84 protein-coding genes (1 of these 84 only partly in view) are annotated in these 50,123 nt (G+C 69.5%); 15 read left to right on the top strand and 69 right to left on the bottom strand.

The features are described 5' to 3' along the window. Together ligD (IEZ13_RS34645) and ligD (IEZ13_RS34640) are read right to left on the bottom strand one after the other, a co-directional pair. Window positions 1–430, bottom strand: partial view of a non-homologous end-joining DNA ligase gene (gene ligD, locus IEZ13_RS34645; RefSeq protein WP_183225342.1) — the beginning only. The gene continues 479 nt to the left of window position 1, outside the view; only the first 430 of its 909 coding nucleotides appear in the window; the start codon lies at window positions 428–430; its stop codon lies beyond the left edge, outside the window. Beyond that, entirely contained in the window at window positions 420–1,361 is a 942-nt protein-coding gene (gene ligD, locus IEZ13_RS34640; RefSeq protein WP_479722567.1) for a non-homologous end-joining DNA ligase, read from the bottom strand. Before ligD (IEZ13_RS34640) ends, ligD (IEZ13_RS34645) begins: the two co-directional genes overlap by 11 nt. 64 nt (window positions 1,362–1,425) lie before the next feature. Between ligD (IEZ13_RS34640) and ku the strand changes: the two genes are divergently transcribed. From ku to IEZ13_RS34625, 3 genes are read left to right on the top strand one after another with little or no spacing between them, the layout of a single operon-like run. Beyond that, window positions 1,426–2,370 (top strand): non-homologous end joining protein Ku, encoded by a 945-nt coding sequence (ku, locus tag IEZ13_RS34635; RefSeq protein ID WP_183225343.1) that lies wholly within the window; start codon window positions 1,426–1,428, stop codon window positions 2,368–2,370. A 39-nt stretch (window positions 2,371–2,409) separates the two neighbouring features. Beyond that, window positions 2,410–2,898 carry an NUDIX domain-containing protein gene (locus tag IEZ13_RS34630; protein ID WP_183225344.1) on the top strand — a complete coding sequence of 163 codons (489 nt, stop codon included), beginning with the start codon at window positions 2,410–2,412 and terminating at the stop codon, window positions 2,896–2,898. A gap of 54 nt (window positions 2,899–2,952) precedes the next feature. Next, the gene (locus tag IEZ13_RS34625; protein ID WP_183225345.1) at window positions 2,953–4,251 is read left to right on the top strand and encodes an MFS transporter; all 1,299 of its coding nucleotides are present in this window, start codon (window positions 2,953–2,955) and stop codon (window positions 4,249–4,251) included. Between the two features lies 1 nt (window position 4,252). Here the strand turns inward: IEZ13_RS34625 and IEZ13_RS34620 are convergent, their stop codons facing one another. Continuing rightward, window positions 4,253–5,089, bottom strand: a complete 837-nt coding sequence (locus IEZ13_RS34620) for a hypothetical protein (RefSeq protein WP_183225346.1) — start codon at window positions 5,087–5,089, stop codon at window positions 4,253–4,255. Window positions 5,090–5,265: 176 nt separating this feature from the next. After that, window positions 5,266–5,724, bottom strand: a complete 459-nt coding sequence (locus IEZ13_RS34615) for a DUF2231 domain-containing protein (protein ID WP_183225347.1) — start codon at window positions 5,722–5,724, stop codon at window positions 5,266–5,268. 374 nt (window positions 5,725–6,098) lie between these two features. Here IEZ13_RS34615 and IEZ13_RS34610 point away from each other — a divergent pair, with 374 nt between their 5' ends. The 5 genes from IEZ13_RS34610 to IEZ13_RS34590 all read left to right on the top strand — a co-directional run bounded on the left by IEZ13_RS34610 (window position 6,099) and on the right by IEZ13_RS34590 (window position 8,859). After that, complete coding sequence (locus IEZ13_RS34610; protein ID WP_183225348.1) at window positions 6,099–6,536, top strand: DUF6232 family protein; 438 nt, start codon at window positions 6,099–6,101, stop codon at window positions 6,534–6,536. Window positions 6,537–6,726: 190 nt separating this feature from the next. Further along, a complete protein-coding gene (locus tag IEZ13_RS34605; protein WP_183225349.1) occupies window positions 6,727–7,623 on the top strand; it encodes a helix-turn-helix domain-containing protein in 897 nt (298 codons plus the stop codon). A gap of 43 nt (window positions 7,624–7,666) precedes the next feature. Next, window positions 7,667–7,864 (top strand): DUF397 domain-containing protein, encoded by a 198-nt coding sequence (locus IEZ13_RS34600; protein ID WP_183225350.1) that lies wholly within the window; start codon window positions 7,667–7,669, stop codon window positions 7,862–7,864. A gap of 213 nt (window positions 7,865–8,077) precedes the next feature. Further along, window positions 8,078–8,281, top strand: coding sequence for a DUF397 domain-containing protein (locus IEZ13_RS34595; protein ID WP_183225351.1), 204 nt, complete (start codon window positions 8,078–8,080; stop codon window positions 8,279–8,281). A gap of 56 nt (window positions 8,282–8,337) precedes the next feature. After that, window positions 8,338–8,859, top strand: a complete 522-nt coding sequence (locus IEZ13_RS34590; RefSeq protein ID WP_183225352.1) for a DUF6226 family protein — start codon at window positions 8,338–8,340, stop codon at window positions 8,857–8,859. 21 nt (window positions 8,860–8,880) lie between these two features. Here IEZ13_RS34590 and IEZ13_RS34585 read toward each other — a convergent pair whose 3' ends face one another. After that, window positions 8,881–10,023, bottom strand: a complete 1,143-nt coding sequence (locus IEZ13_RS34585) for a geranylgeranyl reductase family protein (RefSeq protein ID WP_183225353.1) — start codon at window positions 10,021–10,023, stop codon at window positions 8,881–8,883. Window positions 10,024–10,084: 61 nt separating this feature from the next. On the opposite strand from IEZ13_RS34585, the gene IEZ13_RS34580 reads away from it, so the two are divergent. Beyond that, window positions 10,085–11,251: an MFS transporter gene (locus IEZ13_RS34580; protein WP_183225354.1), complete on the top strand. Its 1,167-nt coding sequence runs from the start codon at window positions 10,085–10,087 to the stop codon at window positions 11,249–11,251. Window position 11,252: 1 nt separating this feature from the next. Here the strand turns inward: IEZ13_RS34580 and IEZ13_RS34575 are convergent, their stop codons facing one another. Continuing rightward, complete coding sequence (locus IEZ13_RS34575) at window positions 11,253–11,996, bottom strand: SDR family oxidoreductase (protein WP_183225355.1); 744 nt, start codon at window positions 11,994–11,996, stop codon at window positions 11,253–11,255. 460 nt (window positions 11,997–12,456) lie between these two features. On the opposite strand from IEZ13_RS34575, the gene IEZ13_RS34570 reads away from it, so the two are divergent. The 3 genes from IEZ13_RS34570 (at window position 12,457) to IEZ13_RS34560 (ending at window position 13,393) form a co-directional block, all read left to right on the top strand. Next, entirely contained in the window at window positions 12,457–13,014 is a 558-nt protein-coding gene (locus tag IEZ13_RS34570; protein WP_183225356.1) for a Uma2 family endonuclease, read from the top strand. Between the two features lie 74 nt (window positions 13,015–13,088). Further along, a complete protein-coding gene (locus tag IEZ13_RS34565; RefSeq protein ID WP_203834039.1) occupies window positions 13,089–13,238 on the top strand; it encodes a hypothetical protein in 150 nt (49 codons plus the stop codon). Further along, window positions 13,235–13,393 carry a hypothetical protein gene (locus tag IEZ13_RS34560; RefSeq protein ID WP_183225357.1) on the top strand — a complete coding sequence of 53 codons (159 nt, stop codon included), beginning with the start codon at window positions 13,235–13,237 and terminating at the stop codon, window positions 13,391–13,393. Before IEZ13_RS34565 ends, IEZ13_RS34560 begins: the two co-directional genes overlap by 4 nt. A gap of 184 nt (window positions 13,394–13,577) precedes the next feature. On the opposite strand, the gene IEZ13_RS34555 is transcribed toward IEZ13_RS34560, so the two are convergent. After that, the gene (locus IEZ13_RS34555; RefSeq protein WP_183225358.1) at window positions 13,578–13,994 is read right to left on the bottom strand and encodes a hypothetical protein; all 417 of its coding nucleotides are present in this window, start codon (window positions 13,992–13,994) and stop codon (window positions 13,578–13,580) included. Window positions 13,995–14,269: 275 nt separating this feature from the next. Between IEZ13_RS34555 and IEZ13_RS34550 the strand changes: the two genes are divergently transcribed. After that, on the top strand, window positions 14,270–14,479 hold the full coding sequence (locus IEZ13_RS34550; RefSeq protein WP_203834040.1) for a DNA-binding protein: 210 nt from the start codon (window positions 14,270–14,272) through the stop codon (window positions 14,477–14,479). 57 nt (window positions 14,480–14,536) lie between these two features. Here the strand turns inward: IEZ13_RS34550 and IEZ13_RS34545 are convergent, their stop codons facing one another. Further along, window positions 14,537–14,716 carry a hypothetical protein gene (locus IEZ13_RS34545; protein ID WP_183225359.1) on the bottom strand — a complete coding sequence of 60 codons (180 nt, stop codon included), beginning with the start codon at window positions 14,714–14,716 and terminating at the stop codon, window positions 14,537–14,539. 463 nt (window positions 14,717–15,179) lie between these two features. Here IEZ13_RS34545 and IEZ13_RS34540 point away from each other — a divergent pair, with 463 nt between their 5' ends. Together IEZ13_RS34540 and IEZ13_RS34535 are read left to right on the top strand one after the other, a co-directional pair. Beyond that, a complete protein-coding gene (locus IEZ13_RS34540) occupies window positions 15,180–15,398 on the top strand; it encodes a DNA-binding protein (RefSeq protein ID WP_306421551.1) in 219 nt (72 codons plus the stop codon). A gap of 102 nt (window positions 15,399–15,500) precedes the next feature. Beyond that, a complete protein-coding gene (locus IEZ13_RS34535; RefSeq protein WP_183225360.1) occupies window positions 15,501–15,884 on the top strand; it encodes a hypothetical protein in 384 nt (127 codons plus the stop codon). A 71-nt stretch (window positions 15,885–15,955) separates the two neighbouring features. Here the strand turns inward: IEZ13_RS34535 and IEZ13_RS34530 are convergent, their stop codons facing one another. The 61 genes from IEZ13_RS34530 to IEZ13_RS34235 all read right to left on the bottom strand — a co-directional run bounded on the left by IEZ13_RS34530 (window position 15,956) and on the right by IEZ13_RS34235 (window position 50,029). Continuing rightward, complete coding sequence (locus IEZ13_RS34530) at window positions 15,956–16,183, bottom strand: hypothetical protein (RefSeq protein WP_183225361.1); 228 nt, start codon at window positions 16,181–16,183, stop codon at window positions 15,956–15,958. After that, entirely contained in the window at window positions 16,180–16,398 is a 219-nt protein-coding gene (locus tag IEZ13_RS34525) for a holin (RefSeq protein ID WP_183225362.1), read from the bottom strand. Before IEZ13_RS34525 ends, IEZ13_RS34530 begins: the two co-directional genes overlap by 4 nt. A gap of 178 nt (window positions 16,399–16,576) precedes the next feature. Beyond that, window positions 16,577–16,825 carry a hypothetical protein gene (locus tag IEZ13_RS34520; RefSeq protein WP_183225363.1) on the bottom strand — a complete coding sequence of 83 codons (249 nt, stop codon included), beginning with the start codon at window positions 16,823–16,825 and terminating at the stop codon, window positions 16,577–16,579. Further along, window positions 16,822–17,619: a hypothetical protein gene (locus IEZ13_RS34515; protein WP_183225364.1), complete on the bottom strand. Its 798-nt coding sequence runs from the start codon at window positions 17,617–17,619 to the stop codon at window positions 16,822–16,824. Before IEZ13_RS34515 ends, IEZ13_RS34520 begins: the two co-directional genes overlap by 4 nt. 9 nt (window positions 17,620–17,628) lie before the next feature. Beyond that, window positions 17,629–18,174: a hypothetical protein gene (locus IEZ13_RS34510; RefSeq protein ID WP_183225365.1), complete on the bottom strand. Its 546-nt coding sequence runs from the start codon at window positions 18,172–18,174 to the stop codon at window positions 17,629–17,631. Continuing rightward, the gene (locus tag IEZ13_RS34505; protein WP_183225366.1) at window positions 18,171–20,276 is read right to left on the bottom strand and encodes a hypothetical protein; all 2,106 of its coding nucleotides are present in this window, start codon (window positions 20,274–20,276) and stop codon (window positions 18,171–18,173) included. Before IEZ13_RS34505 ends, IEZ13_RS34510 begins: the two co-directional genes overlap by 4 nt. After that, on the bottom strand, window positions 20,266–21,768 hold the full coding sequence (locus tag IEZ13_RS34500) for a phage tail tape measure protein (protein ID WP_183225367.1): 1,503 nt from the start codon (window positions 21,766–21,768) through the stop codon (window positions 20,266–20,268). The genes IEZ13_RS34505 and IEZ13_RS34500 overlap by 11 nt, the downstream gene beginning before the upstream one ends. Continuing rightward, window positions 21,769–22,185: an HK97 gp10 family phage protein gene (locus tag IEZ13_RS34495; RefSeq protein WP_373293061.1), complete on the bottom strand. Its 417-nt coding sequence runs from the start codon at window positions 22,183–22,185 to the stop codon at window positions 21,769–21,771. A gap of 160 nt (window positions 22,186–22,345) precedes the next feature. After that, complete coding sequence (locus IEZ13_RS34490; RefSeq protein ID WP_183225369.1) at window positions 22,346–22,699, bottom strand: hypothetical protein; 354 nt, start codon at window positions 22,697–22,699, stop codon at window positions 22,346–22,348. Next, window positions 22,696–23,097 carry a hypothetical protein gene (locus tag IEZ13_RS34485; protein ID WP_183225370.1) on the bottom strand — a complete coding sequence of 134 codons (402 nt, stop codon included), beginning with the start codon at window positions 23,095–23,097 and terminating at the stop codon, window positions 22,696–22,698. Before IEZ13_RS34485 ends, IEZ13_RS34490 begins: the two co-directional genes overlap by 4 nt. A 10-nt stretch (window positions 23,098–23,107) precedes the next feature. Further along, window positions 23,108–23,617 carry a hypothetical protein gene (locus IEZ13_RS34480; RefSeq protein WP_183225371.1) on the bottom strand — a complete coding sequence of 170 codons (510 nt, stop codon included), beginning with the start codon at window positions 23,615–23,617 and terminating at the stop codon, window positions 23,108–23,110. A gap of 9 nt (window positions 23,618–23,626) precedes the next feature. Next, window positions 23,627–24,040 (bottom strand): hypothetical protein, encoded by a 414-nt coding sequence (locus IEZ13_RS34475; protein ID WP_183225372.1) that lies wholly within the window; start codon window positions 24,038–24,040, stop codon window positions 23,627–23,629. Continuing rightward, entirely contained in the window at window positions 24,037–24,633 is a 597-nt protein-coding gene (locus IEZ13_RS34470; protein ID WP_183225373.1) for a phage gp6-like head-tail connector protein, read from the bottom strand. Before IEZ13_RS34470 ends, IEZ13_RS34475 begins: the two co-directional genes overlap by 4 nt. A 1-nt stretch (window position 24,634) precedes the next feature. Then, window positions 24,635–25,390 carry a hypothetical protein gene (locus tag IEZ13_RS34465; RefSeq protein ID WP_183225374.1) on the bottom strand — a complete coding sequence of 252 codons (756 nt, stop codon included), beginning with the start codon at window positions 25,388–25,390 and terminating at the stop codon, window positions 24,635–24,637. Continuing rightward, on the bottom strand, window positions 25,383–25,619 hold the full coding sequence (locus IEZ13_RS34460) for a hypothetical protein (protein ID WP_183225375.1): 237 nt from the start codon (window positions 25,617–25,619) through the stop codon (window positions 25,383–25,385). The genes IEZ13_RS34465 and IEZ13_RS34460 overlap by 8 nt, the downstream gene beginning before the upstream one ends. 82 nt (window positions 25,620–25,701) lie before the next feature. Beyond that, window positions 25,702–26,316, bottom strand: coding sequence for an endonuclease VII domain-containing protein (locus tag IEZ13_RS34455; RefSeq protein ID WP_183225376.1), 615 nt, complete (start codon window positions 26,314–26,316; stop codon window positions 25,702–25,704). A 46-nt stretch (window positions 26,317–26,362) separates the two neighbouring features. After that, window positions 26,363–27,739: a phage major capsid protein gene (locus IEZ13_RS34450; protein WP_183225377.1), complete on the bottom strand. Its 1,377-nt coding sequence runs from the start codon at window positions 27,737–27,739 to the stop codon at window positions 26,363–26,365. A gap of 17 nt (window positions 27,740–27,756) precedes the next feature. Beyond that, a complete protein-coding gene (locus IEZ13_RS34445; protein ID WP_183225378.1) occupies window positions 27,757–28,575 on the bottom strand; it encodes an HK97 family phage prohead protease in 819 nt (272 codons plus the stop codon). Then, window positions 28,575–29,762 carry a phage portal protein gene (locus IEZ13_RS34440; protein ID WP_183225379.1) on the bottom strand — a complete coding sequence of 396 codons (1,188 nt, stop codon included), beginning with the start codon at window positions 29,760–29,762 and terminating at the stop codon, window positions 28,575–28,577. Before IEZ13_RS34440 ends, IEZ13_RS34445 begins: the two co-directional genes overlap by 1 nt. Then, the gene (locus IEZ13_RS34435) at window positions 29,762–29,974 is read right to left on the bottom strand and encodes a hypothetical protein (protein ID WP_183225507.1); all 213 of its coding nucleotides are present in this window, start codon (window positions 29,972–29,974) and stop codon (window positions 29,762–29,764) included. The genes IEZ13_RS34440 and IEZ13_RS34435 overlap by 1 nt, the downstream gene beginning before the upstream one ends. A 12-nt stretch (window positions 29,975–29,986) precedes the next feature. Further along, window positions 29,987–31,489 (bottom strand): terminase, encoded by a 1,503-nt coding sequence (locus tag IEZ13_RS34430; protein WP_229795399.1) that lies wholly within the window; start codon window positions 31,487–31,489, stop codon window positions 29,987–29,989. Beyond that, on the bottom strand, window positions 31,473–31,772 hold the full coding sequence (locus IEZ13_RS34425) for a hypothetical protein (protein ID WP_183225381.1): 300 nt from the start codon (window positions 31,770–31,772) through the stop codon (window positions 31,473–31,475). The genes IEZ13_RS34430 and IEZ13_RS34425 overlap by 17 nt, the downstream gene beginning before the upstream one ends. Then, window positions 31,772–32,959 carry a hypothetical protein gene (locus tag IEZ13_RS34420; RefSeq protein ID WP_183225382.1) on the bottom strand — a complete coding sequence of 396 codons (1,188 nt, stop codon included), beginning with the start codon at window positions 32,957–32,959 and terminating at the stop codon, window positions 31,772–31,774. Before IEZ13_RS34420 ends, IEZ13_RS34425 begins: the two co-directional genes overlap by 1 nt. A gap of 672 nt (window positions 32,960–33,631) precedes the next feature. After that, a complete protein-coding gene (locus IEZ13_RS34415) occupies window positions 33,632–34,576 on the bottom strand; it encodes a hypothetical protein (RefSeq protein ID WP_183225383.1) in 945 nt (314 codons plus the stop codon). Beyond that, window positions 34,573–34,743, bottom strand: coding sequence for a hypothetical protein (locus IEZ13_RS34410; protein WP_183225384.1), 171 nt, complete (start codon window positions 34,741–34,743; stop codon window positions 34,573–34,575). The genes IEZ13_RS34415 and IEZ13_RS34410 overlap by 4 nt, the downstream gene beginning before the upstream one ends. Continuing rightward, the gene (locus IEZ13_RS34405) at window positions 34,740–35,126 is read right to left on the bottom strand and encodes a hypothetical protein (RefSeq protein ID WP_183225385.1); all 387 of its coding nucleotides are present in this window, start codon (window positions 35,124–35,126) and stop codon (window positions 34,740–34,742) included. Before IEZ13_RS34405 ends, IEZ13_RS34410 begins: the two co-directional genes overlap by 4 nt. Before the next feature lie 2 nt (window positions 35,127–35,128). Continuing rightward, a complete protein-coding gene (locus IEZ13_RS34400; protein ID WP_183225386.1) occupies window positions 35,129–35,521 on the bottom strand; it encodes a hypothetical protein in 393 nt (130 codons plus the stop codon). Continuing rightward, window positions 35,518–35,730: a hypothetical protein gene (locus IEZ13_RS34395; RefSeq protein WP_183225387.1), complete on the bottom strand. Its 213-nt coding sequence runs from the start codon at window positions 35,728–35,730 to the stop codon at window positions 35,518–35,520. The genes IEZ13_RS34400 and IEZ13_RS34395 overlap by 4 nt, the downstream gene beginning before the upstream one ends. Then, a complete protein-coding gene (locus IEZ13_RS47655) occupies window positions 35,730–35,864 on the bottom strand; it encodes a hypothetical protein (protein ID WP_260179556.1) in 135 nt (44 codons plus the stop codon). Before IEZ13_RS47655 ends, IEZ13_RS34395 begins: the two co-directional genes overlap by 1 nt. Beyond that, the gene (locus IEZ13_RS34390) at window positions 35,861–36,292 is read right to left on the bottom strand and encodes a WhiB family transcriptional regulator (RefSeq protein WP_183225388.1); all 432 of its coding nucleotides are present in this window, start codon (window positions 36,290–36,292) and stop codon (window positions 35,861–35,863) included. Before IEZ13_RS34390 ends, IEZ13_RS47655 begins: the two co-directional genes overlap by 4 nt. Then, complete coding sequence (locus IEZ13_RS34385; RefSeq protein WP_183225389.1) at window positions 36,289–36,654, bottom strand: helix-turn-helix domain-containing protein; 366 nt, start codon at window positions 36,652–36,654, stop codon at window positions 36,289–36,291. Before IEZ13_RS34385 ends, IEZ13_RS34390 begins: the two co-directional genes overlap by 4 nt. Further along, entirely contained in the window at window positions 36,651–36,824 is a 174-nt protein-coding gene (locus IEZ13_RS34380; RefSeq protein WP_183225390.1) for a hypothetical protein, read from the bottom strand. Before IEZ13_RS34380 ends, IEZ13_RS34385 begins: the two co-directional genes overlap by 4 nt. Window positions 36,825–37,057: 233 nt before the next feature. Further along, window positions 37,058–38,737 (bottom strand): ATP-binding protein, encoded by a 1,680-nt coding sequence (locus IEZ13_RS34375; RefSeq protein WP_183225391.1) that lies wholly within the window; start codon window positions 38,735–38,737, stop codon window positions 37,058–37,060. Further along, the gene (locus IEZ13_RS34370; protein ID WP_183225392.1) at window positions 38,734–38,952 is read right to left on the bottom strand and encodes a hypothetical protein; all 219 of its coding nucleotides are present in this window, start codon (window positions 38,950–38,952) and stop codon (window positions 38,734–38,736) included. The genes IEZ13_RS34375 and IEZ13_RS34370 overlap by 4 nt, the downstream gene beginning before the upstream one ends. 318 nt (window positions 38,953–39,270) lie before the next feature. Then, complete coding sequence (locus IEZ13_RS34365) at window positions 39,271–39,447, bottom strand: hypothetical protein (protein ID WP_183225393.1); 177 nt, start codon at window positions 39,445–39,447, stop codon at window positions 39,271–39,273. After that, on the bottom strand, window positions 39,444–39,893 hold the full coding sequence (locus IEZ13_RS34360) for a hypothetical protein (RefSeq protein WP_183225394.1): 450 nt from the start codon (window positions 39,891–39,893) through the stop codon (window positions 39,444–39,446). The genes IEZ13_RS34365 and IEZ13_RS34360 overlap by 4 nt, the downstream gene beginning before the upstream one ends. After that, window positions 39,890–40,333, bottom strand: a complete 444-nt coding sequence (locus IEZ13_RS34355) for a DUF6248 family natural product biosynthesis protein (RefSeq protein ID WP_183225395.1) — start codon at window positions 40,331–40,333, stop codon at window positions 39,890–39,892. Before IEZ13_RS34355 ends, IEZ13_RS34360 begins: the two co-directional genes overlap by 4 nt. Continuing rightward, the gene (locus IEZ13_RS34350; protein WP_183225396.1) at window positions 40,318–40,584 is read right to left on the bottom strand and encodes a hypothetical protein; all 267 of its coding nucleotides are present in this window, start codon (window positions 40,582–40,584) and stop codon (window positions 40,318–40,320) included. The genes IEZ13_RS34355 and IEZ13_RS34350 overlap by 16 nt, the downstream gene beginning before the upstream one ends. After that, window positions 40,581–40,832 (bottom strand): hypothetical protein, encoded by a 252-nt coding sequence (locus IEZ13_RS34345; RefSeq protein ID WP_183225397.1) that lies wholly within the window; start codon window positions 40,830–40,832, stop codon window positions 40,581–40,583. The genes IEZ13_RS34350 and IEZ13_RS34345 overlap by 4 nt, the downstream gene beginning before the upstream one ends. Then, window positions 40,829–41,113 carry a hypothetical protein gene (locus IEZ13_RS34340; protein WP_183225398.1) on the bottom strand — a complete coding sequence of 95 codons (285 nt, stop codon included), beginning with the start codon at window positions 41,111–41,113 and terminating at the stop codon, window positions 40,829–40,831. The genes IEZ13_RS34345 and IEZ13_RS34340 overlap by 4 nt, the downstream gene beginning before the upstream one ends. Further along, entirely contained in the window at window positions 41,110–41,322 is a 213-nt protein-coding gene (locus tag IEZ13_RS34335) for a hypothetical protein (RefSeq protein WP_183225399.1), read from the bottom strand. The genes IEZ13_RS34340 and IEZ13_RS34335 overlap by 4 nt, the downstream gene beginning before the upstream one ends. Further along, complete coding sequence (locus IEZ13_RS34330) at window positions 41,322–41,774, bottom strand: hypothetical protein (protein WP_183225400.1); 453 nt, start codon at window positions 41,772–41,774, stop codon at window positions 41,322–41,324. The genes IEZ13_RS34335 and IEZ13_RS34330 overlap by 1 nt, the downstream gene beginning before the upstream one ends. Further along, entirely contained in the window at window positions 41,774–42,028 is a 255-nt protein-coding gene (locus tag IEZ13_RS34325; protein WP_183225401.1) for a hypothetical protein, read from the bottom strand. The genes IEZ13_RS34330 and IEZ13_RS34325 overlap by 1 nt, the downstream gene beginning before the upstream one ends. After that, window positions 42,025–42,384 carry a PDDEXK family nuclease gene (locus IEZ13_RS34320; protein WP_183225402.1) on the bottom strand — a complete coding sequence of 120 codons (360 nt, stop codon included), beginning with the start codon at window positions 42,382–42,384 and terminating at the stop codon, window positions 42,025–42,027. The genes IEZ13_RS34325 and IEZ13_RS34320 overlap by 4 nt, the downstream gene beginning before the upstream one ends. Further along, window positions 42,381–43,199 (bottom strand): RecT family recombinase, encoded by an 819-nt coding sequence (locus IEZ13_RS34315; RefSeq protein ID WP_183225403.1) that lies wholly within the window; start codon window positions 43,197–43,199, stop codon window positions 42,381–42,383. Before IEZ13_RS34315 ends, IEZ13_RS34320 begins: the two co-directional genes overlap by 4 nt. After that, window positions 43,199–43,420: a hypothetical protein gene (locus IEZ13_RS34310; protein WP_183225404.1), complete on the bottom strand. Its 222-nt coding sequence runs from the start codon at window positions 43,418–43,420 to the stop codon at window positions 43,199–43,201. Before IEZ13_RS34310 ends, IEZ13_RS34315 begins: the two co-directional genes overlap by 1 nt. Next, on the bottom strand, window positions 43,413–44,441 hold the full coding sequence (locus tag IEZ13_RS34305; protein ID WP_183225405.1) for a lambda-exonuclease family protein: 1,029 nt from the start codon (window positions 44,439–44,441) through the stop codon (window positions 43,413–43,415). Before IEZ13_RS34305 ends, IEZ13_RS34310 begins: the two co-directional genes overlap by 8 nt. Next, on the bottom strand, window positions 44,438–44,905 hold the full coding sequence (locus tag IEZ13_RS34300) for a hypothetical protein (protein WP_183225406.1): 468 nt from the start codon (window positions 44,903–44,905) through the stop codon (window positions 44,438–44,440). Before IEZ13_RS34300 ends, IEZ13_RS34305 begins: the two co-directional genes overlap by 4 nt. Continuing rightward, the gene (locus tag IEZ13_RS34295; RefSeq protein ID WP_183225407.1) at window positions 44,902–45,138 is read right to left on the bottom strand and encodes a hypothetical protein; all 237 of its coding nucleotides are present in this window, start codon (window positions 45,136–45,138) and stop codon (window positions 44,902–44,904) included. Before IEZ13_RS34295 ends, IEZ13_RS34300 begins: the two co-directional genes overlap by 4 nt. Beyond that, on the bottom strand, window positions 45,131–45,427 hold the full coding sequence (locus tag IEZ13_RS34290; protein WP_183225408.1) for a hypothetical protein: 297 nt from the start codon (window positions 45,425–45,427) through the stop codon (window positions 45,131–45,133). The genes IEZ13_RS34295 and IEZ13_RS34290 overlap by 8 nt, the downstream gene beginning before the upstream one ends. Further along, window positions 45,424–45,798, bottom strand: a complete 375-nt coding sequence (locus IEZ13_RS34285) for a hypothetical protein (RefSeq protein WP_183225409.1) — start codon at window positions 45,796–45,798, stop codon at window positions 45,424–45,426. The genes IEZ13_RS34290 and IEZ13_RS34285 overlap by 4 nt, the downstream gene beginning before the upstream one ends. Continuing rightward, window positions 45,795–46,088 (bottom strand): hypothetical protein, encoded by a 294-nt coding sequence (locus IEZ13_RS34280; RefSeq protein ID WP_203834044.1) that lies wholly within the window; start codon window positions 46,086–46,088, stop codon window positions 45,795–45,797. The genes IEZ13_RS34285 and IEZ13_RS34280 overlap by 4 nt, the downstream gene beginning before the upstream one ends. Continuing rightward, complete coding sequence (locus tag IEZ13_RS34275) at window positions 46,085–46,426, bottom strand: hypothetical protein (protein WP_183225410.1); 342 nt, start codon at window positions 46,424–46,426, stop codon at window positions 46,085–46,087. Before IEZ13_RS34275 ends, IEZ13_RS34280 begins: the two co-directional genes overlap by 4 nt. A gap of 131 nt (window positions 46,427–46,557) precedes the next feature. After that, window positions 46,558–46,803: a hypothetical protein gene (locus tag IEZ13_RS34270; protein WP_183225411.1), complete on the bottom strand. Its 246-nt coding sequence runs from the start codon at window positions 46,801–46,803 to the stop codon at window positions 46,558–46,560. After that, a complete protein-coding gene (locus tag IEZ13_RS34265) occupies window positions 46,800–46,997 on the bottom strand; it encodes a hypothetical protein (RefSeq protein WP_183225412.1) in 198 nt (65 codons plus the stop codon). Before IEZ13_RS34265 ends, IEZ13_RS34270 begins: the two co-directional genes overlap by 4 nt. Next, window positions 46,997–47,320 carry a helix-turn-helix domain-containing protein gene (locus IEZ13_RS34260; protein WP_183225413.1) on the bottom strand — a complete coding sequence of 108 codons (324 nt, stop codon included), beginning with the start codon at window positions 47,318–47,320 and terminating at the stop codon, window positions 46,997–46,999. The genes IEZ13_RS34265 and IEZ13_RS34260 overlap by 1 nt, the downstream gene beginning before the upstream one ends. Continuing rightward, window positions 47,317–47,871, bottom strand: a complete 555-nt coding sequence (locus IEZ13_RS34255; RefSeq protein WP_183225414.1) for a hypothetical protein — start codon at window positions 47,869–47,871, stop codon at window positions 47,317–47,319. The genes IEZ13_RS34260 and IEZ13_RS34255 overlap by 4 nt, the downstream gene beginning before the upstream one ends. A 77-nt stretch (window positions 47,872–47,948) precedes the next feature. Further along, entirely contained in the window at window positions 47,949–48,158 is a 210-nt protein-coding gene (locus IEZ13_RS34250) for a hypothetical protein (protein ID WP_183225415.1), read from the bottom strand. After that, the gene (locus IEZ13_RS34245; protein WP_183225416.1) at window positions 48,145–48,633 is read right to left on the bottom strand and encodes a hypothetical protein; all 489 of its coding nucleotides are present in this window, start codon (window positions 48,631–48,633) and stop codon (window positions 48,145–48,147) included. The genes IEZ13_RS34250 and IEZ13_RS34245 overlap by 14 nt, the downstream gene beginning before the upstream one ends. Next, on the bottom strand, window positions 48,630–49,802 hold the full coding sequence (locus tag IEZ13_RS34240; RefSeq protein ID WP_183225417.1) for a hypothetical protein: 1,173 nt from the start codon (window positions 49,800–49,802) through the stop codon (window positions 48,630–48,632). Before IEZ13_RS34240 ends, IEZ13_RS34245 begins: the two co-directional genes overlap by 4 nt. Beyond that, window positions 49,799–50,029, bottom strand: coding sequence for a helix-turn-helix domain-containing protein (locus IEZ13_RS34235; protein ID WP_183225418.1), 231 nt, complete (start codon window positions 50,027–50,029; stop codon window positions 49,799–49,801). Before IEZ13_RS34235 ends, IEZ13_RS34240 begins: the two co-directional genes overlap by 4 nt. Between the last annotated feature and the right edge of the window lie 94 nt (window positions 50,030–50,123).

The raw sequence follows: 50,123 nt of genomic DNA, 5'->3' as shown, positions 1-50,123 counted from the left end.
GCACACCCGGGTCGAGGTCGACGACCAGCAGGTCCGGGTCGGCGCCGATCCGCCACTGCGGGGTGTGCAGTTCGATGGCGGCCAGATTGGCCAGCCAGACCAGGGTGGGCAGGTCGTCGACGACCACGAAGTCGATGGTCTCCCGGCTCTTCGTGGACCCGGGTACCGGCAGTCTTTCCAGGCGCACCCAGTCGGGGGTTCCGCCGGGTTTGTTCTTCTCGAAGAAGTGCGCCTCGTCGACCCCGTTGGGGTAGCGGATGCGGGTGACCGCCCGGTCCCGTAGGTGCGGCAGCAGCACCGGGGCCACCCGGGTGTAGTAGTCGATCACCTCGCCCTTGGTGAATCCGGCCGACGGGTACATGACCTTGTCCAGGTTCGAGAGTTCGAGGTCACGACCCTCGATGTGCACCAGGAACCGGTCACGAGGCATCGTCGGTGCACTCCTCCGGCTTCTTGTCGTCGCGCAGCCGCAGGAAGCGGGGGAACCGCAGGCGACGGTCGGGGGTCAGGTTGCCGTACCGGATCTCGGCCACGAGCTCCGGTCGTACCCAATGGGCGCCTTTGGAATCCTCCCGCGGCACCGCGCCGGCGGCGAAGGGTGAGTCCGTGGTGGCCAGCGGCGCCAGCCGCGAGAGAAGGTTCTTCTCGGCGGCGGCGCCGATGCCGCCGCCGACCCGGCCCCGGAATGCCAGCCCGTCCGGGGTGGGTACGCCGACCAGCAGCCCGCCGAGTTTGCGCACGCCGGGCCGCCAGCCGCCGATGACGTAGTCGCCGGTCCGGTCGAACTTGACCTTCACCCAGTCCGCGGAGCGCTGTCCGGGCAGGTAGACGGAGTCGGAGCGTTTGGCCATCACGCCCTCGAGATGGTTCTCCCGGGCGGCCGTCTCGGTGGCCGGGCCGTCGCCGAACGACGGTGGGACCATCCAGCGGGCGCCGGCCAGGTCGAGTTCCTCGAGGCGTTCGCGACGGGCCAGGTAGGGCAGTCCGGTGTAGTCCATGCCGTCGAGGAACAGCAGGTCGAAGATGAGGTAGGTGACCGGGAGGGTGGCCGCCAGCCGGGTCGCGCGGTTGCGGTCGCGGACGTGCATGCGCTCGGCCAGCGCCGTGAAGGACGGCCGCCCGGCCGCGTCGAGGACGACCATCTCGCCGTCGAGCAGGGTGCCGTCCGGCATGCTCAGGTCGGCGATCTCCGGGTAGGCGGCGGTGACCAGCGCTCCGGACCGCGCGTACAGGGCCGGTGGCCCGCCGCTGAACAGGGCCAGGACCCGGACGCCGTCCCACTTGAACTCGTAGCTCCAGTCCGGGCCCACCGGCAGCCGGCCCGCGGTCGCGAGCATCGGGGTGAGCGGTGATCCGGACACCCGATCACCATAGGCAAAAGCGTTCACCTTACGCAGGCGTCCCAGTGATGCCATTCTGAGGAACATGCGAGCGATCTGGAAAGGCGCTGTCTCATTCGGCCTGGTGTCGATTGCGGTCAAGCTGTATTCGGCGACCGAGGAGAAGGACATCCGCTTCCACCAGGTGCATCGCACCGACGGCGGGCGGATCAAGTACCAGCGCACCTGCTCGGTGGACGGTGAGGTGGTCAGCTATGACGACATCGCCAAGGGGTACGACATCGGCGGCGGCGAAATGGTGATCTTGACGGATGAGGATTTCGCCGACCTGCCGTTGAGCACGTCGCGAGCCATTGACGTCCTGGAATTCGTCCCGGCCGAGCAGATCGACCCGATCCTGTTCGCCAAGGCGTATTACCTGGAGCCGGAGGGGCAGGCCGCGAAGCCGTACGTGCTGCTGCGCGACGCCCTGCGGGACGCCGACCGGGTGGCCATCGTCAAGATCGCGATCCGGCAGCGCGAGCAGCTCGCCACCCTGCGGGTCCGCGACGACGTGCTGGTGCTCAACACCATGATGTGGCCGGACGAGGTGCGCACGCCCGAGTTCGGCTTCCTCGACGACGACATCGAGACCCGTCCGGCCGAGCTGGCGATGGCGAGTTCGCTGATCGACTCGATGGCCGGCAGCTTCAAGCCGGACGAGTTCACCGACAACTACCGGACCGCGTTGCAGGAGGTCATCGACGCCAAGGTGGAGGGCCGCGAGGTGGTTCAGCCGGAGGAGGCCGAGGAGGCGCCGGCCGCGGCGATCGATCTGATGGCGGCGCTCAAGGCCTCCGTCGAACGCGCGCGCCAGGCCCGTGGTGAGGATCAAAAGCCTTCCGGGGGTACGGGCGAAGCGTCCCCGCCCGCGAAAAAGGCGGCCGCGCCCCGGAAGAAGGCGGCTCCCGCCAAGAAGGCCGCCCCGGCCAAGAGCACGACCGCGAGGAAGACCACGTCCGCCGCGAAGGCCACGAAGAAGTCCGCATGACTAGGCTCCTCCCATGGGTGATGTATGTGAGGTGGCCCGATGGCGTTGACGTGGGCGGAGTCCTACCTGGGGCGGGTGCGGGCGAGCATCGGCGACTCCGACACGATCTTCTTCGTCGGCGCCCGGACGGTCGTGCTGGACGAGCAGGGCCGGCTGCTGCTGATCCAGCGGTCGGACAACCACCGGTGGGCGATTCCGGCCGGCGCCATGGAACTCGGCGAGAGCATGGCGGAGTGCGCCGTCCGCGAGCTGTGGGAGGAGACCGGTCTGCGGGCCACGTCTCTGACGCCGTACGCGTTCTACACCGCGTACACCTACACCAACGAGTACCGGCACACGTACCAGCAGGTTTTGATGTCCTTCGTCGTGCACTCCTGGGAGGGCGAGCTGCTGCGGCAGACCGAGGAGAGCGTGGACGCCGGCTTCTTCCCGCTCGACGCGCTGCCCGGGCAGAAGTCGTTCGTGATCGACGAGGCGCTGGCCGACCTCGCCACCTTCCAGAAGACCGGCATCCTGGTGATGAAGTAAGGGTGGCCTAAATCGCGATGCGGTCTCCTGCTCGCTGGGGCAGGATGGCGCTTCGTGAGCACCAAGCGCCGCCGGCTGAGCCTGGATCTGTCCCCGTTACGCACGTCCCGGGACTTCCGGCTCGTCTTCACCGGCGGGGTGGTGACGGCTTTCGGGTCGTTCATCAGCTATGTCACCATTCCGTACCAGGTGGCGGAGCTGACCAAGAACCCACTCATGGTGGGCCTGATCGGCGTCTGCGAGCTGCTGCCCCTGCTGATCATGTCGTTCGTCGGCGGCGCGCTGGCCGACTACATCGACCGCCGCCTGCTGGTCCGCGGCAGTGAGTTCGCGCTCGCCCTGATCTGCGGCATCCTGCTGGTCAACTCGCTCTCCGACGAGCCGCACCTGTGGCTGCTCTACGTGGCGGCGTTCCTGACCGCCGCGGTGGCCGGCCTGCAACGTCCCGCCCTGGACGCGATGCTCCCCCGGCTCGTGAAGCCGGAGGAACTGCCGGCCGTCATGTCGCTGCACTCGCTCGGCATGCAGTTCGCCCAGCTCTTCGGCATGCCGCTGGCCGGGATCCTGCTGGCCAGCTTCGACCTGGCCTGGGTGTACGCGTTCGACCTGCTGACCTTCGCCGTCTCGCTGATCTGCCTGACCCTGGTGAAGGCGGTCCCGCCGCCGGTGGCCGCCGACCGCCCGTCGCTGAGCAGCGTGGTCACCGGCCTGAAGTACGCGAAGTCCCGCCCCGAGCTGCTCGGCACCTATCTGGTCGACATCAACGCCATGTTCTTCGGCATGCCGTCCGCGCTCTACCCGTTCCTGGCCCAGAGCCTGGGCGGTCCCAAGGTGCTGGGCCTGCTGTACGCCGCACCCGCGGTCGGGTCGCTGATCGCCACGGTCGGCTCCGGCTGGACCGCCCGGGTGCACCGGCACGGCCTCATGGTGCTGATCGCGGCCGCGTTCTGGGGTGTCGGCATCATCGGTGTCGGCCTCTCCGGCACCCTCTGGCTGACCCTGTTCTGCCTGGCCTTCGCGGGTGCGGCGGACATGGTCTCCGGCCTGTTCCGCATGATCATCTGGAACCAAACCATCCCCGACCACCTGCGCGGACGGCTGGCCGGCATCGAGATGCTGTCGTACACCACCGGCCCGTTGCTGGGTCAGCTCCGGGCCGGCGCGATGGCCCGCACCGGCCTGGGGGTGACCGGCTCCATCTGGATGGGTGGCGTCCTGTGCGTGGCCGGCACCGTGGCCCTGGCCGCCGCCCTGCCGAGGTTCGTCAAGTACAACGGCAGGGACGGCATGGCCCTGAAGAAGGCCGCGGACGAGGAGTGGGTGGCCACCGCCGACGCCCGCACCGGGCGATGAGCTACTTGACCTTGACCGCGTCGAACCTGGTCTGCGGCTGCCGGATGCTGCTGCCGGCGTAGACGACCATCCACGTACCGGACTTGGTGGCCTTGAACTTCTTGCTGTACTTGCCACCGGCGCCGGTCGTGGTCTGCCCCTTGTACGTGTAGCTCTTGGCGCCGCTGGCCTTGAAGTAGAACCGCAGCACCGCGCCCTTGAGGCCGTACTTCGCGCCGTACCCCACCGGGTCGGCCTTGAGGACGCCCTTGTGGGTCAGCGCGCTGTTCTTCTTGACCGGCTCCGGGGTCGCGTCGTAGGTCAGCGAGGTCGGCCGCTTCACGTAGAACGTGTCGACCCGCTCCACGACGTGATCGACCAGGTCGTCACCGAACCACTCCAGCTCGGTACGGATGGTGTACCGGCCGGGTCCGTCCAGGCCGCCGCAGATGAAGACATAGTCCGTCAGGTAGGCGTAATCGCCGCTGCGTATGGTGTACCGGCCGGGTCCGTCCAGGCCGCCGCAGATGAAGACATAGTCCGTCAGGTAGGCGTAATCGCCGCTGCGTGAGGCCTGTTTCGGAAACAGGAAGTCGACCGCGTCGCCGTCCGGTCCCATGACGTCCGCGGAGACGCTGACGTAGTCGTCCTCGGCCACCGGGTCGTAGACCTTGAAGGTCACCTTCACCCGGTTGGCGCAGCCCGCGTCCCCGTCGAGCACCACGGTGCCGGTCGACAGCGTGACGCCGGCGAGCGCGGGCGCGGCCTGCGCCGGCGAGGCGGCCAGCGCCACGGTGGTGAGCCCGGTGAAAACGGCCAGAGCCGCCGCGGCGCAGCGGCGGGCAAGTGACTTACGCATGGATTCCTCTCCCCCAACGAACGGACGGTTCCGTCTCGTTGTCACGCGAGAGCATCCTCCATGCACCCGGCCGTCACTTTCCAGACGAGGAGCACACTTCTGGCCTTCGGTACGTACAACCACTGGCCGAACAGTCAGACCGAAAGAGCCGAGACGACTTTGCCGCTTTCCAGGCGTCAGTAGTTCCGGTTGCCGACCGCGGCCCGGGCGAACGCGGGCGCCCGGCCGTTGGCGACCTCACCGGCGAACCACGCGCCGAACCCGGCCAGCACCAGGGCGAGCAACTCGACGGCGAACAGCCCACCGCTCACCACCCGGTCCGGCTCCCGCACCCGCAGCATCGCGATGACCGCGAAGACCACCAGCACGCCCACGCTGAGCAGACCGTGCAGCACACCGAGGCGGCGGTCCCGGGCACGCCGGGCGAACACGACGTCCACGGCGCCGGCGACCATCACGAGGGTGCCACCGATCAGGCCGGCCACGATGTTCCAGTACGCCAGGGCACCCAGGATGTTAGGGCCGCCCAGCAAGTCGGCGATATCGAACAAAACCGCCATAACGAACAGGCCGAGCGGGAACATCACCAGAATCGGCTGCACCGCCTGGCCCGCGACATTCAACCGGGTCTCCATCAGGTCTTCGCCTTCCCACCTGCGGGAATACAGGTTCGTCTCGACGTCCGGAGTTGGCCTACCCGGTGTTTTCGACGGGCAAACGCCTTGGTGTCCCATGATGAAGCAGACGAACCCGCACTGAGCGGCTTGTTCGCAATCTGCGACATGGCAGGTTGAGTCATGGCGGACTGCTGGGTGGCGTGCTTCACTGCAATGAGAGCAAGGGCGGAGTTGGAGGGAGAGACAAGCAACGGCACCCGGCGGCAAACGGGTGCCGTTGTCCGCCTCTGAGCCTTCGTTCGTTGCGACTCGAGCGAGGCGGGAAAGAGTCTCGCGCCATTGATGGCTCCGCTCGTTCCCTCCTCGCAAGAAACAGCGATGAGGAGTTCGCCATGCGCACACGGATCTACTATCGCGGTCCCGACGCCCTGGTGTCCGACGATCAGTTCGTCTGGCACCCCCATTCCGCGCCGCAAGTGTTCGCCATCTCCGATCTGCGCAACGTCGGCCTCGTTCAGGCGCCCTCACGCATCCGCCCGTACGCTCCGGCGCTCGCCGCGGGCGCCCTCGCGGCCGCGGTCGCCGGCTGGACGCTGCTACCGGATCCGGCGATCTACGTTCTCGTCTTCCTCGGACTGGCGGTACCCGGCGTAGCCATGCTCTGGCGCGAGCCAGGCCGCTGGGAGTTGCACGCGCAGTACCGCGGCACGGCCGTCGTGCTCTACTGCTCCGCCGACGCGAGAGTCTTCAATCAGGTGAGCCGGGCCCTGCGCCGCGCCATGGAGGACACCCGGCGGACACCCTGGGGTTATGGGCTCGCAGCCGCCTGACCTGCGCTTTCGCGAGGATCTCTCGGGTGATGTTGCTTTTTGATCAAAACCGCCCCTGACAGCCGTCGTTCTGATAGGACAGTACTAGGATGTTCCGCGACCTCGCTGGTTGCCAGGTGGCAGACAGCCAGGTCGCAGGCCGAGACTTCACCACTACCCAGCGTCACTCCACTTCGACGATGAAGGACTCATGACCGAGGGTGACTCGCCGACCATCGCCCGCCGGCGCGTACGTCTCGCGCTCCGCGAAGCGCGCGAGCAAGCCGGGCTCACCCAAAATCAGGTCGCCGAAGAGATGGAGTGGTCGCACAGCAAGGTCATCAGAATCGAGCGGGGCGATGTCAGCATCTCCGCGAACGATCTGAAACCGCTGTTGCACTACCTCGGAATCAAGGACAAGGCGATCGTCACGGAGTTGCTCGCCGATGCCCGCCTCGCCCGCACGCGCCAGCGAAAAGCGTGGTACCAGGCCCCGGAATTCCGCGACACCCTCACCGATGACCTGCGTAAACTGATCGAGTACGAGAATGAGGCCGCGGAGATCCGCTCCTACTCGATCTATTACATACCTGGCCCTCTGCAGACACGCGACTACGCGACCGCACTGATGGCCCGGTACGAGGACGAGCTGAGCGAAGACCAGCGCAGGTGGCGGGTCGAGGCCCGAACGAAACGTCGCGAAACACTGCTCGGCCGCGCCGGGGACGTGCAGATACTGCTGATGGTCGACGAGTCCGTGCTGCGCCGCGCGGTCGGTGGGCCGGCCGTCTTCGCGGATCAACTGCGCGACCTGAAGCAGCATGCCGAGGACGGTTCGGTCCGGGTCCGGATGGTGCCGTTCTCGCTCGACGCCTCGGTCACCAACAACGCCAGCTTCGACCTGCTCGTGCTCGGTGGCGGCGAGGTGCTGTACCGGGAGACCGGCTTGACTGACGAAATGGTCGAGGACCAGGAGATGGCCGCGAAACACCGCGCGCGATACGACCGGGTCTGGCAGGAGGCCGCGGATGAAGCGGACACGATCCAATTCATCGAACGGCGGATCAAAGAGCTGGAACGCGCCGATACGGACCGGCCGTCCCGGTAGACGATTTTGAAACCACGAGCATGATTCCTTTGAAAGGTCCCCAATGCAGAACGAGATGAACGTGCCCGCCTGGCGCAAGAGCAGCCGGTGCGGCACGTCGACGTGCGTCGAGGTCGCGAAGGTGAACGACCAGTACCTGATCCGCGACTCGAAGGACCCCGAGGCCGCCCCGCTCAGCTTCGACCAGAGCGAGTGGGACGCCTTCGTGGAGGGTGTGGCCGCGGGCGAGTTCCGCTTCTGAAGTCGTCGGCCCGCCCGCTCTGCATCTCACGTTCTTGCAGAGCGGGCCGGTCAAAACTATTCGCAAAATATCTTTATCCCAATAAATTGGCGCCGCATATCTCGCATTCCGTGAGATAAGCGGCATTTTCTCTTTTTCATTCATGTACGTGCTCAGCCGAGTCCGGTTCATTCGCATACCGTGGATTCCGAACCGTCACGGAGGTGCACACACATGATCAAACCGACGGAAGAGCCACGGTGGCGCCGGAGTGGGCGATGTGCGACCGGCACCTGTGTCGAGGTGGCCAGGATCGGGAACCGGTTCCTGATCCGTGACAGCAAGGACCTCGGTGCCACGCCCCTCGACTTCACGAAGGAGGAGTGGGACGCGTTCGTGGCCGGAGTCAAGGCCGGAGACTTCGGTTTCGACGAATGACTCACCTTCCACCGGTGTGTCCGGATGCCGCGGGCCGAGCGCGGCATACTGCAGTGGTGGACGGCAACCCGGACGCCACCGACCCCGACCGCTTCGCCACGCTGCACGAGGCGGCCGAAACCCTGCTGGACGAGCTCACCGAGCGCTACCAGGTGGAGCGCCGGGAGGGCAAGGAACCACTCGGGCGCGACGAGGCACTCGTACGGACCGTCCGGCTCATCCCCCGCACGCCCACCGCGGCCCCGCTGGCGGTCCAATTCGCCGACCCGGGCCTGCTCCTGCGCTTCGGCCGCTGGTGGGACGAATCTCTGCCGACCTGCTCCTGTGACGCCTGCGACGAGGACCCGAAGATCCTCATCGACCACCTGCGGACCCATGCCGACGCGCTCATCGAGGGCGGGCTCTGGGAACGGGTCCGCCGAGGGCTGAGCGGGTCCTGGTTCGAGACCCGGCTGATCGGCTCCGGAGTGAAATCCGACCGCGAGGGACCCCTCTCGGCGGACGGGGCCAGGGACGCCCGGCGTGGTGGTTTCGCCGCGCCGGTCCAATGGGCGCCCTGGCAGCTCCGCTCGTATTAGCCGTGTGCCGGCCGGCCGGGCTCATCCGGCCGGCCGGCCGCCCAGCAGACTCACCGCCACATCGACGGCCCGCCGCCGCAGCACCCGGGCCATCGAGAAGTCACCCTGGCAGAAGCGGGTGAAGGCACGCCAGCCCAGCGGGCTGGCCAGCACGGCGTGAACCAGCCCCGGGTGGCGGCCGAACAGGCTCAGCAGACGGCGCCCGGCCGCCATCTCCGGGGCGAGGTCCGCTCCGATCAGGCGGTCGTACTCGCTCAGGTCACCACCGCCGGCCGCGACCGTGCCGGCCCAGGTGCCCGAGCGCAGCGCGTAGCTGATGCCCTCCCGGGTCCAGGGTTCCAGCAGACCGGCCGCGTCACCGGCGACCAGCACCCGGCCACGGCGCACCGGGGCGGAGTCGCTGCGGCAGCGGGTCAGGTGACCGGAGTCGCGCAGCACCACCCGGTCGGCCAGGCCCAGCCGGGCGACGAACTCCCGCAGGTAGCGCTTGGTCTCGGCGCCACGGCCCTTCGCCATGATCACGCCCACGGTGAGCTGGTCACCCTTGGGGAAGAGCCAGCCGTACGAGCCGGGCACCCGGCCCCAGTCGAGCAGCAGCCGGCCCCGCCAGCGGCGCCGGTCGGTCTCGCTCGCGGCCAGCTCCACCTCGAGCCCGAGATCCTGCTGGTCGAAGACGACCCCGACGTGCCGGGCGGTCACCCCTGCCGAGCCGTCCGCGCCGATCACCACCCGCGCCGTCACGGTGCTGTCGTCGGCGAGGGCCACAGTGGCCGTACCCTCATCCTGGGAAACGGCCCGGACCAGGGCGTTCTCCCGTACGATCGCTCCGGCTCGAACCGCGGCCCGACACCAGGCGTGATCGAAGTCATCGCGCTGGACCATGGTCACGACCGGCCCGTCCGCGGAGCGGCGGGTGAAGCCGCGGCGACCGTCATGGGTGAAGGTCACCGCGTGGATCCGATCCCGGGCCGGCACGTCGAGCCGCGGCGCGCTCAGGCGCATCGAGACGCCGAGCAGACCACCGCCGCACGTCTTGTAACGCGGGTGCTCGGCCCGCTCCAGCACGATCACCCGGGCCCCGGCGGACGCCGCCGCGTGCGCCGCGGACAAACCCGCCGGACCTGCACCCACCACCGCGACGTCCCACTCCGGCCCCTGCTGCACAGTCCGAAGTTTAGATAACGTGACTTGTGAAAACGCTTTCACGATCACACGGGGTCATCGCTTGAGCACGGTCGAGACGTCAGAACCACGGGTCAGCACCCGCTCCGTCTACATCACCTTCATCTTCCTCGGGGTCGCCATGGCGACCTTCGCGTCCCGGATCCCGCAGATCCGCGACCACCTGGGGCTCACCCCGTCGGAACTCGGGCTGGTCCTGCTCGCCATCGCGGCCGGCTCGATCACGTCGCTCCCGCTGGCCGGTCACCTGGTCCACCGGTTCGGGTCGCGGGCCATGGTCGGCACCATGGCGATCATGCTCGGCGCGTCGCTGTCGGCCGCGGCGATCGGCTACCACTTCGGGGTCGTCCCGGTGGTCGTGGCGCTCTACCTGTACGGCTTCTCCACCGGCGCGTGGGACGTCGCCATGAACGTCCAGGCCGCCGTCGTGGAACGGAGGATCGGCCGCTCGATCATGTCCCGGTTCCACGCCGGATACAGCGTCGGCACGGTCGCCGGGGCACTGGCCGGCGCCGCGGTGGTCCAGGCCGGAATCGGGGTCACCTGGCACGTGGTCCTCGCCTGCGTGCTGGTGACCGGGGCGGTCGTCGTGTCGGTCCGCGGATTCGTGCCGGACGAGACCGAACCCGAACCCGGCGGCGGCACGTTCAGCGCGCTGGCCGCCTGGCGCGAGCCGCGCACCCTGCTGATCGGCGTGTTCGTGCTGGCCTTCGCACTCACCGAAGGCGCCGGCATCGACTGGATCAACATCGCCCTGATCGACGACTACGGCACCACGGCGGCCACCGGCACACTGGCCTTCGCGCTGTTCCTGGCCGCCATGACGGTCGGCCGCTGGTACGGCCCCAACCTGCTGGACCGCTACGGCCGGGTCCCGGTGCTACGGGCGCTCGCGGTGATCGGCCTGGGCGGGCTGCTGATCTTCGTCTTCGGACCGTCCACCCCGGTCGCCTTCGCCGGCGCCCTGCTCTGGGGCCTGGGCGCATCCCTCGGCTTCCCGGTCGGGATGAGCGCCGCCGCCGACGAGCCGGCCCGCGCCCCGGCCCGAGTCGGGGTGGTCGCCTCGATCGGATACTGCGCCTTCCTCGGCGGGCCACCCCTGATCGGCTTCCTCGGCGACCACTACACGGTCTCGCGAGGACTGCTCGCGGTGGCGATGCTGCTGGTCCTGTCGATCGCGCTGACACCGGCCCTGCGCCCGCCGCGCTGACTCAGGCCATCCTGCGGACCACCGAGAGCGGCAGCACGCGCATGGCCACGCCGATCGGCACCCACGGCCACGCCGGGACGTACGCCCTCGCGCGGCGTTTCTCGATGGCGGCGACCATCGCCCGTACGCCGGTCTCGGTGTCCACCATGAAACGAGTCCTCTGCTGGACGTGCGCGTTCATCTCCGATCGGATGTAGCCGGGGTAGACGACCGAGACGTCGACCCCGGGAATCCGCTCCGAGCGCAGACCCTCGGCCAGGGCGGCGACACCGGCCTTGGTGGCGGCGTACGTGGTCATCGACTTCCGCATGCCGCGCAACGCCGACATCGACGACACGACCACCAGGTGGCCACGCTTCTGGGCGCGGAAGATCTCGCAAGCCGCCTCCATCTGCGCCAGCGCACCGAGGAAGTTGACCCGGGCGGTGTCCCGGTTCGCGTCCGGGCGGCCGGTGCCCAGCGGGGCGCCCTTGCCCAGCCCGGCGTTGACGATCACCCGGTCGATGCGGCCGAACTCGGCGGCGAACTCCCGGAACACCGTGAAGACCGCCTCGTCGTCGGTCACGTCCAGCGCCTTCACGCTGACCCTGGTCCCGGTCAGCTCGGCACGCAACGTCTCCAGGCGATCGACCCGCCGGGCGCAGAGCGCCAGGTCGTAGCCGAGCGCGGCGAACTGCCGGGCCATCTCCTCGCCCAGGCCGGCGCTCGCACCGGTGATGAGCACGACACCACGACTCGACTCCATGCCCACACCGTAGGGAACACCCCCGGCGGTGATCCAGATCTTTGCCCATGGAAAAGCCCAGGTCGATGACCTGGGCTTCCCGTGGAGCCGCCTGTCGGAATCGAACCGACTACCTACGCATTACGAGACCGAACGAGATCGTTGATCTAGCTGCGCGGATGTCCGCTGAGCTGCGGAAACGCTTGTCAAGATCTGACAGCGTTCCGCTGTCTCTGCGGACTTCGTGCGGACTGAACGCGGCCTACTCGATCTTGAGGTTCAGATTTCGGCACGCTCCCGACCAGAGTCAGCGCGGCACACGGCGCGGCCGTCGAGTGGCATGGCCGCCACCTCGGCCAAGGACGGGCCGCCTTCCCACTCACGCCACCGCGCTGCTTCGCAGGATCACCGTGCTGCCTGAGGTGCCGTACCGTGGACGGAAGCATCTTCATATGAGCCGCTGCTGGAGGTGACGTAGTCGATGAGCGTGGGAGTGGTTGACCACGTCGGTCCATGGACTGAGGACGAGTATTTTGCGCTCGGCGAGACGACGGACCGGATCGAGCTCATCGATGGGAGCCTGGTCGTGAGCCCCGCGCCGAGCATGAGCCATCAGCGCCTCTCCCGCCGCCTGGCGAACGCACTGGAAGACGGTGCCGAACCAGCCGGGCTCTTCGTCTACGAGGCGATCAACGTCAGGTTGAACACCGGCCGCATCGTCATTCCCGACCTGGCTGTGGTGGACCAGGATGAGGAAGACGTCACGGCGGACGCCTCCCGGGTGGTCCTGATCGGTGAGATCGTTTCGCCGAGCAACGCCGCCATGGACCGCGTGCTCAAGATGCAGCTCTACGCCGCTGCCGGCATCGGGTGGTACCTCCTGGTCGAGCACGAGGCACCGGACTCGCTGACACTGCGGCTCAACCGCCTCGACAGCCACCACTACGTCGAGGAAACCGTCGTGAAGACCGGCGCAACCCTGACCTCCGAGCACCCGTTCCGGTTCGAACTCGACACCCGGTCCCTCGTACGCCGCTGACGGTCACAGCCGCCTACAGCTCCAGCCATCCCACCGTCCGGTTCTTGGCATACACCGGCCTCAGGTGGGGCGAGATGTCCGCACTGCGGGTGGGCCGCCTGGACCTGCTGCGACGCCGGGTCACGGTTGCGGTGGCGTTCAGCGAGGTACGCGGGCAACTGGTCGAGGGCACCCCGAAGAACCACCAGCGCCGGTCGGTGCCCATCCCGCCTCGGCGGCCATGACCCTGGACGTCTACGCGGACCTGTTCGAGGACGACCTCGATCAGGTGGCGAACCGCCTCGACCAGGCGGCTCGGCAGGGTGCGGACCATATGCGGACCGGCACGGTCGGAGAGACGGTGGTCGACCTGTTCAAAAGAAGAAGCCCAGGTCAGTGACCTGGGCTTTCCCTCTGAGCCGCCTGTCGGAATCGAACCGACGACCTACGCATTACGAGTCTGTCGACAGTTGTTGCAAGACGTTGCCTGGCCTGCATAAACGCTGCTCAGTGCAACCCCCAACAACACGGTGCAGTACACCCTTACGTACACCCTTGATCTTGCACAGGGAGTGACGGCCGGCCTAGTGGCTCAACCCTCGACGGATCCGCCGAAGCGCTTCGACGGTCTCCCTGTCCAGGCCGTACACCGGGCCGTCGCCGTCGAGGATCTCCCGGACCCGGTCGTTGCTGAACCACTTCCGGCTCGGCCACAGGCGTCGGGTGTTCTGCTTGGCTCGCCGGGAGCACAGATCCACCACGGGCGCGCAGGGCCCCGAGTCGACGACCTCAACCAACTGCTCGCCGGCGAGGTGTTCGTGCCGGGCCACAACGACGACCATGGCGGAGCCGGAGCACAGGTAGTGCTCCACCACGCTCCACTCCCGGATGATCGCGGTGAGCCGATAGCCGCGCTGAAGGGCGTACTCGACGCACTGCGTGGCGTAGATGCTGTCGAGGCTGATGCTGGGCGGGATGAAGATGACGGCGGCGATGACCACTGATTCCCCCCGGGGGTCCCGGCCTCCTTGTTGGCCCCAGGAGGCTAGAGATCCATGAGACTCCTCGTAACGCACTGGCAACATTGCCGTAACGGTGGGCGATCAATACGTTTGGCCTTGGTCCGCCGACTCGTCCAGATTGGAACGTGTCAACTTTCAGCCAGATCAATATCGGCCACTTGATCTTCGACCAAGATCCGTGCATCATGGCGCGCGACTAGTGACGCCTCCGGCAGTGACGGAGGCGTCAGGGCCGATCTCCATAGCGTCAGGGCATGCCGCGCACGGGCCGACTCATGGGAGCCGCCGAGATCATGCAGCGGCTCCGCATCGGCGAGACCCGGCTCAAGCACTACCTCGCCCTCCCGAGCTGGCCGGCCACCTACGACGAGCTGGTCATGGGCCGCGTCTGGCTGACCACCGACGTCGAAGCGTGGGTTCGTGAGCACCGGCCCGACCTCCTCGACGACGAGGGCGACGAGTAGCTGCGGCCGGGTCCCTGCCCCGCAGCACTCGCCGCCCTCCACCCCTCCGGCAGGGGGCTACGGGGGCGCGCCGGGCAGGCACCACCGGCCCGGCGCCACCTCAAGACGGTCGATCTCCTCCGGCGTCAGCACGCCGGAGAGCAGCAGGCGCATGATCGACGGCTCCTCGCGATCCTGCCGGGCCGGGGCGGGCGGCGCGGAGGCCTCACTCGGCTCGCCGGTCACGCCGGAGCCCATCCGCCGACCGCTACACCGCAGGACGGGCACGGCGAGTTCTTAGCGTTCGGGTCGGTCCCCCTCGGGAACTTCGCGGCTCGCCCGCAGAGCATGTGGATCCAGCTCACCATCAGCGGCCGTCCTTAGGTACGGCGTCCGCACACGTGCCCGACGTGACCCAGTTGGAGTCTTCGTGGACCCAGCCGAAACAGCACGTCTTGATCGGCCTGCCGCATCCGCAGATGGAGCGGCGCCTCCTGGCCTCGGTCCACTGCTGCGGCGGTATCGCCAACTGCGTGCCGTCTGCTGCGCCCGTCATGGTCGCCTCCCTGATCCAGGGGTGGACGAGGCGGCGCGGCGCCGGTGATCGAGTCCAGCACCGCGCCGCCTCTAGGTCAGGGACTTTAGGACCATCTAGAAGGATCGTAAAGAGTGAACGGGTATTACGTACCGTAAAGTGCGAAGTCACTTAGCGTTCGATCTTGTGGACCTCGACGACGTGCGACTGATGGGCACCGCAGAGATCGCGCGGGCGCTCGGCGTCACCGCGGCGCGCGTCTCACAGATCGCCGATAGCCGCAAGCTGGCCTTCCCGGCCCCGCGGTGGGAGCTGAAAGCGGGCAGGATCTGGCTCGCCCAGGACGTCGAGGCCTGGATCGCCGAGCACCGGCCGGCGCTCGCCGAGGACCCCGAAGGCGAGTAGCCCGAACGGCTGGACATCGCCGACGATCATCCGGCCGCACTGGCGCTGGCCTCGGCGGGACAGCGATGCTCGTGCGTCTACGCCTCACGCCCGGGAGAGCCCGTGTCCTACCCGCCGTCGTACCCGCCCGGCTACAAGCCGCCGCAGCAGCCGAAGCCGAAGCGGACCCTACCCATCGTGCTCGGCGCCGGCGGTGGCGTCCTCGTGCTGTGCCTCGGGGGCTTCCTCGCCATCGGCGCGACTGCCGACCGGGAGGACCGGCCCGCCGGCACGGTCACCACCCGGTCCACTGCCACCACGGTGGTGACCGAGGTCGCCACGTCGCGGCCGGCCACCCGCACCAAGGAGGCCGACCCGGAGCGGGACCTGGGCGCGGGCAAGCCTGGCGCGTTCTGCGCCACCAACCGGCGCGGGCAGAGCTTCACCAAGGACGGCGTCCGCTACACCTGCAAGGGACCGAAGCCGTACCGCTGGCGCCGCGACTGACCCTGAACAGCATGAAGCGCCCCACCCGGCCGGGTGGCCAGGTGGGGCGCTTCATGGGGACGTCTGTAGTACTACTCGGCGCGGCGCTTCCGCCAGTAGCGGAGCCCGAAGTGCACGGGGAGCCAGGCCGCGAGCGCGCCGAGGACCAAGGCAGTGATCTCGCCCGGCACATAGCCCACGATCAGGTCGGTCCACGGCACCGTGTCGGGGCTGCTGTCCCACGATGCCCAGCACTCGGCGACCAGCGCGACCGTGGTGACGCCGAGGAATGCGGTGATCCAGACCGCCCGGCGGCTCACTCGACCACGCTGGGGCTCGACGTGGAGCCGATGGCCGTAGACGCCAGTGAGGTCAGGATCGACAGCACTGCGGCGCCGGCCGCGATTCCGCCGGCGAGGCGCGGGTCGGCGTTGAGGATGTTGAACTGGTCGAGCGGCCACAGGCCGAGTAGCGCCTGAGCGGCCGACTTCACGGCGCGCTCGGTGGTCTCCCGCCAGAAAACTGCGGTGCGCATGATGTCTCCGATCACAACGAAGGCCCCCGGCGGCATGCCGAGGACCGAAAGGGCTGAGCTGGGGCGCACCAACCGAACGGGCAGGGTCAGCACCAATCGAACGGGTGGCGGCGGTCGGGGACCTTAACCAGACCTAAGGTGCCCATCTCCTACGGACCAGAAAGGTTTAGGGCGGCAGCTACTTCTTGTAGAGCGCCACGAGGATCGCCACCGCCAGCGACCCCAACGCGATCAGCGCGGTCGCCGAGGCCAGTGGCCAGCGGCCACGCTCCAGCGACCGTAGGCGCGACTCATGGTCCGTCAGCATCTCCTCATGGTGGTCACCACGCGACAGGGCCGTATCCACCCGGGTAGCCAGCCCGACAAGCTGCTGATAGATGTCTCGCAAGGTGATGACGACGCCCCCGTGATCGCCCGGCGCGGTCATGCCTGGAGCCGCTCGGCCAGCTTGTCCGCGACCTGCTCGGCCAGCTCAGCCGGGATCGCTGCAGCGATAGCCTCCGGCGTGAGCGCCGCCAGGACCACCGCGCCGATCGCGGCCTCGTCGACCACGTCAGCCGACGCCAGCGCGGCAACCGCCCGCGCCAGCTCGGAGACCTGGCCGCGGGAGGTGCTGTATTTGAGCCACGTCCCGGCGGGGAGTTTCCGGGACGGATCGGTCGGCGCGTATGGATCTTGAAGCCCGTACGCCCAGACCGCCCGGGCAATATCCTCAGCAGACGGCATGTCGTCCTCCTCAATGCCCCACGGGCGTGTGTCGCTCTCGGCGCCGGTCAGGTACCGCGCGGAGAAGTGCGCGTGATCGAAGTGCGCGGACGGGCCGGAGTAGGGGCGCCACTCGGACCAGCCCCACGAGCGGGAGATGATCCGGCCGCGCCAGATGATGTTCTGCAACCGGCCGTAGACGTCCGGGCTCTCGTACTCGACCCGTTCCTGCTCGGCGAGGCGCCGGATCTGCTGGTCGAACCAGCCGCCCGCCTCGCCGCCCTTGCCGTCCGGCCACGGCCCGGTCGAGTCAATATCGGTGGCGTGGACCTCGTGATCGCTGTCCGCATCGCGATCGCGCAGGACGTCCGAGGCCTCGTCGTCGGCGTGGTCCGACGAGGAGGTGTGCGAGCTGTCGCCGATCGAGCCGTCCGCGCCTCGATCACGGTTCGGCGCGACCGTGTTGAACTCGCCGCGCAGCTGCCCGAGACAGGGCACGAGGATCCAGGTGGCCATAGCGTCCCCTCAGGAGATCTTGCGGATGCGGAACGTGCTGCCCGGCTGCACATTGACGTTGGAGGCAGTCGAGACGCTCTGCGCCCATTGCAGGCTGAGGTTGCCGGTCACGGTCACCTCGGCGCCGTACACCGTCTCGGTCACCGCGGTGTAGGCGGTCGAGGTCGACGAGTTGTAGACGGCGTCCTGGCTGGTGAGGCCGTATCCGCGAAACGTGGCGTCCGTGACCGCGTCGGGGGCGCCGACGTTGGCCGAGCCGGGGCCGTGGCACACCCGGATGCTGTTCGTGATCGTCCCGGTGAACCCCCACCGGGTCTTGATCTTGGGCGTGGTCGACGCCACCGTGTAGAACAACAGCAGCTCGATGTCGTAGACGCCCACCGCCAGGGCGATCCCGGCCAGGTCCGGGTCGTCGGCCAGCGTGGTCGTGGACTGCCGCGACGTGACGTTGTCCTTGACGTACAGCTTCGGCAGGCTCGCCACCACGGAGTTGATGTCGGCGGCATAGATGATGTCGCCGCCGAACACCTCGATGCCGGACTCGCGCGTCGTCACCGCGCCCACCTCCCGGGAGTAGCGATGTGGACCTCGGCCCCGACGGGCAACGTCTTGCGGACGCCGTTCTTGCTGCGGACGGCGCCGGTGAGCACCTGCTGATACGCGCCGGCCGATCCGGTGCGCGCGCCCATGCCGCCGACGGGCACGCCGACCAGTTCGCCGGCGATCATCAGGTCGTAGGCGCTGGTCGACGACCACGCCTCGTCGTCGGTGATACCGATCGTCAGCGTGGTAGCGGTCGGGCCGGCCACCGCCGACACGGTTGCCGTGCGCAGGTCGTAGCGGCGGTCGCCGTCGTAGGTGCCGACGTCAAAGATCTGGTCCGGGACCGTGGTGAACACGATGCTGCGGGCGTTGGGCCAGCCGATCGTCTCGGTGTAGCCGACGACCTGCAACCGGATGTCGTATTCGCGGTAGCCGGTGATCTCCAGGGCGTCGCCGACGTCGATGTCCTCAATCTCGGCGACCTTGTCCGGGTCGAGGGCGGCCAGGTTGACCGTGACCGCCGGATACCGGGGAAGGTCGACGGTGCCGCGGTTCAGCCACCAGCCGGCCAGGCCAGGCAGTACCGCCTCGTCGTCGATGTTGACGTCGATCGTCTGCTCGTAGGGTCCGATGCCGTCCGGGGACGACTGCGACCCGATTGGGCTGGTGGCGTCTTCGGCGGCCGCTTCGCCGCCGTCGCGTTGCGACACTGTGACGATGTTGTAGACGCCCAGGTCGTCGGTGACCTCCCGGGGCCGGCCGGGCAACTCGTTGACGTCGATGCGGACTGCGGTGCGGTTGTACCGCGCGTTGCGCAGCAGGAAGATCACCGCGATGTTGTCGATGGCGTCGAACATGAGGCCGTCTTCGGTGTCGCGGATCTCCTTGAGGATGTCCGCGAACGGCGCTGCGGGCTGCACGCCCATCGGTTCCGACAGGGCCGTGGTGCCGATCGCATTCCAGGGCAGGCCCATTTCGTTCATGAGCCGGCCGAACCGGTTCCGGGCCCGTTCCCCGGCGTGCCCGTTGAATGCGGCCAGCACGCCACTGTCGCTAACCAGGTCGATGTCCGGGTCGTCGACCGCGTACACGCAGGAGTAGAACGCGCCGGTGCTGTAGTCGGTTCTGGGAGTGAGCCACGTTCGGGGCTGGCCGGTGGCCGTGCCGGAGAACGTCTGGGTCGATCCGGTCGTGAACGTCGCGCCTTCCGGGTACCAGGCCGGCTCGTAGGTGATCGTGCCGCCGGACACGGTCACCTTCATCCGGAACCGAACCCACTGGACCGGGCTCTGGGTGCCGTAACTGTCGGAGGTGTACGACAGGGTCGATCCGTCGGAGTCGTAGATCCGATAGGCGTAGCTGGCGTCGTTGATCTCCCACGCCCACACCCGGTTCCGGCTGTCCGTCCAGCGGAAGATCTCCTGGTAGGCGGCCGTGAGGGTGGCCGGGATGTAGGCGGAGAAGGTCAGCTGGTAGCCGGACGCCGTCGACCGCAGGAAGCGTCCGGTGAGCACGCCGTCGGCGGCGACCTCGGCGGCCGCCGTGGCGCCACCGGGCCGCTGTTCGCCGCCGAGGGTCACCTCGCCGAAGGTCACGCCCGCGATCCCGCCGGGCATCGGCGTCGACAGGTACGGCGCGTCCCGCGGGTCCTCGAGCGGCCAGAACCCGATCAGGTTGGACAGCGACAGGGTGTTGCGCACGAGCGGACTCTTGAGCGGCTCTTTCCACTGATGGATCTGCTGGAGCAGGCCACCCGCCTCGACGTCGACCCATGCGCTGCCGCGCTTCGGCTTGGCCCGGAAATCGCGGGATTCGCTGGCCTCCCACCGCGACACCTGGACGTGCCCGCGGACCACCCCGCCGACGGATACCCGGATCGGGACGTTCCGGCCCGCCTTGCCGTAGAGCGGCGACTCCGGGTTGCTGTTGCGGAACAGGTCCTCGTCGTTGCTGAGCTGGGCGGTCAGCAGAGCGGGGCGCATGGCCGCGGACTGCGCCCCGTCGCCGCGCTGAATCTTGATCTGCTGGCCGGCCAGCACGTAGTCGCCAATGACCAGGTCGTGCCAGGCGCCGTCGTAGTAGACCTCGAGGGCAACATCGTTCTTACGCGGCATTGCGGCCGCCCAAGACCAGCTGCACGTTGCCGCCGCGGCGGCCCACCTGTCGGGCGAGGCCCTCGATGAGGACGTCGGAGTCGAGCATGACGACCACCTGGACGCTGTCGGAGGGTGACCGGCCCGCGGGGAGCACGGTCTCGCCGGCCAGGCCGAGGAACGGCACCTCTTGCCCGGGCAGGCCGGGGATCTTGCCGCCGGTGTGGAAGGTCGGCAGCTTCGGTGCGCTGACCGAGGATCCGCCGACTCCGGGCACCCATCCGGGCACGGTCCAGCTCAGCTGACCGACCGTGGAGTTCCAGGCGCGGGAGATCGCGTTGAATGCGGCCCGAAACGGCGCACTGATCTTGGTGCCGATGCTGGAGAATGCATCGGCGATCTTCCCGGGCAGCTTCTTCAGGTACTCCCACACCTGGGACGACTTGTCCTTGACCCAGTCCCACGCCTTACGGAACGGTGTCGTGAGCCCCCGCCACACCGCCTCGAAGTGGTCGGCGATCTTGCCGGGAATCGTCTTCAGGTAGTCCCACGCCTGGATCGCCTTCTCCTTGATCCAGTCCCACGCCTGGCCGGCCTTCTCCGCGACCCAGTCCCAGTTCGCCACGAGCAGCACGATGATGGCGATCAGGGCGACGATCCCGAGGATGATCCAGGTCAGCGGGTTCGCGAGCTGCGCCGCGTTCCACGCCCACTGCGCCGCGGTCACCAGCGACGTCACGCCGATCACCGCGGTGAGCAGCGGCGTGATCAGGGCGAGCTTATCGGCCCACTCCTGCAACTGGGGAGGGTTCGCCTCGTGCATGGCGTCATTGAGGTCGATCTGCGACTGGCGGGCATCGATGTTCGCCTGCTTGCCGTCCTCGGTGGCTTGCTTGAGGTCGGTCTGCGCCTGCGTCGCGTCGGCCGCCGCCTGGTCCGCGTCCAGCATCGCCTGAGCCTGATCCTGCTGCGCCTGCTCCAGATCCAGAGCGGCCTGCTTGGCCTCGTCGCTGCCCTTGCCGTGTTCCGCGACCGCCTCGTTGTACTCCTTCACCGCAGTCTGCGCATCGAGGATCGCCTGCTTCTCGTCGATCAAGGCCTGGTCCAGATCGAGGCTGGCCTGCTGCCCGTCGAGTTTGGCCTGGTTCAGGTCGACGATCGACTGCTCGAGGTCGATCGCGGCCTGACGCGTATCGGCCATCGCCTGCTCAACGTCGGTCTCCGCCTGCTCAAGGCGCTGCGCACGCTGGCGGGCGTAGTCCTGGATGTCGGCGACCGCCTGCATGCCACCAGCGAGCGAGTCGACGGCGTCGGTGAGGCCGGCCGTGGCCGCACCGAGGTTGCCCATCCGCTGCTCGAAACGCGACGCATCCTGGCTGGACTGCTGGAAACTGGAGCCAGCGTCATTGGCCGCCCGGGCCACCGAGTCGGTGGCCTCGGTCGCCTGCTGAGCCGCCCGCTGGAGCCTGGTCGCGTCGCCGGCGAACTCCAGGGTGACCGCATTGCCCGCCACCTAGTCCTCCTCGAGGCCGGCGCCGGAGATCACGGCGGAGATGGAATCCTGCAGTACCTGCTCGATTTCGGGCCGGATCTCGGCGAGCGTCGGGTACACGTACCGGCCCTCGTTGATGAACGCCCTGGGCGCCGGCCGCCCCTTGACTCGCCCCTGGCCGCCGAAGTCCAACCAGGGGAAGTACGGGGCCTTCTTGCCGCCGACGGCAACGCGGGCGGAGGTGCGGGTGGACCGAGCCTTGAGGCTGGACCGGGCCGCCCCGGTGACAGCGGGGATCTTCGGGCGGGTTTTGGTGACGAGCAGTTCGGCGGCCTCGTTGAGCGCGAGGCGCAGTTGCTTCGGCGCTTCGCTGTCGATCGCCCGGAGTCCGCGGTTGAGCTGAGCCAGGCCGGTGACGGCGATCCGCATCTCGGTCACGACTCACCTCCTGGACTGCTCCATCGCGAGTTCGCGTTCCTGATGGCGGCGCAGGAAGTAGATTCGCCAGCGCTGCCACTCCGCCGACGTCATTCCCCGGCGCATCTCCGTCACTGACCGCCATCCGAGCTTGAGGCACAGGAGGTGGTCGAATTCCAGGTCAGGACTCGTCTCGAAGCTCTCGTAGATCGCTTTTGTCGGCGTCCTCGCCGAGCCCGGACAGCCGCATGATCTCCCGTTCCACGCGGGCGAAGTCCGCGGACCGGCCGGGGGCCTTCTGCCACGCCTCGACCTGGCCGAGCGAGAGCGCCGGCTCGACCATGCCGTAGTGCACGATCTGGCCCTCGAACTGGTTGACGTCCGTCTCGCCGTTGCGCTGCGATTGCTTGCCGGCGAGCATGTACTCGTAGCGGGAGAGGCCGCGCACCCGGACGGTCTTGCCGCCGGCGAGTTCGACGGTGATGGACTCCGCCTCGCCGCCGGTGAGGTCTTCGAAGCTTGCGATCTCGCTCATACCTGGTCCGCCGAATCCCAGTCGTCGGACGGCTCGGTCTCCAGGGACCAGAGGCGGTAGCCGGCCACTGGGGCGGTCTCGACGTACTTCGTGATGATCGCGTCGAAGCTGTCCTGGGGCAGGCCGCTCCCGGTGCCCTCCGGCCGGTACTTGACGTTGACCTTCTGCCCGACCAGCGGCTTGAGTACCGCCCGCGGGCCGGTCGCGCCGTCGTCGTACTTGCCGGAGCAGGCGAACGCGCCGGTGAGCAGCGTCGGATCCTTCACGATGGCGTTCTTGCCGTACGTGGTGTTGTCCTCGGTGCCGGAACTCTGCTCGCAGTTGGAGTCCGTGCAGAACTCGGAGACGTTGTTGCCGTCGATCAGAATGACCGTCGACTTGGAGTGCTTGCGCGCCACGTCAGCCTCCTCAGGCGCTGGTGCCGATGATGACGACGTCGTACGTCACCGAGGTGCCGGACGACGAGTTCGCGACGGTGAGCAGGTCTCCGGTCGACGCGGTGACGGTGACCTTGCCGTCAGCCGGACAGGCCCACATGAAGACGCCACCGGGCGGGATGTCGATCCCATCACTGGCCGCCAGGAACAGCGGCACGCCGTTGCTCGCCGGCCGGGTGACCCGGACGTTGTTGGTATTGCTCGACGATGCGGAGATCAGGATCGCCCGCAGCTCGACGAACGTCAGCGTGTTGCCGAACGGGCCCGCCAGCACGCCGGCCAGGTCCAGATCCTCACTCGACGAGGCGTTGATCGTCCGCTGGTCGTGGAACATCCGGTCCGCCGAGTTGGCGCCGGTGCCTTCCGACAGCTCGATCTTCGTCTTCTTGAGGAACGAATCGGTCGGCGTGCCGAGGTCAAGCACGTTCTTGTAGACGGCGTCGATCTGCGCCGTCACCACAGTTTTCAGCGTGGTGGCCATCGGCCCCTCCTAGTTGCCCGGTCCGGTGATATCGAGGTGAAAGGTCGCGCCGAGGTAGTCGGTGCCGCCGATCGTGACGACCTCGAACTCACAGCTGGCCACGGTCACCTCGTCGCAGGACGTCCAGATGTGCGCCTCAAGCTGTTCGATGACCGACTGATCGCCGGTGTCCGAGCACCAGGCCGACACCTGATCGCGGGCGGACCGGTCGGTAACCCGCGACGACACGAGGGTCACCTCGACGTCCGGGTAGCTCGTCTCGCCGCGGCCGTAGGTCTGGTGATACTGGATCCCGGGCGGGACCGGATAGTTGACGACCCCGGCCGGCGGAGTGACGGTCGACGCCGGGTAGGCCTGCACGCGCAGCCCGGTGACGGTGGCAAGCACGGTGGCCACCTCGTCCATGACGTCGGCGAGGATCATGCGAACCCCGGCAGTACATAGGGCGAGACGAGATCCTCGATGTCCGGGTCGAACCGAGAGACCCGGACGGGGCCCTCGTTCGCCCAGCCGGCCACACCTTCCGGCGAGTCGCGGCGCATGAATCGCCGATTCGCGAGCAGCAGTGTCGCCTCGGCGATCGGGTCCGGCACGGCCGGCCACCCCCACAGCGCGGTGATCCGCCAGCGTCGGGAGGTGCACCACAGCCCGCGGTCGCGGCGCAGGCCGGTGATCGCCCGACTGTCGGCGAGGGCGTTGTCGGGCTCGGTGAAGTAGTCGGTGACCGCGGTCCAGGCGGATCCGTCACCGAGTTCGACGATCAGGCCCGTCGTTGAAGCGATGTCGTCGACGAGCAGCAGCTCCCCGTCGCCGTCGTCGCGGACGACCCGGCCGCGAGTGGCGCCGGTGCGGGCCGTGGCGGAGCCGTCGAGCCAGAACCGGCGGCCGGTGCGGTCGTCGATGGCCCGAGAGGCGCGGGTGAGCGCCTTGTTGAGCGCCGCGTCGTCGGCGGTGTCCGACAGTGGGATCTTCCGCGCGCCTTTGAGTTCGGCGAGGGTGGCGTATTCGTTGGCCACGTCATCCCTCCAGGTTCTGAGCCTCGAACGTCTCCTCGTCGAGGTAGATGAAGCCCTTCTCGTGGGTCGTCTTCACCGCGGTGTCGACGTGCACGGGAAGGTCAACGGCCTGTAGCCGGATACAGAACGACAGGTCCTCGGAGAACGTGCGCGGCCGGCCCTTGAGGCCGGTCGGGTGCACGATCGGGTCGAACCAGGCATCTCCGTACCGGGCGCGAACCACCTCGAGGGCGCTGCGGTGGATGAGCAGGCAGGCTGCCCCGGTGCCCGCGACCGGCATGACCTGGTCACGCGGGTAGTCGATGATGGGCCGGAATCCGACCTCGCCGTCGGTCTCGACGTACTCGTAGACGGTCGGCTGGATCAGAAACCGCTCGGCGTAGAGGGTGCGGACCTCGGCAGGTTTACGGCGAAGCGCGGCGAAGCAGAGCGCGCCCATCACGGGGCGCAAGGCCGGGTCGGCGGACTTGACGAGCTGGTCGACGGTCTCCGGCGCGAACCCCATGTCGGAGTCGACGAACCACAGCCATTCGCCATCGGTGTTGTCGAGGAAGTCTCGGGCAACCTTGTTGCGGTTGACGGCAATGCCGCCGGCACCGGTGACCGCGCGCAGTTCCTTGCCGCCGGGTCGCACGATGCGCTGCGACGAGGCGGCGTCGTAGAGGCACAGGTCGCGGTAGGACAGGCCGAAGCACGCGCTCCAGGCGCCGGGGTCGAGGAACCCGACGATCACGGTTCCCTCGGTGAACTCAGCCACGGGAGAGCCGGCCGCGCTGCTCGCCGGGCCGGCGGGTGGCGGCCTCGACGGGCGGCTCGTCGGCGGTTTCGCTGTCGACGACGAACAGCCACGGGTAGGCGCGCACCAGCGGGTCGTCGGCGGTGAACTGCTGGGCGGGGTTGGGGACGGTGAACTCGCCGTGCTCCGGGTGGCGGACGGCGCACGGGCCGCCGGCCGAGGCCGGGCGGACGCGGTAGATCTTGGCCATGGTTTCCTCCCGCAGGGCGTCGCAGGGCAGGAGAAAGGGCCGGGCGCCCTGCGAGGACCCGGCCCTTCTGGATCGTGATCTGTTAGCGGTGGCGCTCGATGTAGTCGGCGGCGGCGCGGAGGCGCGCCGGGTCGTCGCCGAGCTGTCCGATGCCCAGGTTGCAGGAGCCGCACAGCAAGCCACGGACCTTGCTGCTGTTGTGGCAGTGATCGACGGCCCACTTGGTGAAGTTGCCGCCGGGCTGGTCCGTTCCGCAGATCGCGCACCGGCCACCCTGGGCCGCCATCAGCGCCTCGTAGTCGGCGAGCGTGATGTCGTAGCGGTACTTCAGGAAGTACTCGTGGTTCCGCTTGCTCCAGCCAGAGCGAGCCACTCGTGCGCGTTCACGGCCACCAGCAGAGCTGACGTACTCCCGGTAGTACTCCTTGTCGCACTCCCGGCAGTAGCCCTTAAGGGAACCGGGGCGGTTCTTCGCGCCCTTGCGCCGATCGAACTGGTCGACCGGCTTGGTCTGGGTGCAGCGCGAGCATCGCTTCTCGACGGCGTCTGGAGGCGTCGGGGAGGAGCGCAGTTGCGCGAGCGGGTCACCGTGTCGCTGCCAGCGCGAGTAGTGCATTGAGCACCATCCGCGCGTGAAGGACGGCTTGTCGCAACTCTCGATGCAGCATGTCTTGGCCTGCGGGGCACGGGCATCCATGCCCCGCAGCCTACAAGACTTGCGCTTGACTGGAATAAGACCAGTGCTAGGCCGACGTTTTATCTTGAAGCAGCCGGAACGCCGACAGGTTCACGCAGTCGGCACCGGTGCGCCAGTACGCGTACCAGCCACGGCGGCCGTCGGGCAGGTTCGCGTTCGTGTTGAACAGGTGCGGGATGTACTCGACGGACATGCCGCCCGGCTTGTCGACGATCACGTAGTTCGAGAAGTCGCCGAAGACGATCTCGTTGTCGAGGCTCGTGGTCGTCTGGGTGGTCGGCATGTCGTCGCTCTCGACGACCGGGCGGCCCAGGATCCGGTCGGTCACCGGCTGGGTCAGGTCGCCGGAGAACGCGCTGGAGACCGCGGTGCCGAGGCGCTTGATGGCCAGGTTGTACAGCGGGTTGGTCAGCCACGTCGACCGGTTGCGCCAGCGGACCGGCACGCCCCGGTAGACGGCGTGGATGTCGACCTCGCCGATGGTCGCCGCCGTGGTCGACGTGATCTCGACCGAGGTGGACGCGTCCAGCGCGGTGACGATGCCCTTCGGCTGGTTGCTGGCGCCGGAGCCGGTGGCGTGCGCGGCGCCCTCGAGGCGGTCGCGGGCGTCGGCGAACATCATCATCACGTCGGAGGCGAGGTTGTCGATGTCGTCGAACGCCGCGATCGACGCCTGGACGAACGCCTGCGCGATGTTGGTTGCGATCGACACTCGGCCCAGGGTCGGGGTGTCGTCGGAGACCTCCGCGAGCTCGCCGTCCCACGAGGCGGTGACGCCGGCCGAGGTGACGCCGTTCCAGGTGGTGCCCTGGGTGAGGGTGACCACGCGGGAGATCTGCCGGATGTTGTTGGAGCTGCCCGAGTTGGTGAGGATGATCGTCGGGTCGAGGTGGGTCGGGAGCAGGTAGCCGCCGTTGGTGTTGGAGCCGACCGACATTGCGGTCCGCTCTTCGGCGGTGAGCAGCTCGGCGCGGCCCATCATCAGCTTCGCGAAGCCGGACTGGTACTCCGGGCGGGACCGGGCCAGCAGGTTCGCCGCCCAGGCGGTGTCACCGGCGTGCCGCTTGATCACCCACTCGAAGTGGGCCTGGTTGGGGCCTTCGATGTCGCGGTGCTCGTTGGCGCGGATCAGCGAGTCGACGAGTTCCTGCCGGCCGGCGGCCGGGTTGTTCAGGGCGTCGAACGTGCCGGGCTTGCTGGAGAACCGGGTGGACTGCCAGCGGGCACGCGAGTCGGCGACCCGGGCGGCGCGCTCGGCCGCGGGGATGCGGGTCTCGCGCAGGTCCTTCTCCTCGGCGTCGAGGGAGTCCCAGCGGGCCTGCTGTTCGGTGGTCGGGTCGGCGTTGCCGATCTCGTCGTTCAGCGCGCGCAGCTCGTCGGCGATCTCCGACTGCCGGGCGCGCAGCTCCTCCAAAGTCTTCATGGAGAGCGGTTCCCTTCTCAGGACTGGAACGCGGCGAGCCGCGCTTCACGGATACGCCGGGCGCGTTCGCCGCGGCGGTTCCCGTCCGAGTGGCGCGAAGCCGGGTCGGCGGTCGGTACTGTCGCGGGTCCGTCGGCCGGCCGAGTGACGGTGTCGGGTCGGCTGCCGCGGAGTGCGGTGAGGCGTGCCCGCATGCCCTCGACCCGGTGCGGGTCGAGGCGGGCCAGGTGCTCGTAGTACATGTCGGTGCCGGACATGCAGCGCATGCCGGAGCTGGCGGCCGGGTTCGCCGGCCAGGTGACCGGGCCTGCCTCGAAGACGCGGACCTCTTTGAGGGTGCGTTCGGGCAGGCCGTCGGGGTTGTGGTCGCTGGCGCCGGGCTCGTTGTTCCATTCGTCCTTGACGACGCGGAACATGAACGAGCTGCCGTAGACACCGGCACGCAGGCCGGGCAGCAGGTCCCGGTTGTAGGAGGTGTCGAACAGGCGCACCTGCGACACCGGGGAGTCGGCCTCTTCGCGAAGCTTCTCGATCCGGCCGAGGATCTTGTCGCCGATGTGGAAGTCCATGCCGTGGTTGAAGAGGGTCTTGATGTTGTGGGCGTCTTCGGCGGCGGCCGAGTTGTGGGCCTTGATGGTGCGCTTGAACGCGCCCGGCGCGGACCGTTCGAGGAACGATCCCTCCCACATCGAGTCGATGCGGTACCACGAGTTGAACGGCGACCAGCGGACGTCCATGACGCCCAGGTCGTCGCCGGCCTCGTCGTCGGCGCGCAGCTCGCACGCGATCAGGGTGGTCCGCACGACGTCCAGGTCGGGCAGCGTGAGCGTGTCCATCAGTTCCCCTCGCCCTCGTCGGGTTCGTCGTCGGGTTCGTCTTGCGGCTCGGCCGGCGGCGCGGGCGGAGGTTCTTCGGCGGGGCCGTCGCCCCACGGCACCGGGCCCCAGTCCTCGTCGTCGCGGACCTCGTTGATCGCACGGGCCTTGGTGCTGAGCTGGAGCTGGTAGACCTTCCAGCGGTCCAGCGCGGTCGCCTGCAACAGCGCGTCGCGGTCGAGGCGCGCATACCAGGGCCGGGGCAGCATGTCGGTGAGCACACGCTCCAGCCGGCGCAGCCATTTGTTCAGGCTGTAGACGAGCAGGTGTGTTGATCTGCTCTCGACGTTGGCGTAGGTCAGCGACCCGCCGGATTCGTAGCCGAGGATCTCGGCGATGCCGGGACCGAAGATCCGGCAGCACTGGGCCTCGGTGTAGCCCTGGGTCTCCAGGAACTGCGACTCTTCCGGCGCGACCTGGATGTTCTGGTACTTCCAGCCGCGGCCCAGCACGACCGGCTCCCGGGATCCGCGGACTGCGGCCATGAAGCGGTCCTTGGCGGTTTTGGCCTGCTCGGGCTTGAGGTCGGTCAGCTCGTTGGTGAGCATGCCGCCTGGGTGAGCGCCGTCGCCGAACCACTGCAGCCCGTACCTGGTGGTCGTCAGGGACAGCCCGATTTGAGTGGCGTGCATGCTGATTGGGCCCAGGCCCTGGACGCGGTCCGGGATCGGGTTGACGCGGCGGTGCCAGAACCGTGACGTCTCGATGCGTTTGCCGTTGACGGTCCACACCGGGTTGCCGGACTGGTCGATCCAGCCGCCGATCTCGTCGGGGTGGAACAGCCGGACCTGGGTGGGGTATCCGGACGGCGCGATGGTGAGGATGTCGCCGTAGCCGTTGCCGCGCAGTAGCCACGACGTGAGCAGCTGGTAGGCCCAGTCGGGCAAGCCGTTCCCGTCGCCGGCCGGGTCGAGCAGGTAGCCGGGGGTCGGCTTCTTGGTCCGGGCGGCGCCCTCGCCGGCGTAGACGTGCACCGGCAGTTCGGAGCCGAGCGACGCGATGAGGTCGACGGAGGAGTGCACCGCGATCGACTGAAGGCTCGACTCGGCCGACGACAGGTCGACGCTGGCGAACGACGGCGGGCCGCTCATCTCCTGCCGTGGCAGGCTGCGCCGTTCGGGCTGAGGCTTGCGGAACCAGATGCCCATCAGACCCGCCTGTCGAGCGCCCAGAGCGCCAGGCCGGCGAAGATGAAACCGAGGGGCGCCCACGCCAGCCACAGCCCGAATGCCACCAGTAGGGGGCCGCCGATGCCGGGTAGGCCGCGGCCGATCTTGCCGACCAGCGCGCCGGCCAGGGTGGCGATCCGGCCGGTGGCCAGGTCCCAGCGCGGGCGTAGCCGCGCGGCGAGCACCGTCACCGGGAACCCCTTTCAGAAGATGTTGCCCAGCGGGTCGTATTCGTCTTCCCGCGGCTTCGCATCCCGCCGGGCGTAGAAGGACCACCGGGCTTCGGTGACCGCGACCAGGGCGGTGATGTCTACGGCCCGATCGGTACGCGCCCAGGCGATCGACTCACCGGTACGCCGCGTCTTGCCGACGCCGACCGCGTCGTCGAGCTGCTTGGCCGGCACGTGCCGGATCGTCGACTCCTTGGTGGCGTCAAGGATCTGCCCGCACGCGGCCGCCATGTCGGTTCCGCCGAGCACGACCAGGTCGCCACGCCGGGGATCCTTGTCGTCGCTGCGGCTCGGCTCGTCGTCGTCGCCGCGGTCCTCGGGCCGGATGATGCCGCGCTTCTTGAGGTCCTCGCGCAGCGACGCGTACGTGCCGCGGGCCATGCCGACCGCGACCGGATCGAGGGCGTCACGGTACTCGGCGATCTTGTCGAGCAGGCCGGCGACCGGGCCGTAGTGGATTAGCTGCACGTGACCGAGGTCGTCGGCACGGTGGCCGTACAGACCGATCGCAGCCCAGTCCCGTTCGGGGGCGATGTCGACGGCGATGGCCACATCGCCGTCACGGCGCGACTCCGGATCACCGAGCTTCTTCCACCGCTCGGCATCGATCGCGGCGCCGGTCTCCAGCTCGGAGTACACACCGAGCCGCTCGCGCAGGAACTGCTCGACGCCGGTGGCGCGGACCTCGCGCAGGATTGACGACTCGGAGATGCGAATCCCGAACGCCCGGTTCGCCTCGGCGACCGCGGCGAACAGGCGGCCGCGCAGCTCCTGCCCTTCGGCCGTGTCCTCGTCCTCGTCGGACAGTGCCTTGTTCTGCTCGACGAGTTTGAACAGGTCGTCGTAGCGGCCGCGCGCCGACCACTCGTAGTAGACCAGGCCGCGGGCGCCGCGCCGGCCGCGCTTGCATGTCTCGCGCAGCACCTCGGAATCGGCGAGCGGCGCCGAGGACATGTACCAGACCTGCGGGTTCGCGGCCGCCGATGTGGCGTACATGATCGCCGCGACCTGCTCGGCGGTGAGCGCGAACGCCTCGTCGAGGAACAGCGGACTGACGCCGGCGAAGCCCCGGCCGGATCCGCCGGACCGGGCGAGGAACGCCAGCGTCTGCCCGGTCTTGAGGATGATCTCGGTGGAGTGTGTCGACGACCGGATCGTACGGACCCGCTTGCGCAGGTGGTCGTAGTTGTCAAAGTAGTGGCGCATCCGCATGAAGCCCTGATGCGCGGTCTTGAACTCGTGCGCCGTCCAGATGATCAGCGGCTCTTTGACCAGCAGCAGCCCCGACAGCGCGCGGGTCTCCAGGATCACGCCCTTGCCGTTCTGCCGCGGCTCGACGTCCGCAACCTCGGACGCCAGCCACTTCCTGTCGGCGCCCTCGGACATGCCATCGCAGATGGTCTCCCGCTGGCCCGGATCGAGCGTCACCCCGACCGTGGCCATCAGGTCGATGGCTTCGTCACCCCAGGTGGACACCGCCCCCTGCGGAACGGCCCGGTAGCGGGGGGTCTGTGATCCGATCAACACGGCGCCGGCTGAGATCATCGATCGGGTCAGCCTCCTCCGGCGCAGCGTCGGCCATGGCCCGTAGATCGGTGAGTGCGGCCCGCATCTCCTTGGCCACCGCAGCGGAGTCTCGGGCCCCGCAGCCCTCGTCGAGGACGTCGGCCAGGTTGCGTGCCACCGCGGCGAGGGTGCTGGACTGGACGGCGGCGGGCATCTGCTCGAGGTCCGCCTCGAGGGCGTCGCGCACCGACATCAGGAGCCCCAGTTGGCGACCCGGTACCGCAACGGATAGGCGGCGCCGGCGTACAGCTTGCCTCCGCCGGACGGATTCAAGATTGCGAAGCCGAAGGTGATGGTGCCGCCAGAGAGGTCGCCGGATTCGCAGGTGACGACCATGCCGAGGCCCGGCTTCGACCGGAAGGCGGAGTCCGGGTACAGCCCGGGGTCGCCTTCGATGGCCGGCGTGCCGGTGCCGGTGGACGCGTACCGCACGGGTGAGCCGTCGACCAGCACGCACAGGTCCCAGAACAGGCCGGTGGCGGTGGCCTGGAGTCCGGCCCAGGAGAACTCGACGGCATCCCCGGCGACTGCGGCGATCGAGAACGTGGGCCCGCCGGTGAGTGCGGCCCATGAGCCGATGGTCTGCGGGGTGACGTCGCCGGTGGTGACGTAGCCGTGGGCGATGGCGACCGTGCCGCCGCCCGCGTGGGTGTGGTCTCCGGCGGCGGCTGTCGAGTCGGTCTCGCCGAGTGCCAGGCTGGACGTGCCGGCACCGATCGCGGTTCGGGCCGCGGCGGCGTCGGCGGCGGTCAGTACCGCTCGGCCGGTGGCCGTGGAGTCGGAGATCTGTGAGGCGGTGGGTGCGGCCGGGGTGCCGTGGGTGTGGTCGCCGCGGGAGTAGGTCGATGCGGCGCCGGCCGTCGAGGACCGGCCGTAGCTGGTTTCGGCGGTGACGGTGCCTGCCGGTGTTCCGCTGGCCCCACCGCCGACGATCTTGTTGCCTGCCGCGTCGATGACGTCGCCGTCGGCGTCGAGCCCGGCGACTCCGGAGGCGACGGACCGCTGCGAGGTGAGCAGGTACGAGGTTCCCGCGGTTGCGGTGCCGTCGACCTGGAGTAGGTCGGCGAGCTGCACGCTGGCGGTCTGGTAGTCGAGCTGGAGGGTGCCGGTGATCGTGGCCCCGTTAACCCGTCCCTCAACGGCGTATGACCAGCCGGTCGGGCTCCATTGCGGATCGTTGTTGGCCGGCAGCTGGACCGATCCGGAGCCGTCGGCGGCCAGGTCGGCCCGCAGTGTGAACGGCGGGACGATCGAGTTGTCGGCACCCCCGAGCAGTGGACGGGCCGCGGTGAATTCGAACCACCCGGTGGCCGCACCGCTGGGCGGAAGGTCGCACTGAATACCGACCGTGACCAGGGTCAACGTCCCCGGGAATGGCATCCGGAACCCCCTTACCCAGAGTCACTGACTACGGTCTGTAGCGATCAGGCTTGGGTTTATTTGCGTGCGCACACAAACGCGGAAAGGGTCAGCGGGTGTTCCGCCTACCCCCTCCTGAAAAAATCTTGGCGCGCGAGCCTCTGACCAGGTCAAATGCAACTGGGGTCGATGCTCATCGCCTCGCGGTCAACCCTCGGCTTGCGGTTGCGCTCCTGGTTGCAGCAGCGGGCACGCCCTGTAGTGGGGCTCACGCAGACTGGGCACGGTGCGTTACTTCCGTGCGATGGCCTGAGGTTGGCCACGTCGTACGGTGACCCTCCGTCAGTACGCCTGTGTAGGTGGTCTACCTCGTATGCGCCTGGGTGCCCGCACCACCAGCAGTCTGTGCCCCAGGTCTGGAACGTCGCCTCGCGTGCGCGTTGGCGTGGGCGCCGTGATTGCCAGGGGTCCACCACGTTGGCCTCCTGTGGTGTGGGGCGCACAGCTCACCAGCCCAGTTGCTGTGCGCCCCGGTTTCCCCGCCGTCCGGTCCGCACCGGAGTCTGGATACGACGAAGGCCCCCGCTAGCGACGGGGGCCTGATCGTGGTCTGTGCCTGGTCAGCGGCCCTGTAGGCGCACCTGTCCCAGAGCGTGATTGTGACACCTTGATCCGCCGCACTGCAAGCGGGTGTCACACGTGTTGGCGAGCCTGCTCCTGCTCCTTCATGGCCACCAGGGCCAGCACTTCGTCGAGCGCGTACAGCGGGTTGCCTTCGTGCTCCCCGTGAACCGTGAGTAGTCCGGCTTTGCGCCACCTCCCGATGTTGGTGCGGTGGACGACGCCGGGGTATGCCTGCTCGATCTCGGCGGCCGTGTACCGGTAGCTGTGGGCGAGGGCGGTCCGCTCGGCGATGCGCTGGTCGGGGTTGTGTTCTGCCCCGCACGTCCGGCAGGTGGCCTTGCCGGCGCCGAGGCGGCCGTAGAGCGGCTCGACGCAGGGCGCGAGTCCCAGCCTCGCGACCGCCGGGTTGATGCCGTGCTCCTCGGCGACCTCCGGCGCGATCGGGACGAACGGCGCCCCGCACGTCCCGAGGTAGATCCGCTCCCGTGGCCCGCTCGCCAGGCTGCGGATGATCCGGTGGCTCGCCTCGACGTCGCGCACGAACTCGTCGACAGCAGGCCGGTGACGGCTCCACTCGACCTGATCGACGAGCCACCGCGCCACCCACTCGATCTCATCCGAGGCCCTGAGCGGCTCCCTGAGCGCTCGACATGATCCATGGTTACACGACCATGGGCGGGCGCATGTCGGGCCGCTGGCGGGCCGTACAGCGGGCGGACGGGGGATCTCTACGCCACGGGTCTCGGCGATGTCGCGCGCCAGGGTGGTGAGCGCGTTCTGGACCGCGTCGAGCCGCGAGGTGGTTTCGAGGCCGAGGGGCAGTTGCGATCCGGGCTTGCCGACCGTCCCGCCTCCGGTGCCGCGTACGGCCTGCCGCTGGGCGACGTCCCGGGCCGCCTGGGCCATGTCGCCTACCTCGCCGAGCAGCCGTCGGGTGCGGGCCAGGCACTCGGTGCACCCGTAGGCCCCGTGGGCTGGTCGGTCGCCGCAGATGACACACAGGTCGTCGCTCACTCGCTCCCCCATCGCATGCAGCCGTCCTTGTGCTTGCCGCCGTGTCCGGCGTCGAGTTCGCAGCGGTTGAGCACGTAGCCGCTGGACAGCCACATCTGGGCGGGGCAGATGGCGGCCACGTCGCGCAGGTGGCGGCGCAGCCGGTTCCGGCTGCCGAAGCGCTTCACGCCCCCTCCCCGCGTCCGTCACTGATGCGGCTGTGGGTGGGCCTGTGGTGCTCGGGTGCTCCACAGGTGCGTTCCGGCTCGCAGTCCGGGCCACTTCCCGAGCACTCCTCGCCGTGCCAGCAGCGTTCGGCCTGCCGCCACCGGTCGGGGTCGGCGGCGAGGTAGTCGGCGGCCCACCGTGCGGCGTCGCTGCCGGTACGTGCGGCAACGCCCTGGAGGACGGCGACCGCCCGGTCGTATCCGGCAACCAGGGAAGGCCGGGCACTGAGGTCGGCAGCGGCGCACATGGCCCGCGCGTTGCACTCCCCGCGCTCGCAGTCGCGTGACGAGCCGCCGCCGATGCAGGGGTCGAAGTGGCCGTCGGTCCGGATTTCGGTGGTCACGGTCAGATCACCGCCCCGTGTCGCGGGCAAGTGCGTCCGGAGCCGTCGCAGATGCAGCCGGGCGGGTTCGGCGGCTTGGGTCCGCGTGCCCGGCGTCCCTGGTGGACGGGGCAGTCGGGATCGGGTTCGGCCGAGCAGGTGCACGAGTCGCCAACGGTGCCGCCGGGCATGCCGTCGGCAAGGTCGTGGTTGCGCCACGCTCCAGCGCAGTCGTGCAGGCCGACGCGGGTGCAGCCGTCGCCGTTGAGCAGCGCACAGATCCGTTCGGCGAGCGCCTGGTCCCCGTTGACGACGACGGCGACCAGCTCGGCAGCGCCGGTGATGTGCCCCTCGGGTGTGCGCTCGCCTTCGCGGACGATGGTGACGCCCCAGTGGTTTCCGGTGCGGTAGGTCATCGGGTCCTCCGGCGGTAGGCGGCGCGGATGCGGCTGAGGCGGGCGTCGCGGCGGTCGGTGTCCTGGCATTCGTCGCACCCGGCGGCGATGCCCCGGATCAGGCGGCGGCCGTAGCGGCGGCGGGTGTCGGGCTGGTCCTGGATGAAGTACCGGATCAGCTCCCGGGTGCCGTGCGGGTCGTTGTCGGCGTCGGTGTAGCGGCGCTTCATCACGCCTCCTTCGGCGGGTCGAATCGGCAGTCGCTGCACTCCCAGCCGCCGTCTTCGCGGGGGATCCACTTCCAGCCGTGTCGCGGGAGGGGGCAGGGCTTGGGCGGGTAGTCGGGGCGGCCCTGGAGGGTCACGCGTCCTCCTCGGTGGCGATGGGCACGATGGCCGGGCATGTCGCCTTGTCGGGCCGGGCGGCCGGCCGGTGCCCGTCGCGGTGGGGCAGTTCGGCGGGTGGCCAGCCGCAGCAGTCGGTGAGGTCCTGGCCGTAGCGGGCCAGGTGCACGGCCGGTCCGGGCTTCTTCCGCTTGGCCTTCTCGCGCTGTTCGGGTGTGGTGCCGCCCCACACGCCGTGGCGCTGCCGGGTTTCGGTGGCCCAGTCGCGGCAGGCGGTGATGTGTGGGCATTGCCGGCAGATGCGGACGGCGGCGGCGATTTCGATGGTGTTCATGGCGCCGGCGTGGCGTGGGAAGAACGTTTCGGGGTCGACGTCGCGGCAGGCGATGTCGGGCTGGTAGGCGAAGGCGGGCCAGCCGGGGTCGTTGAATTCACGGCGGCCGGTCATGCGATCCGCCCGTCTGGGCCGAGTAGACCCATGCTGATGGCCCGGCGTCGGGCCCGGTACACGGCTTCCCGGCCTACACCGAGCCGTTCGGCGATCTGCTTGGTGGTGAGGCCCTGGTCCGCAAGGGAGTCGTACTCTTCGGCGAACTCAGCTACTGGCCGGTGTTGGCGCTGAGGGTTGTGCTGGCGTTCGGTGCCGTTGCGGCAGGCGGTTTCGTAGCAGCTGCGGCAGAGTCCGCGGGCGCCGACGGGCCGGTCGGGGTGGCAGTCGGCGGCCTTGACGATGACAACGACGTAGCCGGCCGGGATGTCGGGGGCGAGCAGTTGGCGGGCGGTGGTGAGCGTCTCGGCGAGGTCGGTCATCGCTTGCTCCTGCTCTGGTCGAGTTCGGCGACGTATTCGCGGGCGAGTTCGGTGTGGGCTTCGCACAGCAGCAGCACGGCGGTGGTGTCGACGGCGATCCCGGTGCAGCCCATGTACTTGTGCCGGTACCGGCAGTAGCTCGGGGTGGGCGTTCGTTTCTCGGGTGGCATTCAGGTCTCCTTCCGCAGTGCCGGATGTCGGGGTGGACGGCGGGCGGTGGCGTTCCCCCCTCCTACAGAGGGGGAGGGGAACGTCCACCCCTGGCGCGTCCACCCCCGTCCACCCAGCCGTCCACCTGTTGAGCTGGGGTTTTGGGATGCCGCGTCCACCTGTGTCCACCTGTCGTCCAGGTGGACGCGGAAGTGGACGCGTCCACCCCGCCGTCCACTTGTCTTGCGCCTAGTCATGCGGCGGCCGCCTGGCGCAGGTAGTAGCGGCTCGGGTCGCCGCCGGGCGATCCCTCGATGCACGACAGGACGCCCTCGGTGACCTTGCGGTCGAGTGCCCGCTGTGCCCGCTTCTTCTGGGCGGCGGTCGGCTTGGCGACCTCGAACAGCAGCACCGCGTACTCCAGTGCGGTCAGTCCGCGGATTCCGCTGCGGCTGACGGCGGCGATCAGGTCGATGCGCTGCTCGACCTCGCTGACGCCCCGCTCGTGGTCGTGGACGACGTCGAACGGGCCGACCTCAACCTCGGGCTGCTTCAGGTGCCGCCACTTGACGATCGGGTCGCCGGCCTCGCCCCACAGCAGTGCCACCGATCCGGCCCCCGCGGTCAGCCAGGTGGATCCGTAGATGTCGTCGAGGGTGTTGGGCGTCTTGTTGTCCGAGCTGCCCTTGCGCATGTGGTGCAGCTCGATGACCTCGACGCCTTCGGACAGCGCGTTCTGCCGGGCACGGTTGTATCCGGCACCCACCTCGTCCTTGGCGATGCCGACAGCCGCGTCCTTGATGCTGTCGATGAACAGGGTGTCGGCCCCGGCTGCCTCGCACATCTCGATCAGCAGGGCCGGTCGGGCGGCGACGTCCTGCGGTGGTGGGCCCTTCCAGACGACCATGCGGTCATCGAGCAGCTTGCGTTCCTCCTCAGTGAACGCGCGGGCGGCCGCGCGCCGGAACTGTGCGGGCCGGTCCATCACCAGGTAGAGCACCCGGGTGCTGGTCTCGGCGACTGAGTAGCCGAGCACCTTGGTCTGCAACCCGACCCGGGCACGCAGCAGTTGAACGGCGATGGTGGTCTTGCCGACCCCGGACGGGCCGCACAGCATGAGCGCTTCGCCTTGCGCCCAGATGACCTCCTTGCCGTCGCCCCACACCGCGGGCGCCACGTCGGGCACGTCGAGGACGAACGAGCCGCCCTTGAGGAACGCGAACGGCCGGGGCTTCTCCGGCAGCGGCGGCGCGTACGGTTCGAAGTCGGTCAGCCCGTATCCGGCGGCGATGTGGTCGCTGGCGTCCTTGCCCGCGGCGGCACGCATGAACCGGTACTTGGCGGCGATCCCGTCGATCTTCTCGGCGACCTGGGCGGCCCATTTGTCTCCGGCGCCGTCGCGGTCGACGATGACGGTGACCCAGTGCCCTCGTAGCGGCTCGATGTCGACCTTGTGGAACGAGTCGGCTCCCTGCGGCCCGGTGGTAGCCACTCCGCCGGCCGATTCGATGGCGTCGACATCGGCCTCGCCCTCGACGAGGAAGACGGTTCGTCCGGGCTGGACGGCGGCCAGTGCCTCCCGGTGATACAGCGTCGAGGTGGCTGTGGCGCCGGTCTGCGTGAACCGCTTCTTGCCGCGCTCGTCGTAGTAGCGGCGAACGGTGCGGCCATCGTCGTAGCGGTAGGTGGCCGAGCGTTCGTCGTACAGGTCGGCCATGGTGAGTTCGAGTTCGGCGAGCACGTCCCGGGTGTCGCATTCGGGGTTGTGGCACCAGACGAGCGTGCGGCCGTTGATGGCAGTGACGGACAGGCTGGGGCTGTGGTCGTCATGGGCGGGACAGGTGGCGTCGGCGCGTCCGCCACTTTTTTCGATGACTTTGCGGCCGTGTTCGCGCAGCTTCCGGACCACCCGGTCGTAGGCGGTCTCGTTCACGCACCACCGCCGGGGATGGCGACCGGTGGCCATTCGCAGTCGAGTGGCGTGCCGACCTGGTTGCTGGCGTCCTGGGCGTGACGGTCCCTCGCCGCGGCGTCGTAGCCGCGGCCCCATGCGTCGAGTTCGGCGGGGGTGGAGGGTCGCCAGTCCGGGTCGTGGTGGCGAGCGAGGATGCGTGCCGCGGCGCTGAGCAGGCTTTCGTCGGCGCTCATCGGGCACCGACCGCAGTGATTGAGCACACGGTGTGTTTCGGCCCTAGGGGGCGCAGCCATGGCATCATGGGCGCAGGGCTCCTTCCGGTTCGGGTTTGGCGAATCGGTGTTGCCTTAGGCCGGAAATTGGGTGTTACCAGCACCCGTTCCGGCCGACTCAATTCTCCCAGCTCACGACGCTCGCGGACCCGCGCCGTGCCCATTCCGGATGTAGTGTCGATCACTATTCGCCTCGTTCTTTATCCACAGCCTGTGTGCAATTCCTGTGGGTATCGGGAATGCGCCCTAGAGTGATTCCGGGGCGCATTCCCGTATCAGCTATCCGTCGCCTGGCCGCGGGTCGGGCACCGGGTCGGGCATGGTGTGGTGGGCGTCGCCGGGCCGACTCATCCGGCCGCAGTCACGGCAGGCGCGGGCGGGCGGGTCACGCCGGTCGAGCGGGTCCGGCGGCACGGACGGGTCGACGACGTGCACGTGCGGCTTCGGGCGGCTCACCGGGCACCTCCCGGCTCGCCCTCGTCCGGCTCGGCCAGTGCCCACAGGTCGCAGTGCACGATCGGCCCGGCCTTGACCGCCCGGCCGTTGCCGCCGCATTCGGGGCACTGGGCGTAGACGGGCCCGCCGACACCGAACCGGGGCCGGAAGATCTCGCCGGTGAACACCTGGTTCGCGCCGTGGCACCGCTCGCACTCCGGCCGCCCGGCCAGGCTGACGCCCGCGGCGCACGACTCGTCGCCACTGGCGCAGCCCACGCAGCCTTGCGGCGCGTCGCAGGTGTCGTCCCACGGCGGCCGGTAGTGCGTGCAGGTCTTGCAGCCGCGCGCGGCCGGGTTGGTCCAGCAGCGGCCGATGTGGTCCCGGACCCGGGCCCGGACCGCCCCTGTGCGAGGGCAGTGCGGGCACCGGTATCGGGTGGTTGTGAAGGCGATCGGCTCGGTCACCGGGCACCTCCCGCCAGGTCGAACAGGTCCAGCTGCCCGTGCAGCTCCCGGTGCCGACGCGTCTCCGGCTGCCCGTGCCGTTTCACCCGGGCCGGGCCGGCATCGAACAGCCCCGGGTTCGTTTCCGGCTCCGGCGGCGGGCAGTCGCACGGGCACACCCACCGGCACGGGCGGCCCGACAGCCACACCTCGGTGCGGGCGGCACCGCGGTGGTTGACGATGAACGTCTCGCAGACGATGTGCGGCTGCTGCTTGGTCCGGCACAGGTGGTGCCGTCCGGCGTCGCAGTGCCCGCACTGGCCGGCGTGACAGCGGCAGTTGACGATGGTCCGCGGGTTGCCTTCGATCGTGCAGCTGTCGCGGTAGGTGTCGGTGAGCACCTCGTGGTAGATCCAGTCGGCGGCGGCCGCCGTCATCGGGGCGATCACCGCTGCCTCCACTCGTTCACCTCGGGGCAGGTCGTGAAGTGGGCCTTGCGCCGGGTGCCACCGAACAGCGTCGGCCCGGAGACGACGGTGGCGACCGGGCCGACCCACAGGCCGGGCTGGAGCGACAGCTCGACGTTGCCGCCCTCGCTCGGCTCGGCGTCGACGGGCATCGGCTTGCCGCCGCTGCTGGTGGCCCACACGATCGGGGCGTCACAGGAGCGGCAGGCGGCGATCTCGTAGCCCTCGGGCGTCCGGCCGCTCACGGCGCGCCGTCCGAATCGGCAAGACGTAGCAGCTCACGCGCCTCGTCCAGCGCCCGGCGGCGTCGCGCCTTCTCGCCCGGCAGTGGGAACGGACCCATCCCGACGACCTTGATGCAGGAACCGGCCGAGGCTTCCCGCCGGGCCCGGCACCAGTCGATGGCGTACCGGACCAGCGCGTACGGCATCAGCAGCACGACCAGCGGCACGATGCCGCCGCACCAGGTGCCGTTGGGGTAGCGGCGGGTCATGCGGCACCGACCTCAGGCCAGGGCAGCGGGCGCAGCTCCCGACGCCGCACAACGTGCTGACGCACCAATTCCAGGCCATGGCCATCGAGGTCGATGCGCATCCGGCCGTTGCTGTCGTGCCAATAGATGGGGATCCGCCATTCCTGGGTCGCCGAGTCGTAGGCAAACTGGGCGTAGACGGGGACTCGGGTGTAGTTGATGCGGTGATCGGTGAGCCAGGCATGGATCTGTTCGCGCTGGTCGGCCATCAACTGGAGGTATGGAACGTGCTCGGCCATCACGATCCCCCCTCGCCGCCGGGCCACAGACGGAGCCGCCGGTCCAGCAGCGCGTCCATCGCGGCCCGCGTGAGCGGCGTCCGCGGCCGTTCGACGCGGTACTCGTCCAGCTTCGTGTCGATCTCGGCAAGCCGATCCGCGAGCGGGCTCGGCGTGGCGGCCTTGGGGTCGATGCCGGCCGGCTGGGAGCGGTTGAGGAATCGGTCGAACATCAGGACCTCCCGAGCCGGGTCAGCCCGCTCGGCAGAGTCCGGATCGACATGGCGCAGATCTCCAGCAGGGCCGAGCCGTACCGGCCCCGCTCCCAGCCGTCCGGGACCTCGGCGACCTTGCGCAGCAGCGCCTCGAACGCCGCCTGGTCGCCGTTGCCGCGTGCCTGGATCAGATCCATTGCCCACTGCTTCGGGGCCTCCAGGTCGCCACCGAGTTCGCCGGTCTCCACGGCCATCGGGATGACCCGCATCGGCGAGAAGTCCCACGTGCCGCCGTTGATGTGGGCGAGGACGGTGTCGCACCAGCCGATCAGGGCGTCGATGATCCCGTCGGGGCATTCGGTGGCGAGGCGCTCGAAGGCGCTCTGGGCGCGGGGAATGTTGCCCGCGACCATGGCGTAGAGCGCGACGGAGGCGAGACGAATGGGCTTGCTGTGCTGTCGGTCGGTCATCAGGAGGCTCCGTCCTGGTCGGTGAAGATGACAGCCAGACGGCGCGCGGCCGCACAGACCGTGCACGTCTCCCGGCTGCTGTCGGAGTAGTGGTAGTGCCGGGGCAGCTCGGCGAGCACGGCAAGGATGTCGCGGGCGACCTGGCCGAGCGCCGACTCCAGCCCGCTCCGGACACCCTCGGCGGTCGGGTTGAGCGACAGCTCGTCGGCGATCGTGTTGGTCATGCGGGTGAGCAGGGTTTCGCGGATGGTCATGCCGCACCGTCCAGCGGGGTGCCGTAGCCGGCCTGCCGCAGCAGCCGGGCCATCTGCGCCACCGTGCACGTCGCATACCACTCGCCGGCATCGCCCTTGCCGCGCCGCTTGTGCACGACGATCCCGTAGTCGGCGCCGTCGTTGGCCTGCTCCAGCACGGCCTCGTCGACCCAGCCCGCCAGGTTGAGGCTGGCGTGGTTCTTCACCTCGACGACCACGCCGGGGATGCCCGCCAGGTCGCCGCGGTCCTGGGCGGATCCGGCGAGGCGACGCTCGGCGTGCGGGAAGCCCGCGGTGCGCAGGTAGTCGACCAGGCCCCGCTCGGCGGCCGTGCCCTTGCGCTTGGAGGCGCTCACTCGGCACCGCCCGGGACCTCGGCGGGGGCGGGCCAGTCCTCGGCCACCTCGCCCTCGATGGCGTCCTGCCGCGACGGGGCGACGGTGGCCGGCGGCGCGTACGTCACCGGCATGACTGCGGACTGCTGCGGGGCGGCCATCCGGGCGATCTCGCGCCGATACTCGGTGCTGGACGGCACCCATTTCTCCAGCTCGTGCACCGCGCACTTGAGCCACATCGACCGCTCCCACTTCTTCCACGGGGAGTCGGAGCGGCTGTTGGACGGGTTCATGTCGCGGTGGGCGAGAACCTCCTCGCGACCCATCTCGACCGGGCGGGACATGCCGCCGTCGAGCATCACCGCGTACGCCCACACGCCGACCAGCTCGCCGCGTTCCTCCGCCGACGCGAACCGCTCGAATCGGTGGATCGGGTGCGGCATGCCCTCCTCGTACTCGTAGAAGTCGTTCTTGCGAACGACCTCCGCGCGCACCGACTGCACGGCCCCGGCCCGGTAGATGCGCTCGATGACGCCCCGGTAGCCTTCCCAGCCCTCCACGGCGCCCTTGATCGGGACGAAGTAGTAAGCGGGGGTGCCGGGCTCGTGGCCGAGGCGGGCGCAGTCGAGCATCGCCGTCATCAGCGACCCGGCGTTGTTCATGGCCGCCCGCATCAGGTTCTGATCACGGCGTAGCACACCCTGGGCGAGGCGGACGAAGGTCGCGGGCGGCAGGTGCGAGGGCAGGACCGCGGCGAAGTCGTCGCGGTAGCCGGCGACCAGCGTGGTCGGCGAGGTGTCCCGCTGGGCGACGGCGCTGGTGACGGTCTCGGGCATCAGAAGCTCTCCCCGTGGGATGCGGCGTGCTGGTTGATGAAGTCGATGAACTCGGCGAGCCGGGTGGGCTCGAAGTACGGCTTGTCGCGGCGGATGACGTTCCAGCCGTAGTAGGCGATCGAGCCGTGCTCGTATGTGTCGCAGCCCGAGTGGTGGCAGTCGAGAGAGACGTCACCGTCCTCGTCGCCGGTGAGCCGTAGGTACTCCGGGATCTCAGGCATAGGAGTCCGCCCTTCCGGGGTTGAGTCGGTCGGTGGTCGGCCACGCGTCGTCGATGGCCATCAGTTCGTGCTCGTCGTCGCTGCGCCGCTCGAAGACGGAGCGGGAGGCGACGAGCTTCTTGCCGCACATGGCCCGGTTGAAGTCGGAGCCGAGCGCCGCCCGGATCTCCGCCTCGCACGCCGCGACCCGGGCCTTCGCCTCGTCCCGGTCGGCGCGGGCCTGCCGGTACCGCTCGGCCAGCTCGACCGACACCTGCACCTCGCCGTCGCCGAGCGTCGGATGGAGCCGCTGGAGAGCGCTGATCGTGGCGTCGTGGCCGCCCAGGTCCGGGGCGTCGCCGCCTTCCAGGCGCTGGAAGAAGTCGAAGCCGGCGGCCCGCATCACCTCCAGGTCGGCCTGTGCCGCCTCGTTGATGTGCACGACGTACGACCGGAATCCGGTCGGGCCGAGGGCGGCGATGTAGACGGTGGAGACGCCGAGGACGTCGGCCTGCCACAGCACCTGGGCGCGGTAGTAGACGGGGATCTCGTCGGTGCCGGGCTCGCCCCAGCCGTCCCAGCTGTGAGCCACCCACTTGCACTCCAGCAGGGCGACCAGCGAGCCGCCCTTGCCGTTGCAGTCCGGGCAGTAGTAGGTGAACCGGCCGCTCGGGTAGAGCCCGGTGCCCTCGCAGTCCGCGCAGGGCGTGAGCAGCAGCCCGTCCGGGGTGGCGAGCTGCCACGGCCGATCCGGGTGGGCGTAGAGCCCGGCCGACCGCTTGATCAGGTTCTCCAGCGGGTCGCACGCGGCCATCCACCAGTCGGCGATGGCGTCCTCGAGGTGGCTTCCCGCCGAGGTGAGGTCGTTGCCGTCCCACCGCCAGTCGTTGACCTTCGCCCAGAACAGGCTGAACGGGCTGTCGTACGGGCTGATCCCCATGACGACGGCGATCTCCGACGCGGTCACGCCCTCACGGCGCAGCTGATGCCACTGCTCGTCGTGGTTTCCGGTGCCGGGCGGCAGCAGCTCGACGGGGGTCACCCGGCCACCTCCGCCGGGTGCGGGTTGAGGTCGAACCGGAGCCGGGTGACGTGCACCCACCGCTCCCCGGCCTCGGCCTCGGCCGGCCACCACCGGGCGAGCAGCCCACACCGCACGCACCGGCCGTACCGCTCGTCGGCGGCGTAGGCGATGTCGGCGGGGATCAGGTCCAGGGCGGCGAGGACACGGAGCACCTCGGCGGCGTCGCGGATGCCGTCCATCCCGGCGTACAGCTCCGGCTTACCGTGAACCGGCTTGTGCTTCACGGTGAGGTCGATGCCGCCGTTGCCGCTACGCCACCGCCACACCTCGACCTCACGGCCATCGGCGAGTTTCCAGGCCAGCTCCAGAGCAGTGGAATCGCGCACGTTGTCGAGCACAAATCGCGGCGCGGTGACGCTCTTCTGCTGCCGGGCCCACCGCATCGCGCGGCCCACCGCGCGCCAGTTCGGAAACGTCTTCACAGGACCACCTCCGAGGCGGAACGGTGCAGGCGGATGGCGAGCGCGGCGACGGCCTCGGCGAGTTCCCTCGACCCCAGCCGCCCGGCCATCCACTCGGCGAGGTCGACGCTCGCCTCCAGCACGTCGAGGCCGTCGCGGTCGGCAGCCTGGGCGAGCAGCCAGTCGACGAGGTTGTTCAGCTCGCGGTCGCGGTCGGCTCGGCGGGCGGCGGGCAGGTCGGTCGGCTCAGGCACGGCGACCACCGCCTCGACGGCGGATGCCGAACACGTCGTAGAAGTCGTGCCCGTCGGCGGCTTCCTGCTTGCTGATCTCCCGGTAGTGCCGGTCCCGGACCCACGGCCGGTCGTCGATGCCCGGGAACCCGCAGCACGGCGACGTCCACACCGAGCAGTCGGCGTAGCGGGCGGTGACCTTGACGTGCGTCAGGCTGTAGACGCCCCGGCAGTGCATGCACCGGACGGGGAACATCATCTCGGCGGCGGGGGGCTGTTCGATCTTCCAGTCGGGAGCCTGAGCCATCATGCGTTCACCTCCCAGCGGACCGGGCCGACGACGCGGCAGAACGCCAGCAGCACCCGCCGGTGGTCCACATCGCTGCACGGGCACAGCGGGTGCACGCACACCCGGCCCCGCTCGTCGACCTCCGCCGACACGTCGATGCCGGCCCGGTGCAGCTGCTCGCACACGGCCGCCAGGTCCTCGAGGAGTGCCTGCTGCGGGGTGCGGCAGGTCGCGGCGAACCGGTCCCGGGCACGCATCGCACCCCACCGGGTCCAGGTCAGACCCTCGCCGAGGACGTGCAGCGGGCCGTCTCCGACCTGCCACGCCCAGCGGCGGTCCAGGCGGTGCGGCATCGGGGTGTGGAGGAAGTCGCGGTAGACGGGGGCGGTCATCGGACACCGCCCTCGGTCGCGCCGGGCACCTGCTCGGGCTCGGTGACGAGCCGGATCGTGCGAATGTCCTCCTCGCGGGCGGACAGCGTCAGCTTCCAACGACCGTCGATCTCGGCGTGCATCTGGATGCGGTCCGGGCCCTTGTCGCCGCCCGCCTGACCGAACAGGTCCCGCATCATGAACTCGCCACGGCGCGGCCAGGACAGCTGGTGCGCCTGGATGGTCTCGATGTGCCCGGACATCCAGGTGATCTCGTAGACGTCGGCCGGGCCGCGGTCGATGTCGGTCACCACGAGACCCACCCCCCGAACAGGGCGCGCAGGCGGGCGACCGGGCCAGGCTGGTCGGCGCTGCGGTGACGGCCGGCCGGCTCGGCGACCGGCCGGTTCGAGTAGAAACGGTTGAACCGGCGCTGCAACGCGTCGATCGGCGGCTCCTGGTCGGGCGGGGAGTCGAAGGCCCCGATCGTGCGCGGGATGACGACCCGCTGTTCACCGGTGGCGTTCGGGCGGCGGAACGACGGGGTGATGCGGACGGTCGGGGGCTCCGACCCGGACGAGAGCAGGATGCCGAGGGTGTCCCCGATGTCGACGAGGCTCCCGTCGCGGTTGTGAATGGTGATGGTCATCTGCGTCTCCTGCGAAGTAGGTGCGAAGCAGGTGGGAAGAGGTGCGAAGTTCGGGGCCCGGGGTGCTGCCTGGCGGGACAGCGCCCCGGGCCGGCGCCGGGCCCGCTAACGACGGGTCCGGCCGGGTTAGGTCAGGGGGAAGCGGTCGCGTGCCGGGGAATCTCGCCGAGCCCCAGCCCGCCGAGACGCGCCGCCGACTCCGCGTGGGACGCGCACACCTCGGCGACGGCCAGGAACCAAACGCCCAGGTCCGGGCGGTCGAAACGCACCCGATGAGTCGCGATCTCCGCGCAGATCTCCGGCAGCGCCGCCGGGGCGATGTCGTCCAGGCGCTCCAGGCCGTCCATGAGCAGCGCCCACGCGCACGGCGCGCTCACCGCCGGTACCCGCTCACCACGTCGCGCGACAGCGCGTCCCGGCAGGCCGGGCAGGTCGCGTTACGGCCGACGCCGGTGGTGTTGTCCATGAACGGGATCGCCGCCGGGGCCAGGCCGCACGCGGTCGGGCCGAACTTCTCAGCGACATGCACGACCGGCTCCGGGCGGGCGGCCTCACCGCGGTGGATGGCCATCAGCGACCACCGTCCGCGCCGCAGTTCAGGCACGCCGCCCCGGACGCCGGCCGGTCCTCGCACACCAGGCATGCCGGGCCGGGACCAAGCAGCCTCTCGACCGGCATCCTCAGGACCCGGGCGAACGCGACCGCCTCGTCGACGGTGATGTTCGCCCGATAGCCCGACTCGACCTTCCAGACGCCGGACTCCGGGAGCGGGCAGCCGATGTCGGCCAGGCGCTGCGTCAGCTGCTTCATGGTCAGGCCGAGGTCGAGACGGCGGATACGGATGCGGATCGCGGCTTTGCGGGACACCTCGGTCCCGGTCGCGCGCGGCCTCATCGCCGGGCCTCGGCGGCGATCCGGGCCGGGCAGTCCATGCGGCACGGGCGGTCGGCGTCCTGGCCGTCGCACTCCTTCGAGTGCTTAGCCGCCGGCGGATGCGCCTCGACCCGCTCCCGCCACGACAGGTCACCGACCGGGGCGGGGGACGCCGGCTCGGCGACGGCCGGGGGAGCCTGCTCGGGCTCGGCGAACCGGGCCGCCGCACCGGAGTCGATCCAGTGCTGGCGCTGCTCGTCGGTGATCGGGTCGCGGGCGCCAAGGTGCAGCATGGTCCCGCGCCAGTTGAAGTAGATGTTGGTCAGCCACTCATCAGACTTGGCCGGGTCGGCGAGGTCCGGGTGCGGCTGGCCTTCGGTCGCCGGGATGGTCTGGGTGTAGCCGAACCAATCGGCCCAGCCGCACAGGTCAGCGGCGGAGTCGAGGTCGATGTGGTTCGAGTGGAGGCGGATGTCGCACGGCGCGGGCAGGCCGAAGTCGACCCCGGCGTTGATCGCGGCGATCAGTTCGCGGCGGCGAGCCTGCTGGTCGTGGATGATGGGCTGAGTCACTGGACTGTCCTTTCTTCGCAGGGAGTTGCTGTCCGGTGCGCGCGCCGTCCGGTGGCTGCCGGGCGGCGCGATCTATGTCAGGGCAGGGGCAGGCGCATCAGGCCGAGGCCGGGCACCTCGCCGACCCACCAGCGGGAGACCGGGCCGAACGCATCGACCAGGTCCGGGTCGTCGGTCACTTCTTCGGCCTCGGCCACCACCACGGGCGGCGGCGAGGACGCACCGGGCGCGGAGTCACCGGCCGCGACGGCTCCGGCCCGGACGGGCCCGGGCTCACGCGGCGTCATCCGCCAGCAGCCCGGTCTCGGCCAGGTACACACCGAACGTCAGCTCACCGGGAGCTCGGCCCGCCTTCTGCTGAGCCGCCGACCAGGCCTCCATCAGCTCGGCCTCGACCTGGTCCTGAACGGCGCGCTCCTGCGCCCGGTCCGCGTTCGTCGCCGATCGGCGCGCCTCCGCCCGCTTGTGCCGCGCCAGTGCCCGCGAGTTCTCGATCACGTTGCCCTGGTCGTCGGCGACGAGCCGATCCGGCTCGTACTCGAACAAACCCAGGCCCGGCAGCGCCACCTTCCCGGCCGGCGCCGTCTGCCCCGGCCGCTTCCGCGCCGACACCACCCGCTGCGCCTTCTTGCGACGCTCCTCGGCCGGATCGAAATCGATCACCCGCTCGACGATGTCGACGAGCGACTTCTCGACGGCCTGCCCGTCGTCGTTGCGCGGCGCGTTCGCCAGCGCGAACCGGTATGCCTGCGTTCCGTTCACTGCCGCTCCCCCAGGTAGTGCTCGACGCGGTCGGCCTGCTTCCGCAGGAAGGCCGCCATGTCCTCGGTGAAGAGGCCGGTCTCGCCGTACAGCACGGCGGCCTCGATGTCGGTGATGAAGCCGGACACCTCGGTCTGGAGCCGCTCGGCGACTCGGCGCGCGTGGGCGATCGCACGGCCCCGCTCGGCCTCGGCCTGGATCCGCTGCACCTCCTCCGGCGACAGCAGCGGCGGCCTGGCCGGCTCGGGCTCCGGCGCGGGCTCGTCGGTGGGCGGGTTGCAGCCCAGGCACAGGCCGCCGTCACCGTCGGCCCAGTGCTCGCCGGCCGGATCGCAGTCGCCGCACCGGCGATAGCCGGACGCGGCCGAGGCGAAGGGAACCCCGCCGCCGCACGCCTCGCAGGCGCGCCCGGCGGGAAGCTTGTCGGCCGCGACAGCGCCCACCACAGACGCGTCGCTTGCGTCGCCCGGGGCATCGGGCGACGGGAGGCCGGCCGACCGGCCCTCTCCCGGTGCGGGCACCGGGAGGTCTTCGGGGGGCTGCTCGGCGAGCGCCCACAGGTCCACCACGCGGTTGCCGTTCATCCCACGACCGGCAGGCTCGACCTGTCCGCCGTTGGCCAGCTCGCGGACCGCGGCCTCGATCTGGGCGATGACGATGCCCAACGGCCAGTCGCTGCCGCGGTCGGAGATCTGCGCGACCGAGGCACCGTTCGGGCCGACCTCGGCGAGGACCCGCAGGACCTCGGCGGCGATGGCCGGGGCGGGGTCGGCGCGCTCCTCGGCGGCGGGGCGGGCGGCGGGGCGGGCGCGGCCATCAAGGGAGACGATCCGCTCGGGCTGACCGTCTGAACCCTTTGTGTTCAGACGTTCGAGGTCCCGCATCACCTGGGTCTGGCCGATGCCGAGCGCCGAACCGATGGCCCGGGTCGACATCCCGGCACCGCGCAGCTCGGCCACGGCGGTCGGTCGGTCGCCGAGCGGCACCCGGACGTCGCCGAGCTCGGCCGCGCAGTACGCCTGCCACGACGCGTAGCCCAACGCCCGGTCCGCACGGCCCTCGAATGCCCGCTTAACCTTCGGAAGAAGGCCGTCCAGGTCCCGGCGGATCTCGGCGGTCAGCTCGCGCGCCTCGTCGGCGGTCAGTTCGATGGGGGCGAGGTCGCTCATGCCGCGCTCCGCAGGCCCTCGATGTACTCCTCGAGCGCCTGGCGGGTGACCCTGCGGGAGCGGCCGATCTTGATGGACTTGATGACGCCCTCGTGGACCAGCTTCCACGCCTGGCGGTCACTGATGTCCAAGGCTCGGGCGGCGTTGGGGACGGTGTAAGCCAGCTGCCTGTTACCCACGAGCCCACCGTCGCGCTCGGGATTGATCGGCGTTGCAGCGTCATGCATGGGACTAACCTAGCGCGGTCCCATGCATGGCACCACTCATACTTTCGGCTGATTCGACCATGGGCCGCCATGACTACCGTGTAAACCATGCAAC

Origin of the sequence: Actinoplanes campanulatus (assembly GCF_014647795.1) — a bacterium.
Classification (GTDB): Bacteria; Actinomycetota; Actinomycetes; order Mycobacteriales; family Micromonosporaceae; genus Actinoplanes; species Actinoplanes campanulatus.
This window is presented reverse-complemented; position numbering and strand designations above follow the sequence as displayed.

Excerpts from the sequence above, each read along its gene's own strand:
- ku (WP_183225343.1), top strand. The coding sequence starts at position 1,426 with ATGCGAGCGATCTGGAAAGGCGCTGTCTCATTCGGCCTGGTGTCGATT.
- IEZ13_RS34630 (WP_183225344.1), top strand. The coding sequence starts at position 2,410 with ATGGCGTTGACGTGGGCGGAGTCCTACCTGGGGCGGGTGCGGGCGAGC.
- IEZ13_RS34620 (WP_183225346.1), bottom strand. The coding sequence starts at position 5,089 with ATGCGTAAGTCACTTGCCCGCCGCTGCGCCGCGGCGGCTCTGGCCGTT.
- IEZ13_RS34615 (WP_183225347.1), bottom strand. The coding sequence starts at position 5,724 with ATGGAGACCCGGTTGAATGTCGCGGGCCAGGCGGTGCAGCCGATTCTG.
- IEZ13_RS34610 (WP_183225348.1), top strand. The coding sequence starts at position 6,099 with ATGCGCACACGGATCTACTATCGCGGTCCCGACGCCCTGGTGTCCGAC.
- IEZ13_RS34605 (WP_183225349.1), top strand. The coding sequence starts at position 6,727 with ATGACCGAGGGTGACTCGCCGACCATCGCCCGCCGGCGCGTACGTCTC.
- IEZ13_RS34600 (WP_183225350.1), top strand. The coding sequence starts at position 7,667 with ATGCAGAACGAGATGAACGTGCCCGCCTGGCGCAAGAGCAGCCGGTGC.
- IEZ13_RS34595 (WP_183225351.1), top strand. The coding sequence starts at position 8,078 with ATGATCAAACCGACGGAAGAGCCACGGTGGCGCCGGAGTGGGCGATGT.
- IEZ13_RS34575 (WP_183225355.1), bottom strand. The coding sequence starts at position 11,996 with ATGGAGTCGAGTCGTGGTGTCGTGCTCATCACCGGTGCGAGCGCCGGC.
- IEZ13_RS34570 (WP_183225356.1), top strand. The coding sequence starts at position 12,457 with ATGAGCGTGGGAGTGGTTGACCACGTCGGTCCATGGACTGAGGACGAG.
- IEZ13_RS34565 (WP_203834039.1), top strand. The coding sequence starts at position 13,089 with ATGTCCGCACTGCGGGTGGGCCGCCTGGACCTGCTGCGACGCCGGGTC.
- IEZ13_RS34560 (WP_183225357.1), top strand. The coding sequence starts at position 13,235 with ATGACCCTGGACGTCTACGCGGACCTGTTCGAGGACGACCTCGATCAG.
- IEZ13_RS34550 (WP_203834040.1), top strand. The coding sequence starts at position 14,270 with ATGCCGCGCACGGGCCGACTCATGGGAGCCGCCGAGATCATGCAGCGG.
- IEZ13_RS34545 (WP_183225359.1), bottom strand. The coding sequence starts at position 14,716 with ATGGGCTCCGGCGTGACCGGCGAGCCGAGTGAGGCCTCCGCGCCGCCC.
- IEZ13_RS34525 (WP_183225362.1), bottom strand. The coding sequence starts at position 16,398 with ATGCGCACCGCAGTTTTCTGGCGGGAGACCACCGAGCGCGCCGTGAAG.
- IEZ13_RS34520 (WP_183225363.1), bottom strand. The coding sequence starts at position 16,825 with ATGACCGCGCCGGGCGATCACGGGGGCGTCGTCATCACCTTGCGAGAC.
- IEZ13_RS34515 (WP_183225364.1), bottom strand. The coding sequence starts at position 17,619 with ATGGCCACCTGGATCCTCGTGCCCTGTCTCGGGCAGCTGCGCGGCGAG.
- IEZ13_RS34505 (WP_183225366.1), bottom strand. The coding sequence starts at position 20,276 with ATGCCGCGTAAGAACGATGTTGCCCTCGAGGTCTACTACGACGGCGCC.
- IEZ13_RS34490 (WP_183225369.1), bottom strand. The coding sequence starts at position 22,699 with ATGAGCGAGATCGCAAGCTTCGAAGACCTCACCGGCGGCGAGGCGGAG.
- IEZ13_RS34480 (WP_183225371.1), bottom strand. The coding sequence starts at position 23,617 with ATGGCCACCACGCTGAAAACTGTGGTGACGGCGCAGATCGACGCCGTC.
- IEZ13_RS34475 (WP_183225372.1), bottom strand. The coding sequence starts at position 24,040 with ATGATCCTCGCCGACGTCATGGACGAGGTGGCCACCGTGCTTGCCACC.
- IEZ13_RS34460 (WP_183225375.1), bottom strand. The coding sequence starts at position 25,619 with ATGGCCAAGATCTACCGCGTCCGCCCGGCCTCGGCCGGCGGCCCGTGC.
- IEZ13_RS34455 (WP_183225376.1), bottom strand. The coding sequence starts at position 26,316 with ATGGATGCCCGTGCCCCGCAGGCCAAGACATGCTGCATCGAGAGTTGC.
- IEZ13_RS34450 (WP_183225377.1), bottom strand. The coding sequence starts at position 27,739 with ATGAAGACTTTGGAGGAGCTGCGCGCCCGGCAGTCGGAGATCGCCGAC.
- IEZ13_RS34445 (WP_183225378.1), bottom strand. The coding sequence starts at position 28,575 with ATGGACACGCTCACGCTGCCCGACCTGGACGTCGTGCGGACCACCCTG.
- IEZ13_RS34440 (WP_183225379.1), bottom strand. The coding sequence starts at position 29,762 with ATGGGCATCTGGTTCCGCAAGCCTCAGCCCGAACGGCGCAGCCTGCCA.
- IEZ13_RS34425 (WP_183225381.1), bottom strand. The coding sequence starts at position 31,772 with ATGTCGGTGCGCGACGCCCTCGAGGCGGACCTCGAGCAGATGCCCGCC.
- IEZ13_RS34420 (WP_183225382.1), bottom strand. The coding sequence starts at position 32,959 with ATGCCATTCCCGGGGACGTTGACCCTGGTCACGGTCGGTATTCAGTGC.
- IEZ13_RS34400 (WP_183225386.1), bottom strand. The coding sequence starts at position 35,521 with ATGACCTACCGCACCGGAAACCACTGGGGCGTCACCATCGTCCGCGAA.
- IEZ13_RS34395 (WP_183225387.1), bottom strand. The coding sequence starts at position 35,730 with ATGAAGCGCCGCTACACCGACGCCGACAACGACCCGCACGGCACCCGG.
- IEZ13_RS34390 (WP_183225388.1), bottom strand. The coding sequence starts at position 36,292 with ATGACCGGCCGCCGTGAATTCAACGACCCCGGCTGGCCCGCCTTCGCC.
- IEZ13_RS34385 (WP_183225389.1), bottom strand. The coding sequence starts at position 36,654 with ATGACCGACCTCGCCGAGACGCTCACCACCGCCCGCCAACTGCTCGCC.
- IEZ13_RS34380 (WP_183225390.1), bottom strand. The coding sequence starts at position 36,824 with ATGCCACCCGAGAAACGAACGCCCACCCCGAGCTACTGCCGGTACCGG.
- IEZ13_RS34370 (WP_183225392.1), bottom strand. The coding sequence starts at position 38,952 with ATGAGCGCCGACGAAAGCCTGCTCAGCGCCGCGGCACGCATCCTCGCT.
- IEZ13_RS34345 (WP_183225397.1), bottom strand. The coding sequence starts at position 40,832 with ATGACCCGCCGCTACCCCAACGGCACCTGGTGCGGCGGCATCGTGCCG.
- IEZ13_RS34335 (WP_183225399.1), bottom strand. The coding sequence starts at position 41,322 with ATGTTCGACCGATTCCTCAACCGCTCCCAGCCGGCCGGCATCGACCCC.
- IEZ13_RS34330 (WP_183225400.1), bottom strand. The coding sequence starts at position 41,774 with ATGACCGACCGACAGCACAGCAAGCCCATTCGTCTCGCCTCCGTCGCG.
- IEZ13_RS34325 (WP_183225401.1), bottom strand. The coding sequence starts at position 42,028 with ATGACCATCCGCGAAACCCTGCTCACCCGCATGACCAACACGATCGCC.
- IEZ13_RS34315 (WP_183225403.1), bottom strand. The coding sequence starts at position 43,199 with ATGCCCGAGACCGTCACCAGCGCCGTCGCCCAGCGGGACACCTCGCCG.
- IEZ13_RS34310 (WP_183225404.1), bottom strand. The coding sequence starts at position 43,420 with ATGCCTGAGATCCCGGAGTACCTACGGCTCACCGGCGACGAGGACGGT.
- IEZ13_RS34290 (WP_183225408.1), bottom strand. The coding sequence starts at position 45,427 with ATGATGGCTCAGGCTCCCGACTGGAAGATCGAACAGCCCCCCGCCGCC.
- IEZ13_RS34285 (WP_183225409.1), bottom strand. The coding sequence starts at position 45,798 with ATGACCGCCCCCGTCTACCGCGACTTCCTCCACACCCCGATGCCGCAC.
- IEZ13_RS34275 (WP_183225410.1), bottom strand. The coding sequence starts at position 46,426 with ATGACCATCACCATTCACAACCGCGACGGGAGCCTCGTCGACATCGGG.
- IEZ13_RS34265 (WP_183225412.1), bottom strand. The coding sequence starts at position 46,997 with ATGGCCATCCACCGCGGTGAGGCCGCCCGCCCGGAGCCGGTCGTGCAT.
- IEZ13_RS34260 (WP_183225413.1), bottom strand. The coding sequence starts at position 47,320 with ATGAGGCCGCGCGCGACCGGGACCGAGGTGTCCCGCAAAGCCGCGATC.
- IEZ13_RS34250 (WP_183225415.1), bottom strand. The coding sequence starts at position 48,158 with ATGACGCCGCGTGAGCCCGGGCCCGTCCGGGCCGGAGCCGTCGCGGCC.
- IEZ13_RS34240 (WP_183225417.1), bottom strand. The coding sequence starts at position 49,802 with ATGAGCGACCTCGCCCCCATCGAACTGACCGCCGACGAGGCGCGCGAG.
- IEZ13_RS34235 (WP_183225418.1), bottom strand. The coding sequence starts at position 50,029 with ATGCATGACGCTGCAACGCCGATCAATCCCGAGCGCGACGGTGGGCTC.